The 56,485-nt window shown below is 66.4% G+C and carries 47 protein-coding genes and 1 other RNA gene (1 of these 48 running past the window's edge); 28 read left to right on the top strand and 20 right to left on the bottom strand.

The window, feature by feature from the left end; all coding sequences use genetic code 11:
• Positions 1–201, top strand: the end of a protein-coding gene (locus XARJCFBP2528_RS14005) for a YitT family protein (protein ID WP_016902356.1). Its footprint begins 474 nt before the window's first position; only the last 201 of its 675 coding nucleotides appear in the window; its start codon lies beyond the left edge, outside the window; the stop codon is at positions 199–201.
• Positions 202–327: 126 nt separating this feature from the next.
• Here XARJCFBP2528_RS14005 and XARJCFBP2528_RS14010 read toward each other — a convergent pair whose 3' ends face one another.
• A complete protein-coding gene (locus XARJCFBP2528_RS14010; RefSeq protein WP_016902357.1) occupies positions 328–873 on the bottom strand; it encodes a DNA-3-methyladenine glycosylase I in 546 nt (181 codons plus the stop codon).
• Positions 874–1,197: 324 nt separating this feature from the next.
• Between XARJCFBP2528_RS14010 and XARJCFBP2528_RS14015 the strand changes: the two genes are divergently transcribed.
• From XARJCFBP2528_RS14015 to XARJCFBP2528_RS14035, 5 genes are all read left to right on the top strand, one after another.
• Positions 1,198–1,764, top strand: coding sequence for a YqgE/AlgH family protein (locus tag XARJCFBP2528_RS14015; RefSeq protein WP_011051924.1), 567 nt, complete (start codon positions 1,198–1,200; stop codon positions 1,762–1,764).
• Positions 1,757–2,224 (top strand): Holliday junction resolvase RuvX, encoded by a 468-nt coding sequence (ruvX, locus tag XARJCFBP2528_RS14020; protein ID WP_016902359.1) that lies wholly within the window; start codon positions 1,757–1,759, stop codon positions 2,222–2,224. Before XARJCFBP2528_RS14015 ends, ruvX begins: the two co-directional genes overlap by 8 nt.
• A 15-nt stretch (positions 2,225–2,239) precedes the next feature.
• Positions 2,240–3,187 carry an aspartate carbamoyltransferase catalytic subunit gene (locus tag XARJCFBP2528_RS14025; protein ID WP_016902360.1) on the top strand — a complete coding sequence of 316 codons (948 nt, stop codon included), beginning with the start codon at positions 2,240–2,242 and terminating at the stop codon, positions 3,185–3,187.
• Positions 3,188–3,452: 265 nt separating this feature from the next.
• Positions 3,453–3,893, top strand: a complete 441-nt coding sequence (locus XARJCFBP2528_RS14030; RefSeq protein WP_016902361.1) for an OsmC family protein — start codon at positions 3,453–3,455, stop codon at positions 3,891–3,893.
• 144 nt (positions 3,894–4,037) lie between these two features.
• Positions 4,038–4,634, top strand: a complete 597-nt coding sequence (locus XARJCFBP2528_RS14035; protein ID WP_026064289.1) for a glycine zipper 2TM domain-containing protein — start codon at positions 4,038–4,040, stop codon at positions 4,632–4,634.
• A 117-nt stretch (positions 4,635–4,751) separates the two neighbouring features.
• On the opposite strand, the gene XARJCFBP2528_RS14040 is transcribed toward XARJCFBP2528_RS14035, so the two are convergent.
• On the bottom strand, positions 4,752–5,633 hold the full coding sequence (locus XARJCFBP2528_RS14040; protein WP_016902363.1) for a PhzF family phenazine biosynthesis protein: 882 nt from the start codon (positions 5,631–5,633) through the stop codon (positions 4,752–4,754).
• Between the two features lie 31 nt (positions 5,634–5,664).
• Positions 5,665–6,543, bottom strand: coding sequence for a PhzF family phenazine biosynthesis protein (locus XARJCFBP2528_RS14045; protein ID WP_016902364.1), 879 nt, complete (start codon positions 6,541–6,543; stop codon positions 5,665–5,667).
• 184 nt (positions 6,544–6,727) lie between these two features.
• Here XARJCFBP2528_RS14045 and XARJCFBP2528_RS14050 point away from each other — a divergent pair, with 184 nt between their 5' ends.
• The 5 genes from XARJCFBP2528_RS14050 (at position 6,728) to XARJCFBP2528_RS14070 (ending at position 13,481) form a co-directional block, all read left to right on the top strand.
• Positions 6,728–9,337 (top strand): bifunctional aspartate kinase/diaminopimelate decarboxylase, encoded by a 2,610-nt coding sequence (locus XARJCFBP2528_RS14050; protein WP_016902365.1) that lies wholly within the window; start codon positions 6,728–6,730, stop codon positions 9,335–9,337.
• Positions 9,321–9,779, top strand: coding sequence for a membrane protein (locus XARJCFBP2528_RS14055; protein ID WP_016902366.1), 459 nt, complete (start codon positions 9,321–9,323; stop codon positions 9,777–9,779). Before XARJCFBP2528_RS14050 ends, XARJCFBP2528_RS14055 begins: the two co-directional genes overlap by 17 nt.
• The gene (gene murL, locus XARJCFBP2528_RS14060; protein ID WP_016902367.1) at positions 9,776–11,131 is read left to right on the top strand and encodes a UDP-N-acetyl-alpha-D-muramoyl-L-alanyl-L-glutamate epimerase; all 1,356 of its coding nucleotides are present in this window, start codon (positions 9,776–9,778) and stop codon (positions 11,129–11,131) included. Before XARJCFBP2528_RS14055 ends, murL begins: the two co-directional genes overlap by 4 nt.
• Positions 11,112–12,521, top strand: a complete 1,410-nt coding sequence (gene murD / locus XARJCFBP2528_RS14065) for a UDP-N-acetylmuramoyl-L-alanine--D-glutamate ligase (RefSeq protein WP_016902368.1) — start codon at positions 11,112–11,114, stop codon at positions 12,519–12,521. Before murL ends, murD begins: the two co-directional genes overlap by 20 nt.
• 159 nt (positions 12,522–12,680) lie before the next feature.
• Complete coding sequence (locus tag XARJCFBP2528_RS14070) at positions 12,681–13,481, top strand: dienelactone hydrolase family protein (protein ID WP_026064290.1); 801 nt, start codon at positions 12,681–12,683, stop codon at positions 13,479–13,481.
• Positions 13,482–13,752: 271 nt separating this feature from the next.
• Here XARJCFBP2528_RS14070 and XARJCFBP2528_RS14075 read toward each other — a convergent pair whose 3' ends face one another.
• Positions 13,753–14,751, bottom strand: a complete 999-nt coding sequence (locus XARJCFBP2528_RS14075) for a polyprenyl synthetase family protein (protein WP_016902370.1) — start codon at positions 14,749–14,751, stop codon at positions 13,753–13,755.
• A 273-nt stretch (positions 14,752–15,024) separates the two neighbouring features.
• On the opposite strand from XARJCFBP2528_RS14075, the gene XARJCFBP2528_RS14080 reads away from it, so the two are divergent.
• Positions 15,025–15,549, top strand: a complete 525-nt coding sequence (locus tag XARJCFBP2528_RS14080) for a single-stranded DNA-binding protein (RefSeq protein ID WP_016902371.1) — start codon at positions 15,025–15,027, stop codon at positions 15,547–15,549.
• 302 nt (positions 15,550–15,851) lie between these two features.
• Here XARJCFBP2528_RS14080 and XARJCFBP2528_RS14085 read toward each other — a convergent pair whose 3' ends face one another.
• A complete protein-coding gene (locus XARJCFBP2528_RS14085; RefSeq protein ID WP_196246128.1) occupies positions 15,852–17,357 on the bottom strand; it encodes a sensor domain-containing diguanylate cyclase in 1,506 nt (501 codons plus the stop codon).
• A gap of 273 nt (positions 17,358–17,630) precedes the next feature.
• Here XARJCFBP2528_RS14085 and XARJCFBP2528_RS14090 point away from each other — a divergent pair, with 273 nt between their 5' ends.
• The 9 genes from XARJCFBP2528_RS14090 (at position 17,631) to XARJCFBP2528_RS14125 (ending at position 27,560) form a co-directional block, all read left to right on the top strand.
• Complete coding sequence (locus tag XARJCFBP2528_RS14090) at positions 17,631–18,638, top strand: zinc-dependent alcohol dehydrogenase family protein (protein ID WP_026064292.1); 1,008 nt, start codon at positions 17,631–17,633, stop codon at positions 18,636–18,638.
• 553 nt (positions 18,639–19,191) lie between these two features.
• The gene (gene paoA, locus XARJCFBP2528_RS14095; protein WP_024939376.1) at positions 19,192–19,842 is read left to right on the top strand and encodes an aldehyde dehydrogenase iron-sulfur subunit PaoA; all 651 of its coding nucleotides are present in this window, start codon (positions 19,192–19,194) and stop codon (positions 19,840–19,842) included.
• A complete protein-coding gene (locus tag XARJCFBP2528_RS14100) occupies positions 19,839–20,789 on the top strand; it encodes an FAD binding domain-containing protein (protein WP_016904084.1) in 951 nt (316 codons plus the stop codon). The genes paoA and XARJCFBP2528_RS14100 overlap by 4 nt, the downstream gene beginning before the upstream one ends.
• A 1-nt stretch (position 20,790) precedes the next feature.
• Positions 20,791–22,998 carry an aldehyde oxidoreductase molybdenum-binding subunit PaoC gene (paoC, locus tag XARJCFBP2528_RS14105; RefSeq protein ID WP_016904083.1) on the top strand — a complete coding sequence of 736 codons (2,208 nt, stop codon included), beginning with the start codon at positions 20,791–20,793 and terminating at the stop codon, positions 22,996–22,998.
• Positions 22,995–24,011 carry an XdhC family protein gene (locus XARJCFBP2528_RS14110; RefSeq protein WP_016904082.1) on the top strand — a complete coding sequence of 339 codons (1,017 nt, stop codon included), beginning with the start codon at positions 22,995–22,997 and terminating at the stop codon, positions 24,009–24,011. Before paoC ends, XARJCFBP2528_RS14110 begins: the two co-directional genes overlap by 4 nt.
• Positions 24,012–24,066: 55 nt before the next feature.
• Positions 24,067–24,142, top strand: a non-coding RNA gene (locus XARJCFBP2528_RS22625) — sX9 sRNA.
• A 609-nt stretch (positions 24,143–24,751) separates the two neighbouring features.
• Positions 24,752–25,360, top strand: coding sequence for a nucleotidyltransferase family protein (locus XARJCFBP2528_RS14115; protein WP_047124845.1), 609 nt, complete (start codon positions 24,752–24,754; stop codon positions 25,358–25,360).
• Between the two features lie 512 nt (positions 25,361–25,872).
• The gene (locus XARJCFBP2528_RS14120; protein WP_026064714.1) at positions 25,873–26,088 is read left to right on the top strand and encodes a hypothetical protein; all 216 of its coding nucleotides are present in this window, start codon (positions 25,873–25,875) and stop codon (positions 26,086–26,088) included.
• A gap of 221 nt (positions 26,089–26,309) precedes the next feature.
• Positions 26,310–27,560, top strand: a complete 1,251-nt coding sequence (locus XARJCFBP2528_RS14125) for a DUF819 family protein (protein ID WP_047124807.1) — start codon at positions 26,310–26,312, stop codon at positions 27,558–27,560.
• 180 nt (positions 27,561–27,740) lie between these two features.
• Here the strand turns inward: XARJCFBP2528_RS14125 and XARJCFBP2528_RS14130 are convergent, their stop codons facing one another.
• On the bottom strand, positions 27,741–28,907 hold the full coding sequence (locus tag XARJCFBP2528_RS14130) for a Tle-like phospholipase domain-containing protein (RefSeq protein ID WP_026064713.1): 1,167 nt from the start codon (positions 28,905–28,907) through the stop codon (positions 27,741–27,743).
• Positions 28,908–28,943: 36 nt separating this feature from the next.
• On the bottom strand, positions 28,944–29,708 hold the full coding sequence (locus tag XARJCFBP2528_RS14135) for an ankyrin repeat domain-containing protein (protein WP_016904076.1): 765 nt from the start codon (positions 29,706–29,708) through the stop codon (positions 28,944–28,946).
• A 240-nt stretch (positions 29,709–29,948) separates the two neighbouring features.
• On the opposite strand from XARJCFBP2528_RS14135, the gene XARJCFBP2528_RS14140 reads away from it, so the two are divergent.
• Positions 29,949–30,653 (top strand): HAD family hydrolase, encoded by a 705-nt coding sequence (locus XARJCFBP2528_RS14140; RefSeq protein ID WP_016904075.1) that lies wholly within the window; start codon positions 29,949–29,951, stop codon positions 30,651–30,653.
• A 607-nt stretch (positions 30,654–31,260) separates the two neighbouring features.
• Here XARJCFBP2528_RS14140 and XARJCFBP2528_RS14145 read toward each other — a convergent pair.
• Both XARJCFBP2528_RS14145 and XARJCFBP2528_RS14150 read right to left on the bottom strand, forming a co-directional pair.
• On the bottom strand, positions 31,261–31,485 hold the full coding sequence (locus XARJCFBP2528_RS14145; protein ID WP_016904074.1) for a YbdD/YjiX family protein: 225 nt from the start codon (positions 31,483–31,485) through the stop codon (positions 31,261–31,263).
• On the bottom strand, positions 31,485–33,557 hold the full coding sequence (locus XARJCFBP2528_RS14150; protein WP_047124808.1) for a carbon starvation CstA family protein: 2,073 nt from the start codon (positions 33,555–33,557) through the stop codon (positions 31,485–31,487). Before XARJCFBP2528_RS14150 ends, XARJCFBP2528_RS14145 begins: the two co-directional genes overlap by 1 nt.
• A gap of 229 nt (positions 33,558–33,786) precedes the next feature.
• On the opposite strand from XARJCFBP2528_RS14150, the gene XARJCFBP2528_RS14155 reads away from it, so the two are divergent.
• Together XARJCFBP2528_RS14155 and XARJCFBP2528_RS14160 are read left to right on the top strand one after the other, a co-directional pair.
• Entirely contained in the window at positions 33,787–34,644 is an 858-nt protein-coding gene (locus tag XARJCFBP2528_RS14155) for a pirin family protein (RefSeq protein WP_016905027.1), read from the top strand.
• A gap of 34 nt (positions 34,645–34,678) precedes the next feature.
• Positions 34,679–35,110, top strand: coding sequence for an OsmC family protein (locus XARJCFBP2528_RS14160; protein WP_016905026.1), 432 nt, complete (start codon positions 34,679–34,681; stop codon positions 35,108–35,110).
• Positions 35,111–35,201: 91 nt separating this feature from the next.
• Here the strand turns inward: XARJCFBP2528_RS14160 and XARJCFBP2528_RS14165 are convergent, their stop codons facing one another.
• The 3 genes from XARJCFBP2528_RS14165 to nfi all read right to left on the bottom strand — a co-directional run bounded on the left by XARJCFBP2528_RS14165 (position 35,202) and on the right by nfi (position 37,947).
• Entirely contained in the window at positions 35,202–35,663 is a 462-nt protein-coding gene (locus XARJCFBP2528_RS14165; RefSeq protein WP_047124809.1) for a hypothetical protein, read from the bottom strand.
• Between the two features lie 254 nt (positions 35,664–35,917).
• The gene (locus XARJCFBP2528_RS14170) at positions 35,918–36,808 is read right to left on the bottom strand and encodes a pirin family protein (RefSeq protein WP_016904071.1); all 891 of its coding nucleotides are present in this window, start codon (positions 36,806–36,808) and stop codon (positions 35,918–35,920) included.
• A gap of 425 nt (positions 36,809–37,233) precedes the next feature.
• Positions 37,234–37,947 (bottom strand): deoxyribonuclease V, encoded by a 714-nt coding sequence (gene nfi, locus XARJCFBP2528_RS14175; RefSeq protein ID WP_016904069.1) that lies wholly within the window; start codon positions 37,945–37,947, stop codon positions 37,234–37,236.
• Positions 37,948–38,050: 103 nt separating this feature from the next.
• On the opposite strand from nfi, the gene gpmA reads away from it, so the two are divergent.
• The 4 genes from gpmA (at position 38,051) to XARJCFBP2528_RS14195 (ending at position 43,346) form a co-directional block, all read left to right on the top strand.
• Entirely contained in the window at positions 38,051–38,800 is a 750-nt protein-coding gene (gene gpmA, locus XARJCFBP2528_RS14180; protein WP_016904068.1) for a 2,3-diphosphoglycerate-dependent phosphoglycerate mutase, read from the top strand.
• 165 nt (positions 38,801–38,965) lie between these two features.
• A complete protein-coding gene (locus XARJCFBP2528_RS14185) occupies positions 38,966–39,283 on the top strand; it encodes a hypothetical protein (RefSeq protein WP_024939360.1) in 318 nt (105 codons plus the stop codon).
• Between the two features lie 249 nt (positions 39,284–39,532).
• On the top strand, positions 39,533–41,632 hold the full coding sequence (locus XARJCFBP2528_RS14190; RefSeq protein WP_016904066.1) for a M13 family metallopeptidase: 2,100 nt from the start codon (positions 39,533–39,535) through the stop codon (positions 41,630–41,632).
• Positions 41,633–41,783: 151 nt separating this feature from the next.
• The gene (locus tag XARJCFBP2528_RS14195; RefSeq protein WP_047124810.1) at positions 41,784–43,346 is read left to right on the top strand and encodes a phospholipase D family protein; all 1,563 of its coding nucleotides are present in this window, start codon (positions 41,784–41,786) and stop codon (positions 43,344–43,346) included.
• A gap of 25 nt (positions 43,347–43,371) precedes the next feature.
• Here the strand turns inward: XARJCFBP2528_RS14195 and XARJCFBP2528_RS14200 are convergent, their stop codons facing one another.
• The 8 genes from XARJCFBP2528_RS14200 to mfd all read right to left on the bottom strand — a co-directional run bounded on the left by XARJCFBP2528_RS14200 (position 43,372) and on the right by mfd (position 55,707).
• Positions 43,372–44,499: a protein-glutamate methylesterase/protein-glutamine glutaminase gene (locus XARJCFBP2528_RS14200; protein WP_026064711.1), complete on the bottom strand. Its 1,128-nt coding sequence runs from the start codon at positions 44,497–44,499 to the stop codon at positions 43,372–43,374.
• On the bottom strand, positions 44,496–45,302 hold the full coding sequence (locus XARJCFBP2528_RS14205; RefSeq protein WP_024939356.1) for a CheR family methyltransferase: 807 nt from the start codon (positions 45,300–45,302) through the stop codon (positions 44,496–44,498). Before XARJCFBP2528_RS14205 ends, XARJCFBP2528_RS14200 begins: the two co-directional genes overlap by 4 nt.
• A gap of 1 nt (position 45,303) precedes the next feature.
• Entirely contained in the window at positions 45,304–46,587 is a 1,284-nt protein-coding gene (locus XARJCFBP2528_RS14210; protein WP_039519918.1) for an EAL domain-containing response regulator, read from the bottom strand.
• Positions 46,588–46,615: 28 nt separating this feature from the next.
• Positions 46,616–47,143 carry a chemotaxis protein CheW gene (locus XARJCFBP2528_RS14215; protein WP_047124811.1) on the bottom strand — a complete coding sequence of 176 codons (528 nt, stop codon included), beginning with the start codon at positions 47,141–47,143 and terminating at the stop codon, positions 46,616–46,618.
• Between the two features lie 10 nt (positions 47,144–47,153).
• Positions 47,154–49,310, bottom strand: coding sequence for a methyl-accepting chemotaxis protein (locus XARJCFBP2528_RS14220; RefSeq protein WP_047124812.1), 2,157 nt, complete (start codon positions 49,308–49,310; stop codon positions 47,154–47,156).
• Between the two features lie 68 nt (positions 49,311–49,378).
• Positions 49,379–51,388 (bottom strand): chemotaxis protein CheA, encoded by a 2,010-nt coding sequence (locus XARJCFBP2528_RS14225; protein ID WP_026064935.1) that lies wholly within the window; start codon positions 51,386–51,388, stop codon positions 49,379–49,381.
• A 16-nt stretch (positions 51,389–51,404) separates the two neighbouring features.
• Positions 51,405–51,734 (bottom strand): STAS domain-containing protein, encoded by a 330-nt coding sequence (locus XARJCFBP2528_RS14230; protein ID WP_016905011.1) that lies wholly within the window; start codon positions 51,732–51,734, stop codon positions 51,405–51,407.
• 502 nt (positions 51,735–52,236) lie between these two features.
• Positions 52,237–55,707: a transcription-repair coupling factor gene (gene mfd, locus XARJCFBP2528_RS14235; RefSeq protein ID WP_016904958.1), complete on the bottom strand. Its 3,471-nt coding sequence runs from the start codon at positions 55,705–55,707 to the stop codon at positions 52,237–52,239.
• Positions 55,708–56,485: the final 778 nt, after the last annotated feature.

Raw genomic sequence — 56,485 nt, forward strand, 5'->3', positions numbered from 1 at the left:
ATCGGCATCCTGGCGGTGTACCTGCAGCGCGAGCGCGGCTGGAGCGCCGGCAAGGTGCAGATGAGTTTCGATGCGATGCTGATGCTGGTCGCCTTCAGCGTCCTCACCCCGGACAAGGTGCTGTACTCGGCGCTGGGTGCGTTGATGCTGAGCCTGGTGCTGATGTTCAATCACCGCCCGCATCGTTATATGGGCGTGTGATCCAACGCGCCGTTGGTGCCGCTGCGATCGGCAGCGGCACCCATCACGCCGGAGCGGTGTATGCGCATGCCCGCGGCAGCTGCGGCAGGGCAACTGCCTGCCGGCGTCTGCGCGCTGATGTCGCCGTTAGGCCTTGCCGTGCCGCAGCCACGGCGGCGATAGCGCCTGGATGCGTTTAAACACCGGGCAATCGGCATGGTGCGCGCCGGGCAGGTAGCCCAGGCTCATCAGGAACTCGCCGGTGATCTCGCCGCCGGTGAAGCGGAAGGTCTTCTTGAACAGCTTGACCCAGGCGGCTTTGTCGAGCGGATGCTGTGCATCCAGCCATTGCGCGAAACTGCCGTGCGAGGCGCGTAACTGCTGGATGACCTGCGCATTGTGGATGGCCGCCAGCACCTTCAACCGGTTGCGGATGATGCCGGCATCGCCGAGCAGCCGCGCAATGTCGCTCTCGCCATAGGCGGCCACCGTGTCCACGTCGAAGCCGTCGTAGGCGCGCTGGAAGTTGCTGCGCTTGCGCAGGATGGTTTCCCAACTCAGCCCGGCCTGATTGATCTCCAGCACCAGGCGCTCGAACAGCTCGCGCTCCTCGCGCTGCGGAAAGCCGTATTCGTGGTCGTGGTAGTGTCTGTGGACCGGATGCCCGGGGGCGATGCTGCAGTAGCCGCTCATAAGATGCCTGTTGTAGATGGAGCAGGTGTAGGTGGAGCAGCGGCCGGCGCGACGGCCGGGAGTCCGGCCCGCCACGATAGCGACCGAACAGCGACGTGTGGGTGCACGCATCGACTGCGGTGCCGTAGCAGATCGATCGCAGCATGGCGCAGCCTCAAGGTCCGCGCCCAGCAATCTGAACGGGCCGGCCTTGCCTGCCGGCTGCCACCGGCGGCGTCTGCGGGGCCGCTGTCCATCGGCAGCATCGGCAGTCCGGTGCCGCCGGCATGCAGCAAGTATGGCAGCGGCTCTGCGCGCAGCGAAGCGAACGGCTAGAATGCGGCCATGTCTGTTTTGCCCACGCCTCTGGCCAACCAACTGCTGATCGCGCTTCCGGCGCTGTCCGATCCCACCTTTTCGCGCAGCGTCGCGCTGATCTGCCAGCACGACGAGAACGGCGCCATGGGCGTGCTGGTCAACCGGCCCTCCGAATACACGCTGGGCGAGGTCCTGTCGCAAATGGGCATCGACACCGTCGACGAGCACCTGCGCGAGCAGATCGTGCTCAGCGGCGGGCCGGTGCACCCGGAGCGCGGTTTCGTCATCCACGACGATGCGCGCGACTGGGATTCCAGCCTGGAAGTGGGGCAGGGCGTCTACCTGACCACCTCGCGCGACATTCTCGAAGCCATGGCGGCCGGCGAAGGCCCGCGCAATGCGCTGGTGGCGCTGGGCTGTGCCGGCTGGGGCGCGGGGCAACTGGAATTCGAACTGGGCGAGAACAGCTGGCTGACCGCGCCGTCGGACGCCAATGTGCTGTTCGCCACCGCGCTGGAAGATCGCTGGCAGACCGCTGCCGGGCGCATCGGCGTGGACCTGTTCCGGCTGACGGATTATTCCGGGCATGCCTGAGGCGGGCGCGATCCGCCCGGATGGCACGGTGCTGGGCTTCGACGTGGGATCGCGCCGCATCGGCGTGGCCATCGGCACTGCGCTCGGCGCCGGTGCGCGTGCAGTTGCCGTCATCAATGTGCATGCCAGTGGCCCGGACTGGGTCGCGCTGGATCGCGTGCACAAGCAATGGCGTCCCGACGGCCTGGTGGTCGGCGACCCGCTGACCCTGGACGACAAGGACCAGCCCGCACGCAAGCGCGCGCATGCCTTCGCCCGCCAACTGCGCGAGCGCTATGCGCTGCCGGTGGTGCTGATCGACGAGCGCTCCAGTTCGGTCGAAGCCGCGCAGCGTTTCGCGCGCGAGCGCGCCGATGGGCGCAAGCGCCGCCGCGATGCCGAGGCACTGGACGCGATGGCGGCCGCGGTGATCGTCGAACGCTGGTTGGCTGCGCCCGAACAAGCCACTCTTCTTCCCTGACACTCCCGACCTGCGATGACCACCATGCAACTCGATTCGGACGGACGCCTGCGCCACCTGCTCACCCTGGAAGGACTGCCGCGCACCACGCTGCTGCAGCTGCTCGATCGTGCCGGCCAGATCCGCGATGCGGCGGTGGGGCGCGTGGGCAAGCGCAGCGTGCTCGCCGGCACCGCGGTGTGCACGCTGTTCTTTGAACCGTCCACGCGCACGCGCAGCTCGTTTCATCTGGCTGCGCAGCGCCTCGGCGCGGACGTGCTCAACTTCGATGCCTCCACCTCGTCCACCCGCAAGGGCGAGACCGCGCGCGACACGCTGAAGAATCTCGAGGCGATGGGCGTACGCGGCTTTGTGGTGCGCCATCCCGACGACGGTGCGGTGGAAGCGCTGGCCGCGGCCGCAGGCGAGGGCACCGCCTTGATCAACGCCGGTGACGGACGCAGTTCGCATCCCACCCAGGGCCTGCTCGACATGCTCACCTTGCGTCAGGCCAAGGGCACCGATTTTTCCAAGCTCAAGGTGGTGATTGTCGGTGATGTGAAGCACTCACGCGTTGCGCGCTCGGACCTGCATGCGCTGCGCACGCTGGGCGCCGGTGAGATCCGCGTCTGCGGTCCGGCCAGCCTGCTGCCCGATGACGACATGCTGGATGGTTGCGTGGTCGGCCAGGACTTCGACGCCATGCTGGAAGGTGCCGACGCCTTGATGATGCTGCGCCTGCAGCGCGAGCGCATGGAAGAAGGCCTGGTGCCGTCGCTGGAGCAGTACCACGCCGTCTACGGGCTCACCCGCGAGCGCCTGGCACGCGCCGGCCGCGACGCCGCCGTGCTGCATCCGGGCCCGATCAACCGCGGTGTGGAAATCACCGACGAAGTCGCCGACGGCGCGCAATCGTGCGTGCTGCGCCAGGTCGCCAACGGCGTGGCGGTGCGCATGGCCGTACTGGAAACCCTGCTGGGTTGAGCCAGCCCGGCGACGCGACCGCGCACCCACACTGCGGTCGCGGTCGCGGTCGCCGCCGGCCGAGCGTCTCCGCGCAGACGCTCGCAAAACCCTTGCCATCAGAACGCGCGCACGCCCTGCTCTTACGATTCCCGATTCCCGATTCCCGATTCCCGATTCCCGAATCCCGAATCCCGAATCCCGAATCCCGAATCCCGAATCCAGCCACCACGCCATAACATCCACTCGCCTATCGTGGCCGCTCCTTTCATCGCAGGAGATCGCAATGGGTATTTCGCGTCACGCCACCGCTCACTGGGAAGGCGACCTCAAGACCGGCAAGGGCCAGCTCAGCACGCCGCAAAGCGGGCTGATGGACAAGACCCGCTACGCCTTCAGCAGCCGCTTCGGCGACGAGAAGGGCACCAACCCGGAAGAGCTGATTGCCGCCGCGCACGCCGGCTGCTTCACCATGGCACTGTCGGCACAACTGAGCGAAGCGGGTTTTCCGCCGACCTCGCTGGATACGCGCGCAGACGTGGATCTGTCGATGGAAGGCGGCCCGCAGCTGTCGCAGATCCGCCTCAAGCTCAAGGCCGTGGTGCCGGGGATCGACGAAGCCAAGTTCCGCGAGCTGGCCGACACCGCAAAGAAGAACTGCCCGGTGTCCAAGGCGCTGAGCGCCGTGCCAATCAGTCTGGAAAGCGAATTTTCCAACCAGGCGTGATTCCGTTCGTGCGCCGGCGATGGCTGCCGGCGCACGCAGCTGGCGGCGACCTGAATAGGGCGTTGCAAGGGCGGTTTGGTTCAGGGCGGTTTCACTGGCGCAGGCCGAGCATCGGCAGCGTGTCCTCCCTGTGAAGCTGCTGCAATGAAAACTCTTGTGCTTGGTGCTCTGGTGATGGGTCTGGCAGTTGCAGGCAATGCAACGGCGCAGCGCTATGACAGCGGCTACAACGGACGTGGCAGCTATGAGGATGGTCGTTACGAATATGCGCGGGTAGTGCGCGTGGACCCGATCATTGTGACCGATTCGTATAACGAGCGCAGCAGCGAACGCTGCTACAACCGCCCGGCCGATGGCTACTACACCAGCAACGACGGCTACTACCGCGATGGCGGCAGCTATGGCCAGGCCGGTGTGTCCAACCGTGGGGTGGCCAGCGTGATCGGCGGTATTGCCGGTGCGGTGCTTGGTAGCCAGGTCGGTGGTGGCAATGGCCGCCTGGTCGGCACCGCCGTCGGCACCATGGCAGGCGTTGCGGCGGGCCGCTCGATCTACGAAGCCAATAATCGCAACTACCAGGGCAATGTCAGCGTCTGCGAGCCGGTGTCCTACCGGCGCGAACGCGATCGTGTCGATGGCTACGACGTGACCTACGAATACGCCGGCCGCACCTATCACACGCGTAGCGACTACAACCCGGGCGACCGCATCCGCGTGCGCGTGGACGTGCGCCCGGACTGACCGCTCGCTGCGGTCAGTCGATCGACATCCGCCGGTGGAATGACGAAAACGCTGCGGGCCACCGCAGCGTTTCTTGTTTCGATGCAAGCACTCTTCAGCCTGCAGGATCAGGCGCGATCACGCCCAATCCAGCGTGCCGCGGATCACCGTCTGCACCTGGCCGCCAGACCACACATCGCCATTGGCGTCGATGCGCAATTCCAGCAAGGCGTCGAAGCCGATCTCGCGGCCCTGGCTGACCACGTAGCGACGTTCCTTGCCCGGCAATGCCTGGCGACTGTCCAGCCAGGCGGCGAGCACTGCATTGGCCGCGCCGGAGGCGGCATCTTCGAAGCGCCGGCCATTGCCGACGAAGGCGCGTACCGCCAGATCGTAGGCACCGGGCGCTGCGGCGCGGGCATAGGCGAACACGCCCATGCTGCCGGTGGATTCGGCCAGCGCGGCGATCGCATCCCAATCCGGCTGCAGGCCGCGCAGCGCCGCTTCGCTGGCCAGTTCCACCACCCACCAGGTGCGGCCGCCGTCCATCAAGGCGGGCGGCAGGCTGCCGAGTGGCCAGCCGCCCACCGCATCGCGCAGGCGCGGGTCGTCGGCCTCCACCTGCTCGGCCACGCGCGCGCGCGGGGTGCGGATGGCGATGCTGCGGTGGCCTGCGATCTGCTCCACGCGCAGCGGCAACTGGCCAGCGATACCATCTTGGATCAACACGCCGTCGTCGGGCGCGGCCAGGCCGGCTTCCAGCACCGCGTGGGCGGTGCCGACGCTGGGGTGGCCGGCAAACGGCACTTCCTTTTGCGGGGAAAACATCCGCAGCCGATAGCTGCTGTGCGCATCCGGCGCCGCAAACACGAAGGTGGTTTCCGGCAGCTTGGTCCAGCGTGCGATGGCCTGCATCGCGGCATCGTCCAGGCCTTGGGCATCCAGCACCACCGCCAGCGGGTTGCCGCTGCCGGGGCGGGCGGAGAACACATCCAGTTGCAGGAAACGGCGGGTGGTCATGGTGGCGGCTCGGCGAACAGGGCGCGGCAGCTTACCAATCGATGCGGCCTTCGATCACTTGCCTGGTCGTTCCGCCGATCCAGACTTCGCCTTCGTGATCCACCTCCACGTGCACACGGCCGTCGCGGCCGACTTCGCGCCCCTGGCTGGCGACATAGCGCGACGCCTGGCCCGGCACGCGGCCTTCGCCGTGCAGGCGCGCGGCAATGCAGGCGTTGGCGCTGCCGGTGACCGGATCTTCCGGGATGCCGTCGGCGGGGCAGAAGGCGCGCACCACCAGGTCCGCATCGCCATTGGCCTGCGGGGCGTAGATGGCCAGGCCGGTGGCTGCGCTGGCCTGGGTCAGGCGGCTGATCGCCGCCAGATCGGGCAGCGCCTGGCGTACCGCCTGCGCGTCGGCCAGTTCCAGCAGCCACCAGCCGGGGCCGTTGTTCCACAGTGCGGCCGGGCGTTCGGCCATGCGCAGGCCGGCGCAGGCCTCGTGCAATGCCGCAACATGCGCATCGCCGGTTTCGACTGCTTGCGCACGCGGTGCCCGCAGCCGCACCAGCAGGGCGCCATGGCGGTCGATCACCTCTACGGGCAGCACGCCGGCAGCGCATTGTTGGCGCATCCGGCCATCAGGCTTGAACGCCACCAGCCCGTGCGTTGCCGCCGCCCACGCAGCGCCGACGCTGGGGTGGCCGGCGAACGGCAGCTCGGCGCGTGGCGTGAAGATGCGGATGTGGTAGTCCGCATCGGGCGCGCTGACCGGCAGGAAAAAGATCGTCTCCGACAGGTTCAGCCAGGCGGCCATCTGCTGCATCTGCTCCGACGACAACGTCTGCGCGTTGAGGACCACGCCCAACGGATTGCCGTGGCCGTCCTGGCCGCCGAACACATCCAGTTGCAGGTAGCGGTGCTTGCTCATGGGGCATGGATCTCGGTCGATGGAAGGCGCGTCGATGGTTGCAGCGCAAACCGTTGCGGTGATGGCCGTGGCCGCCGGCAGGCTGTGACCGTACACGGGGTCATGCGGGCGGCATTGGCAGTAGAATCGGAGGTTCCGCCCGGCGTACCGGGCGTCTTCCCCCTCATCCTAAACGCCTATCTCCATGTCAGCTCCCCACTCTACCGATCGTTGGATCGTCCTCAAGTTCGGCGGCACCTCGGTGTCGCGTCGTCATCGCTGGGACACGATTGGAAAACTGGCGAGCAAACGGGCCAACGAGACCGGCGGCCGCGTGCTGGTGGTGGTGTCCGCGCTGTCGGGCGTGACCAACGAACTCACGGCGATTGCCGATGGCGCTGCCGACAGCGCGCAACGCGTGGCAGCGCTGGAGCAGCGTCATCGCGAGTTCCTGGCCGAGCTGGAGCTGGATGCCGATGCAGTGCTGGGCGAGCGCCTTGCCGCGCTGCATGCATTGATCGGCGACGCGCGCGCGGCAACGCGCACGTTGGACTGGCAGGCCGAGGTGCTGGGGCAGGGCGAGTTGCTGTCTTCCACTATCGGTGCGGCGTATCTGCATGCCAGCGGCCTGGATATGGGCTGGCTGGATGCGCGCCAGTGGCTGTCGGCGCTGCCGCCGCAGCCAAATCAAAGCGAATGGTCCAAGCGCCTGTCGGTGTCCTGCCAGTGGCAGTCCGACGCCGACTGGCGCGCGCGTTTCGATGCGCAGCCCACGCGCCTGTTGATCACCCAGGGCTTCATTTCGCGGCACGCCGATGGCGGCACTGCGATCCTGGGGCGTGGCGGTTCGGATACCTCGGCGGCGTATTTCGGTGCGCTGCTCGGTGCCAGCCGGGTGGAAATCTGGACCGATGTGCCCGGCATGTTCAGCGCCAATCCCAAGGACGTGCCGGACGCGCGGCTGCTGACCCGCCTGGACTATTACGAGGCGCAGGAAATCGCCACCACCGGTGCCAAGGTGCTGCATCCGCGTTCGATCAAGCCATGCCGCGATTCCGGCGTGCCGATGGCGATCCTGGATACCGAGCGCCCCGATCTGCCCGGCACCAGCATCGACGGCAATGCCGAGCCGGTGCCGGGCGTCAAGGCGATCAGCCGGCGCAACGGCATCGTGCTGGTGTCGATGGAAGGCATCGGCATGTGGCAGCAGGTGGGCTTCCTGGCCGATGTGTTTACGCTGTTCAAGAAGCATGGCCTGTCGGTGGACCTGATCGGTTCGGCCGAGACCAATGTCACCGTGTCGCTGGACCCGTCCGAGAACCTGGTCAACACCGATGTGCTGGCGGCGTTGTCGGCCGATCTGTCGCAGATCTGCAAGGTCAAGATCATCGTGCCGTGTGCGGCGATCACCCTGGTCGGGCGCGGCATGCGTTCGCTGCTGCACAAGCTCTCCGACGTGTGGGCCACGTTCGGGCAGGAGCGTGTGCACATGATCTCGCAGTCGTCCAACGACCTGAATCTGACCTTCGTGATCGACGAAGCCGATGCCGATGGCCTGCTGCCGATCCTGCATGCGGAACTGATCGACAGCGGTGCGATGCCGGTGAGCGAAGGCGAGGTGTTCGGGCCGCGCTGGCGCGAGATCATCGGCTCGGTGCGGCCGCGGCCCACGCCGTGGTGGCATGCCGAGCGCGCGCACCTGCTGACACTGTCAAAGGCCGGCACGCCGCGTTACGTCTATCACCTGCCCACGGTGCGTGCGCGGGCGCAGGCGCTGGCGCAGATTGCGGCGGTGGATCAGCGCTATTACGCGATCAAGGCCAATGCGCATCCGGCGATCCTGATGGCGCTGGAACAGGCCGGGTTCGGCCTGGAATGCGTCTCGCACGGCGAGCTGCGCCGCGTGTTCGATACCTTGCCCGAGCTGTCGCCGCGGCGCGTGCTGTTCACCCCGAGTTTCGCGCCCAAGGCCGAATACGAAGCCGGATTTGCGCTGGGTGTGACCGTCACCGTCGACAACGTCGAAGCATTGCGGCGCTGGCCGGAGGTGTTCCGTGGCCGCAACGTGTGGCTGCGCATCGACCTGGGGCACGGCGACGGCCATCACGAGAAGGTCAACACCGGCGGCAAGGCGTCCAAGTTCGGCTTGTCGTCCACGCGCGTGGATGAATTCGTGGAAGTGGCGCGCACGCTGGAAGTCACCATCACCGGCGTGCATGCGCACCTGGGCAGTGGCGTGGAGACCGGCGAACACTGGCGGATGATGTACGACGAACTGGCCGGCTTCGCGCGCCGCATCGGCACGGTGGAGACCATCGATATCGGTGGCGGCCTGCCGATTCCGTACAGCGCCGAGGACGAGCCGTTCGATCTGGAGCTGTGGGCCAAGGGCCTGGCCGAGGTCAAGGCGGTGCATCCGGGCTACCGGCTGGCGATCGAGCCGGGCCGTTACCTGGTGGCCGAAGCCGGCGTGCTGCTGGCGCAGGTGACCCAGGTGATCGAGAAGGACGGCGTGCAGCGCGTGGGCCTGGATGCAGGCATGAACACGCTGATCCGCCCCGCGCTGTACGACGCCTGGCACGACATCGAAAACCTCAGCCAGCTCGATGCGCCAGCCGATGGCAGCTTCGATATCGTCGGGCCGATCTGCGAATCCTCCGATGTGTTCGGCAAGCGCCGTCGTCTGCCTGCCGCCACCGCGCCGGGCGATGTGATGCTGCTGGCCGATGCCGGTGCCTACGGCTACTCGATGGCCAGCACTTACAACCAGCGTGAATTGCCGCGCGAAGAGGTGATCGATGCGCCCGCAGGCTGAGTTCATTGCACTCAGTGCGCTGGCCGGTGGTGCTGCGATCGTGTTCGCCACCGCGCTGCAGCAACTGAGCCTGGGCATGCCGTGGAGCGACACCTTCAAATGGGCGCTGCCTGCGCTGGTCGCTGCCGGTATCGGCGCGTGGCTGGCCGGGCGTTGGCAACGTCGGCGCGATGCGCGGGTTCCCACGCGTCGCAGTGGCGGGATGGCGGTGCGCACGGTGTTGTTGAGCGCGCTGAGTTATGTGCCGGTAGTGGCGCTGTATCTCGCCGTCGCCTTCGCGGTGTCCGGCGATGCCACGGCTGCACGTCCGGATGTGCTGTTGCTGGCGGTGCTGTTCGGTTGCCTGCCGCTGCTGTGGGCTGCGGTGCCGTTTTCCATGATTGAATATGTCCTGTGCCGGCGTTATCTGCGTCGCGTACGTGTTCCTGCAGGTAGTCCATGAGCGCTTTCGACAAACACCAGATTTCCACCTTCCGTTTCGTGCGTTGCGCACTCGACGCGCAGACCGGCGTGGCGACGCTGGTGTATGCCTTCGATCAGGGGCCGGAACTTGTGGAAACCGTTGCCGTGCCCGGCGCGCCATTCGTGCTGGACGGCGCGCGTGCCGCCGCCGTGCAACAGGCCTTGCAGTTGCTGCACCTCATTGCGGGCGTGAGTTACTACAAGGCCGCAGTGCCGCCGACCATTGCCATCGACAGCTACAGCATCGATGCCGATACCGCTGCGCTGGTGGAAAGCGTCTACCTGCACGGCCTGGGCGAGTTCGCCTATCGCAATGGCTTGAACCTGCACGGCAAGATCCACTTCCCGGTGGCTGCGCCGGCTGCTGCCGATGCGCCGGCGTTGGGCCTGCGCGAGCACGCCCTGGTTGCGATCGGTGGCGGCAAGGATTCGCTGGTCAGCATCGAAGCGCTGCGGCATGCCGGCATCGACCAGACCGTCAGCTGGATCGGCGGCTCGCAGCTGATCCGGGCCTGCGCCGAGCGCACCGGTCTGCCGGTGCTCAATATCGGCCGCGTGCTGGCGCCGGAATTGTTCGAGCTCAATCGCCAGGGCGCCTGGAACGGGCATATCCCGGTCACCGCGGTGAACTCGGCCATCCTGGTGTTGTCGGCCTTGCTCAATGGCGTGGACCAGGTGGTGTTTTCCAACGAGCGTTCGGCCAGTTACGGCAGCCAGATTCCCGGCACCGGCGAGGTCAATCACCAGTGGTCCAAGGGCTGGGCGTTCGAGCAGGCGTTCGGCGATTACGTGCAGCGGCACGTGGCGGCCGACCTGCGCTATTACTCGCTGCTGCGGCCGTTGTCGGAGCTGGCGGTAGCGCGCCAGTTCGCCAAGACCGATCACTACGACGCGCATTTTTCCAGCTGCAACCGCAACTTCCACATCATGGGCGAGCGCCCGGTGCATCGCTGGTGCGGGGTTTGCCCGAAGTGCCATTTCGTGTTCCTGGCATTGGCACCGTTCATGCCCAAGACGCGGCTGGTCAAGATCTTTGGGCGCAATCTGCTCGACGATGCAACCCAGGCCGGCGGCTACGATGCGCTGTTGGAATTCCAGGACCACAAGCCGTTCGAATGCGTCGGTGAAGGGCGCGAATCGCGCGCGGCGATGGCGGTGCTGGCCAGCCGTGCTGAATGGAAGGAAGACGCGCTGGTGCTGCGTTTCATCCGCGAGATTCAGCCGCAGCTGGACCAGCAGGCGCTGCAGCTGGAGCCGTTGCTGGCCATCGACGGCGAACACCGGATTCCGTCGGCGCTGTGGGAGCGCGTGCGTGCGAATTTCGCAGCTTGAGGGCAAGGCGGTTGCGTTATGGGGCTGGGGGCGCGAAGGACGCGCCGCGTACCGCGCACTGCGCGCCGCGTTGCCCAGCCAATCGCTGACGGTGTTCTGCAACGCCGACGAAGCGCGCGAGCTCGAGACGCTGGCCGATGCTGCGTTGCACGTGGAAACCGACGCCAGCGCACAGGCGCTGGGCCGGTTCGAGGTGGTGGTGAAATCGCCCGGCATCAGCCCGTATCGCCCCGAGGCGCACACCGCCGCAACCGAGCACGGCACGCAATTCATCGGCGGCACCGCGTTGTGGTTTGCCGAGCATGCGCAGCCTGACGGCTATGTGCCTGGCGCCATCTGCGTCACCGGCACCAAGGGCAAGAGCACCACCACCGCGCTGCTGGCGCATCTGCTGCGCGCGGCCGGCCATCGCACCGCCCTGGTCGGCAATATCGGCCAACCCTTGCTGGAAGTGCTGGCGCCGCAACCGCCGCCGGGCTATTGGGCGATCGAGTTGTCCAGCTATCAGACCGGCGAAGTGGGGCGCAGCGGCGCGCGTCCGGAATTGGCGCTGGTGCTGAACCTGTTTCCCGAGCATCTGGACTGGCATGGCGACGAGGCGCGCTACGTGCGCGACAAACTGGCGCTGGTCACCGAAGGCCGCCCGCGCATTGCCTTGCTCAATGCTGCCGATCCGCATCTGACCCAACTGCAGTTGCCCGACAGCGAGGTGCGTTGGTTCAACCATCCCGATGGCTGGCACCTGCGTGGCGATGTGGTGTATCGCGGCGAGCAGCCGGTGTTCGACACCGCCAACGTGCCGCTGCCCGGCGAACACAATCGGCGCAACCTGTGCGCGGTGCTGGCAGCGCTGGAGGCCCTGGGGCTGGACGCTGCGGCGCTGGCACCGGCCGCAGCGAGCTTCCGCCCGTTGCCGAACCGCCTGCAGCTGCTCGGCAGCGTGGACGGCATCAGCTACGTCAACGACTCCATCAGCACCACCCCGCATGCTTCACTGGCAGCGCTGGCCTGCTTTGCGCAACGCCGTGTGGCCTTGCTGGTCGGTGGCCACGATCGCGGGTTGGATTGGCAGGATTTTGCCGCGCAGATGGCGCAGCAGGCGCCACTGGAAATCGTCACCATGGGCGCGAACGGGCCGCGGATCCATGCGTTGCTGGCGCCGCTGGCCGCGAGCGGCCGCTTCGGCCTGCATGCTGCCGACGACCTGGAGCACGCGATGCGGCTGGCGCGCCAGGCGCTGGGCGAGCAGGGCGGCTTGGTGCTGCTGTCGCCGGGTGCGCCCAGCTTCGGCGCCTATAGCGACTATGTCGCGCGCGGCCGCCATTTCGCCCAGTTGGCCGGGTTCGATCCGGCGGCGATCAGCGCGATTCCCGGCTTGGGCGTGCAGTAGCGCTGCGTTGCTCGCGCGCGGAGCGACGGCGCCATCCGCACCGGGTTTTTTCGACGGCCTTGGCAAAAAGCCGATGCGATCGGTCCGTCGGCATCCACGCTGACCCGGCCTGCACGGCGGCAGCGCCTACACTCGCCGGACCTTCCCGGGAGCAGGCACATGCACAAGCAATGGAGATGGCGTGGCGTTGGGTTGTTCGGTGTCTTGGCGTCGCTGGCGTTGCCCGCTGCGGCGGCGATGCAGGCCAAACCGCTGGAATGGACGGTCGGCAAGGACACCTTCAGCGGCGTGCTGGTCTACGACGACGCCGGTGCCGCCAAGCGCCCAGGCCTGGTGATGGTGCCGAACTGGCGCGGCGTCAACGATTCGGCGGTCACCAAGGCCAAGCAACTGGCCGGCGACGACTACGTGGTGCTGGTTGCCGACGTCTACGGCAAGGGCAAACGTCCGGCCAACGACAGTGAGGCCTGGCAGTTTGCCGGTGCGCTGAAGAAGGACCCGCCGACGCTGCGCGCCCGCGCGCTGAAAGCAGTGGATGTGCTCAAGGCGCAGGCCGGCAAGGCGCCGCTGGATGCATCGCGCATCGGTGCGGTGGGGTTCTGCTTCGGCGGCACCACGGTGCTGGAGCTGGTGCGCGCCGGTGCGCAGCTGGCCGGTGTTGTCAGCCTGCACGGGGGCATCGCCACGCCCAGCCCGGCGACGGCCGGCTCGGCCAGGACGCCGCTGCTGGTACTCAATGGCGCCGACGACAAGAGCGTAAGCAAGGCGGACATCGCCGCGTTCGAAACCGAGATGAATGCGGCTGGCGCGGACTGGCAGTTCGTCAATTTCAGCGGTGCAGTGCATTGCTTTGCCGAAGCTGATGCCAACAGCCCGCCAGGCTGCCTGTACAACCCGCGTGCGGCGAAACGTGCCTACCGCATGCTCGGCGATTTCTTCGACGAACGCTTTGGTGATTGATGAGGTGGCCAGGTGCGGCTGACCGCCGCACTGGCGGTCGTCGGGTGTGGCGGATGGCGCGCGGAGATGCGGTGCGGGAGCGAGGTGCGGATCCCGAATATGGATTGGACGGGGCGCACGCGGCATCGGTGTGTGACGCGTTCAGAGGCCGTGTGACGAGGCGCCGCAACCCTGGCATGGGTTGCGGCAGCGTTTCCGCCGGAAAGGCGAGGGTGCACCGCCGCCTGACAGCCCGTTCAGTGAGCGCGGCAGGCGAAACCTACCACCCGGCTCAGTGCGTGCGTTGCACCGCATACCGCGCCAGCCCGCGCAATGCGGCAACCGCGGGGCTGGGCGGCAACGTGTCCAGCGCCTGTTCGGCAGCGGCGGCATATTCGGCGGCACGCTGGCGGCTGTAGTCCAGGCCGCCGGTGGCGTGAATCGCCGCCAGCACTTCGGGCATTGCGCTCGCATCGCCTTGTTCGACGATCTGGCGCAGGCGCTCCCGGGTGCCCGCATCCGAGTGCGCCATGGCGTGGATCAGCGGCAGGGTCGCCTTGCCTTCGGCCAGGTCGTCGCCCAGGTTCTTGCCCAGATCCGCGGCGTCGGCAGCGTAGTCGAGCACGTCATCGGCAATCTGGAAGGCAAAGCCCAACTGCATGCCGTAGTCGTACAGGCGCTGCTGCACCTGCGCATCCGCGCCCGAGGCCAGCGCGCCCAGGCGGGTGCCGGCGGCGAACAGCACCGCGGTCTTGCGCTCGATCACGCGCAGGTAGGCGGCTTCGTCGGTGTCGGGGTTATGCACGTGCAGCAGCTGCAGCACCTCGCCTTCGGCAATGCGGTTGGTGGTGTCGGCCAGGATCTGCATGACTTCCATGCGATCCAGCTCCACCATCAGTTGGAAGCTGCGCGAATACAGGAAATCGCCGACCAGCACGCTGGGCGCGTTGCCCCACAGCGCATTGGCGGTGCTGCGCCCGCGGCGCAGGTCCGATTCGTCCACCACGTCGTCATGCAGCAGGGTGGAGGTGTGGATGAACTCGATGATCGCCGCCAGTTGATGGTGCTCCGGGCCGGAGCCGCCAGCGGCGTGGCCGGCCAGCATCACCAGCATCGGCCGCAGGCGTTTGCCGCCGGCGGAGATGATGTGATCGGCGATCTGGTTGATCAGCACGACATCCGAGGCCAGACGGCGGCGGATCAGCGCGTCGACCGCGGCCATGTCGGGCGCGGCGAGGGACTGGATCTGGGGCAGGCCCAGGACGGTGGGGAGGTCTTCGGCGATGGTCATGCGCAGGCGTTCGTGATGTGCGCCGATTATAGGTGTCTGGGCCAGATCCGTCCCGCTGGCCGTGTCCGATGGCCTCCGGTGTGGCCGCAAACCCTTGCGGCGCCAGCGTCGGGCCTGTCCGGGAGCATCCGGATTCCGACCTGCCGGCGCGGCATTTCCCGGCCCGGCGCTGCGGCGATCCGCCGGGACCGTGGCCGGCAGGTGCGGTAACATTGGCACCAAGACATTCACCGCCGCGCCCATTGGCGCCGGCGCACCATCTCGGAAGCATCTATGGCCCGCGGCATCAACAAAGTCATCCTCGTCGGCAACCTCGGCAACGATCCCGACACCAAGTACACCCAGGCCGGCATGGCGATCACGCGCGTGAGTCTGGCCACCACCAGCATGCGCAAGGACCGCGATGGCAACAACCAGGAGCGCACCGAGTGGCACCGTGTGGTGTTCTTCGGCAAGCTGGGCGAGATCGCCGGCGAGTACCTGCGCAAGGGCTCGCAGGTGTACGTCGAAGGCGAACTGCGCTACGACAAGTACACCGGCCAGGACGGCGTGGAGAAGTACAGCACCGACATCGTCGCCAATGAGATGCAGATGCTCGGCGGCCGTGGCGAAGGCGGCGGTGGTGGCGGCATGGGCGGCGATCGCCCGCAGCGCAGCCAGGCGCCGCGCCAGCAGCAAGGCGGTGGCGGTGGTGGTCAGGGTGGCGGTCAGGATTACGCCCCGCGTCGTCAGCAGCCGGCCCAGCAGCAGTCGGCACCGCCGATGGACGATTTTGCCGACGACGATATCCCGTTCTGATCGGTAGCCAAGCCTGCCTGTCATTCAAGAGGCCCGCATCGCGCGGGCCTTTTGCTTGCCGGTCGCTGATTGCATCGACGCAGGCCGGGCTGTTCCAAAGCGCCCTGGACGCGCAGGTTGACCTGGTCGGTACGACGATGCCGCTCACCAGTCTCGACCAAGCGTGGCTAACAGCATCTCGCGCGCAATCGTCAGGTGGCTGAGAACGCCGCGCACCCATGGTGTGTCTGCCTGACACATGCCGATTCCGGACATGGGCCGCGCCTGCCTGACGTTGCGGGCAGTTCTTACTACCAGTTGCGCTATGCCGACGTCCGGTCGCGGCCGTTTTGCTTGGCGCGATACAAGGCCGAGTCGGCGTCGTGCACGAAGGCATCCGGAGTGCGTGGCGTTTCGCCCGGTTCGAACGTTGCTACGCCGACGCTGACGGTGACGTGCGCGCTGGTCGGGCTGGACAGGTGCATCAGCCCGAGCCCGGCGACGGCGCTGCGGATTGCGTCGGCCAGCCGCAGTGCGCCGGCAGCATCTGTCTGCGGCAGGATCATGCCGAACTCTTCGCCGCCGTAGCGCGCGGCAACGTCTTCGCTGCGCCGCGAGCAACCGGCAATCGCGCCTGCGACCAGGCGCAGGCAGGCGTCACCGTTGACGTGGCCATAGGTGTCGTTGTAGAGCTTGAAATGATCGACATCGATCATCAGCACCGACAGCGGTGCCTGTCGATGCACAGCCTGCTGCAAGGCACGCGAGAGCCGGTGGTCGAACGCACGACGGTTGGCAATGCCGGTGAGTGCATCGATCCAGGCTTCGGAGCTGAGTTTGTCCTCGTTGCGATGCATGCGGCGCAACTGCAGATCCAGCCAGATGCCGACGCCCAACAGCAACGCGCATCCCAGGGTAGCGATCACGATCCGCTGGCGCACGGATTGCCGCCAGTTGGCCAACGCGTCATCGACCGCGACGCCGGTCAATACGGTCAATGGATAGGCCTGTGCTGGCGCGAAACTGGAAATGCGCTCCACGCCGTCGATCGGCGAACGATAGGTGGCCGTGCCGTGCCTGCGCGCGCGCATGGCGACGTAGATCGAGGTGCCTGCGATCGAGGTGCCGATCACGCCCGGTTTGTCGGGCCGGCGTACCAGCACGATGCCGTCGTCATTGGTCATGCCGATGGTACCGTTCGGGCCGACCTCGAAGGTGCTGTAGTAGTTCTGGAAATACTTCAGTTGCAGCGTGACCAGGACAACGCCGGCAAATTCGCCGCGGGGGGTGTTGAGGCGCCGGCTCAAGGTGAGCACCCAACTGCCATCGGAGCGGCTCTGCACCGGCGGTCCGACCAGCGACAAGGCGTCGCGATGGTCGCGGTGATATTTGAAATAGGCGCGGTCGGCGTTGTTGTGCTTCCTGGGCGTGCTGTTCAGTGACGAACTCACCCAGTCGCCGTCGGCTGCATAGATGAAGATGCCATGCAGCCGGTCCGAGCGACGCGCTTCATGCACCAGAAAGTCATGCATGACCAGTCGCGCGCTGGCCGAGCCCTGGTCGTGCTCCACCCGTGATACCAAGCCCGACAGCACGGCGTCGGCGATCGTCAGGGTGTCGCTGGCATGCTGCGCCAGCGAATTGGCGAGGTTCAACGATTGCGCTTCGGCGGTACGCAGCGCACTCGTGCGCTCGTCGTGGATGGACCAGTATTCCGAACCAAGCAGCAGCAGGCACGAAATGCTCAGCACAAAGTGCAACGCGATGCGTTGTGCTCGTTGCCGTCGCCGCTTGCCGGGTGATGTCACGTGAGTTACCTGTCTGGACATCAGGACGTTGCAACCGCCGTGCCAGCTTAGCCGTGGGCGCCGCGTGGAATCGTTTGCATCATGTGGCGCAATGCCGATCTGTGATTGATGCCTCATGCGTTGTACGGCAGCTCACCCGGCGTGCGACTGCGCTGCTGTCCCGCCTGCTCTCATCACCGTGCTAAATGCTGCGAGGATCACTAGCTCATAACGGAGTCGAAAGCCAGCTCGACTGCATGCGGATAACGCCCGGCGTGTTATCCCGAAGATCGATCACAGTAAGGAGCGCCCCCCATGCGCGCGATTCGTTTAGCTCAGCCTGCAGGCCTGAATGCATTACATAGTGTTGCCTTGCCCGACCCCGGGCAGCCGGCACGCGGTCAGATCAGGGTGCGGCTGCATGCAAGCTCGTTGAATTTTCATGACCTTGGCGTGGTGTCCGGGCAGATGCCGACCGCTGAGGGCCGCATCCCCATGTCCGATGGTGCCGGGGTGGTGGAAGCCGTCGGGCCGGAAGTGGATGAGTTCGCCGTTGGCGATCATGTGGTGTCCACCTTCTTCCCCGAGTGGCTGGACGGTGAGCCGCTGCATGCCGGCTTTGCCACCACGCCCGGCGATGGCGTCGATGGCTATGCACGCTCTGCGGTGGTGGCCGCCGCCCATGCGTTCACGCATGCCCCGGCCGGCTACAGCCATGCCGAAGCTGCGACCCTGACCACGGCCGGCGTTACCGCATGGCGCGCCCTGGTGGTCAACGGCGGACTCAAGGCCGGCGATAGCGTACTGGTGCTCGGCACCGGCGGTGTGTCGATCTTTGCATTGCAGTTCGCCAAGGCGATGGGTGCCACCGTCATCGCGACATCGTCGTCCGACGAAAAACTGGCCAAGGCGCGCGCGCTGGGCGCAGACCATGTCATCAATTATCGACAGCATGCCGAGTGGTCGGCGCAGGTGCTGGAGATCACCAATGGCCGTGGCGTGGATCATGTGGTCGAGGTCGGTGGGCCGGGCACGTTGGCGCAATCGATCCGCGCTGCGCGGGTAGGCGGGCATATCGCCTTGATCGGCGTGTTGACCGGTGCCGCAGGCCCGGTGCCGACTGCGGAAATGATGGGCCGGCAGCAGCGCCTGCAGGGGCTGGTAGTCGGCAGCCGCCTGCATCAGCAGCAACTGGTGCGTGCACTGGATGCTTTGCCGCTGCGGCCGGTGATCGATCGCGCCTTCGCGCTCGACGATATCGCCGAGGCCTTCGCGCTGCAGCAGGCGGGCGGCCATCTGGGCAAGATCGTGCTGGAATTCTAGAAGCGGTTGAAAACGTGCCGCGCTTGCCGTGAGGCGGGCGCGGCCGCTGCGTGGGATCGGAATGGATCACTCGCACACACTGCAATTCCACGCTATCCACACTCGGCTGACGGCCGATCGCCACGCGCTGGCGGCCGCTCAAGAGCGGTCGTTCGCATCCGGATGTTCTCGATGCAGCGCATCCGGATTCGGAAGACAAGCACCGCGTGGTGGAGACCGAAGCCAGCGCGCTGACGCAGATGACATCGTCGTTGTCAGCACATGGAAAGGTCTCGAACCACTTCAAGAACCTGAGGCGCGCTGCAAAACGCGAGCTGCCTGCAGCACACACGATTGTTGTGCAGCGAGTACGCAACCCATTCCAACAATGATGAGCGCGTTTCATAGGCGCATGCAGTCCATGCCGTCAATGCCCGCCTGCAGCGCCTCTAGAATCGGGCCATACCGCCGATTCGCGCCCGCACACACTCGCCGCATGCTCACGCGATTGTGACCGGCCGCGCTGCACATTATTTAAGAACTGTATAAGCCAGCATTGTTGGAGATGCCAGCCATGAGAGATATCAAGATGACCCGTCGCGAGGTACTGATCGCTGGCACGGCGTCGGCAGCCAGCGTTGCCGCAACCCAGTCGATGGCCGCCACTGCAGCCAATGCGATGTCGCAGCGGCAGGCAGTCGAGCCTGCCAACGCATCGAGCCAGGTCGCGTTCGAAGTCAACGGCAAGCCGGTGACGCTGACCCTGGACAATCGCACCACCTTGCTGGATGCCCTGCGCGAACACCTGCATCTGACCGGCACCAAGAAAGGCTGCGACCATGGCCAATGCGGTGCCTGCACCGTGATCGTCGATGGGCAGCGGATGAATTCCTGCCTGTCGCTGGCGGTGATGCATCAGGGCGGCAAGATCACCACCATCGAAGGCCTGGGCACGCCGGACAAGCTGCATCCGATGCAGGCAGCCTTCGTCAAGCACGATGGATATCAGTGCGGCTATTGCACGCCCGGCCAGATCTGTTCGGCGGTGGCGGTGCTGGACGAAGTCAAGCGCGGCATTCCCAGCCATGTCACTGACGATCTGACCGCCAAGACCAGGCTCACCACGCCGGAATTGCAGGAGCGCATGAGCGGCAATATCTGCCGTTGCGGTGCGTATTCCAACATCGTCGATGCGATCAATGATGTTGCGGGAGAGCGCGCATGAAGGCGTTTAGCTACGAGCGTGCGACTTCGCCCGCCGACGCTGCGGCCAAGGCGGCGCGCCAGCCGGGTGCCAAGTTCATCGCTGGCGGCACAAACCTGCTCGATCTGATGAAATTGCAGATCGAGACGCCCTCGCACCTGATCGATGTCAACGGGCTGAGCCTGGATACCATCGAAGAGACACCAGATGGTGGCCTGCGCATCGGCGCCCTGGTGCGCAACACCGATCTGGCAGCCGATGCCCGCGTGCGTCGCGATTACGCCGTGCTGTCGCGCGCATTGTTGGCAGGCGCGTCGGGGCAGTTGCGCAACCGCGCCACCACCGCAGGGAATCTGCTGCAACGTACGCGTTGCCCGTATTTCTACGACACCAACCAGCCATGCAACAAGCGCCTGCCGGGCAGCGGTTGCGCGGCGATCGGTGGCTTCAACCGGCAGTTGGCGGTGATCGGCGTGAGCGAGGAGTGCATCGCCACCCATCCCAGCGACATGGCCATTGCCATGCGCGTGCTGGATGCGGTGGTCGAAACGGTGCGTCCGGATGGACAGACGCGTGCGCTGCCGTTGTCCGAGTTCTACCGTGCGCCTGGCAAGACGCCGCACCTGGAAACCGTGCTGGAACGCGGCGAATTGATTACCGCGGTGAGCCTGCCCAAGCCGCTCGGCGGCACGCATGTCTACCGCAAGGTGCGCGATCGCGCTTCCTACGCATTCGCCCTGGTGTCGGTTGCGGCGGTCGTGCAACGCGATGGCAGCGTGCGGGTCGGCGTCGGCGGTGTCGCCCACAAGCCGTGGCGCAGCGAGGCGGCCGAAGCACAGTCGCGCCAGGGCGCGCGTGCGATTGCCTCCGTGCTGCTCGACGGCGCACAACCCACCGAACACAACGCCTTCAAGCTGCCGCTGGTTGAGCGCACCTTGACCGCGATCCTGGCCGACACGAGGGCCTGATATGAAATTCGACACTCCCGCCAGTACCAATCCCATCGACCAGCTCAAGGTGGTCGGCAAGCCGGTCGATCGTATCGACGGTCCGCTCAAGACCACCGGGCAGGCGCCATATGCGTACGAGCATCACGATCTGCCTGGCCGTGCCGCCTATGGCCATATCGTTGGCGCCGGCATCTCCAAAGGCAGCATTCGCAGCATCGATCTGAGCGCCGCGCGCAATGCACCGGGCGTGCTCGGCATCGTGACTGCGCAGAACGCAGGCAAGTTGCAGAAAGGCAAGTACAACACGGCCAAACTGCTCGGCGGCCCGGAGATCCAGCATTACCACCAGGCCATTGCGGTGGTGGTTGCCGAAACCTTTGAGCAGGCACGTGCCGCAGGCCAGCTGATCAAGGTCGACTACGGTCGCCATGTCGGCGCCTACGATCTGGAAAAGGCCCGCGACGGCGCCAAGGTCACCAAGGAGGGCGGGGCGCCGAACAGTGCGGTCGGCAATTTCGATAGCGCCTTCGTGGCAGCGCCGGTGCAGCTGGATGCCGAATACACCACGCCCGATCATTCGCACGCGATGATGGAGCCGCACGCATCGATCGCGATGTGGGAAGGCGACAAGCTGAGCGTGTGGACCTCCAACCAGATGATCGACTGGAGCGCTGGCGATCTGGCCAAGACGCTGGGGATCCCGCGCGAAAACGTGCGTCTGATGTCGCCGTACATCGGTGGTGGCTTCGGCGGCAAATTGTTCCTGCGTGCCGATGCAGTGCTCGCCTCGCTGGCCGCGCGCCAGGTCGGACGCCCGGTCAAGGTGATGCTGCCGCGGCCGCTGATCTTCAACAACACCACGCACCGCCCGGCCACCGTACAGCGCATCCGTATCGGTGCACAGCGCGATGGCAAGATCACCGCGATCGCGCACGAGAGCTGGTCCGGCGACCTGCCCGAGGGCGGCCCGGAAATCGCGGCCGCGCAGACCCAGTTGCTGTATGCCGGCGCCAATCGGTTGATTTCCACGCGCCTGGCGGTGCTCGATCTGCCCGAAGGCAACGCGATGCGTGCGCCGGGCGAAGCGCCGGGTCTGATGGCGCTGGAAGTGGCCATGGACGAGATGGCCGAGAAGCTGGACATGGATCCGGTCAAGTTCCGCATCGTCAACGACACCCAGGTGGATCCGGAAAACCCTCAGCGTCCGTTCTCGCAGCGTCAGTTGGTCAAGTGCCTGGAAGACGGCGCAAAGCGTTTCGACTGGTCCAAGCGCAAGGCCAAGCCGGCCAGCAACCGCGATGGGCGCTGGTTGGTCGGCATGGGCGTGGCGGCCGCATTCCGCAACGCGCCGGTGATGACCTCCGGCGCACGCATGCGGCTGGAGCAGGGCGGCCGTGTGGTGGTGGAAACCGACATGACCGATATCGGTACCGGCTCCTACACCATCATTGCGCAGACCGCTGCGGAGATGATGGGCGTGCCGCTGGACTGGGTGGATGTGCGCCTCGGCGATTCCAGCTTTCCCGCCTCGGCCGGTTCCGGGGGGCAGTGGGGTGCGAACAGTTCCACTGCCGGTGTGTATGCCGCGGCAGTGAAACTGCGCGAAGCGGTGGCCAAGCAGTTGGGGCTGGACCCGGCCAAGGCCGAATTCGCCGACGGCCACGTGCGTGCCGGCGGCAAGCGCATTGCGCTCGGTGATGCCGCGGCCAATGGCGCGTTGGTGGTGGAGGACAAGATCGAGTTCGGTGATCTGTCCAAGACGCATCAGCTGTCCACCTTCGGCGCGCACTTTGTCGAAGTCGGCGTGGATGTCGCCACCGCCGAGGTGCGCATCCGCCGCATGCTGGCGGTGTGCGCGGCCGGACGCATCCTCAACCCCAAGTCTGCGCGCAGCCAGGTCATCGGCGGCATGACCATGGGCGCGGGTGCGGCACTGATGGAAGAGCTGGCGGTGGACAAGCGGCTGGGCTTCTTCGTCAATCACGACCTGGCCGGTTACGAAGTGCCGGTGCATGCGGACATCCCGCATCAGGAAGTGGTCTTCCTGGAAGAAAGCGACCCGATGTCATCGCCGATGAAGGCCAAGGGTGTCGGCGAGTTGGGCATCTGCGGCGTGGCGGCGGCGATCGCCAATGCGGTCTACAACGCCACCGGCGTGCGCGTCCGCGATTACCCGGTGACGCTGGACAAGCTGCTTCCGCATCTGCCCGAGTTGCTGCGCGCGTGAGTGCGGTGGTGGCCCCGGTCACGCATGCAGCGCCGGCCGAGCCGGCGTGGCCGGCATGGCCGAGCTATGCCCTGCACGATGACCTGCTGCCGACGCTGACCGCCTGGCATCGGGCGGGGCAGCGCGTCGCCATTGCCACGCTGATCGACGTGCAAGGCTCCTCGCCGCGCCCGTTGGGAAGCGAGATGGCCATCAGTGCCGACGGCCGGGTGGCCGGCTACGTCTCCGGCGGCTGCGTGGAGGCGGCAGTGGCGCACGAAGCCATCGCCGCCTTGCGCGACGGCATGCCGCGCTGGCTGGATTACGGCGAAGGCAGCCAGGTGCTGGACATCCAGCTCAGCTGCGGCGGTCGTATCGGCGTGCTGGTCTGGCCGGTCCAGGACTTGGGCGAGCATCTGGCGCGCTGGCGCAATGCGCGCCAGCATCGGCGTCCGTTTCATGTCGCGCTGGATCGGAGCACCGGCGCCGTCCGTTACCCGGTCAGCCCGCAGGATCTGCGTCCCGACGAATTCCTGCGCACGCATCGGCCACCGCTGCGGCTGGTGCTGGTCGGTGCCGATCCTGCGCTGCTGGTGCTGGTGTCGCTGGCCAGCCAGATGGGTATCGAGGTGCGTGTGCTGCGGCCGCATGGTCCCAGCGAACCACCGCCCGGCCTGGCCGCTGACCATTACGATCGCCGCGCGTTGGGCGAAGCGCTACAGGACCTGCATCTGGATGCGGACACTGCGCTGTACAGTCTTGCGCACGACGGCGACAGCGACCTGCAGGTCGCCTCGCGCGGGCTTGCCTCCAGGGTCGCCTGCATCGGCATCCTGGGCAGTCGCCAGAAGCGGGAAGCACGCCTGCAGGCGCTGCGTGCGCTCGGGCATGACGATGCCGCGCTGGCCAGATTGCGGTTGCCGGCAGGCTGGCGCATGGGGCGCTCCTCCCCGCACACGATTGCACTGGGCATCATTGCCGAAGCCACCCAGGCGGTCGCCGATGGGCAGGCAGCTGCGGCGTTGGCTGGCTAAGAACGGCCATCAAGACGACTGCGCGCACCGCCGTGCGGGCGCGGCCAATAGTCGTATGTACCACTCTTACACTGCGATTGCTCCGCGCCATCCGCACTCGCTTGGCGACTGCTCGCTACGTTCCGTTAGCCACTCCAAGCCGTACCGCCGTGAGAACGGGTAGGGCACTGCAATCGCGCGTTTGCATTAACTTCGATACGAATTTCAATGTGCAGTCACCAGCAGGGTGGGCGCGTGGTTGCCGATGAAGTTTCTGGTGCTGAAAAGTAGCAATTTGGAGAATAAGTAATTTTTGATATGCCTTTTAAGGCATGCGCTTGTGATCCGCACTTCTGCCGGTAACTGCGCCATCCAGCGCTGGAAATCAGTCGCTGCGGTCCTGAGCGCAGCGCTACCGCAGCTCCGCACATTTCTTCGTCATGCTTGCGCAGCAGCGCAATGCACGCCGGTCGGTTGGTGGACGTAGGAAAGCGTCATTATCTGGATCGGGGAATGCGCTGCATTTAGTCACTCCGCGCGCACAGTTACCTCTTTAGGCTGGCGCATCCCCAATATGCACGCCACGTCGCCATGACCGAATTACTTGATCACTACGACGACGTCTCCTGCGACGCAGCTCGATTGCCGTCGCCAGTCATTGCCGGCCCTCTCAACGCAACCCGGTGCGATGCGCTCGTTGATGCGTGCCCGATGCTGCGCACATCGCGCCATTGCTCGCCGCGCGCGATGGCATCGGACGCATGAGCAGCGATCACGTTGCGCTGCTGCTCGCCGCGGGTGCAGGACGTCGGTTAGGGCGTTCCAAACAATTGCTGTTGCGCGACGGCGAACCGTTGTTGCGGCGTTTCGTACGCGTCGCGCTGCAGACGGCGCCGCGCCGTTGTGTGGTGGTGCTGGGCGCCGATGCCGACGCGTTGACCGATGTCCTGCAAGGCCTGGACGTGGAAGTGTTACGTCACGCCGACTGGGCCGCCGGCATGGGCTCCAGCCTGGCGGCGCTGCGCCAGCATGTGCAGGACGATACGACGCTGAGGCGCAGCCTGATCCTGGGGTGCGACCAGCCCGCGCTGGACACACCGCATCTGCGTGCCTTGCTGGAAGAAGCGGACCGGGCCGCATCCGGATGTGCCACCAGCGGGTACGCCGGTGTGCGCGGCATCCCGGCGGTGGTTACTCACGCGGCCTGGGCCGACGTGCCGCTCCACGGCGACAGCGGCCTGCGCGGCTTGTTCGCCGGCCTGGACGTGCAGAGCTTGGGCTGCGTCAGCGCCCCGGCGCTCGCGCTGGACGTGGACACGCCCGCCGACCTGGTCGCAGCGCAACAGCGTGGCTGGGTGGACGCGGATTGAGACACCGTGACGGGTGCTTGACGCGCCATCCGGCAGCCTGGTGGCAGGGTTGTCTCAGGACCACAGCGCGAGCGCTTCCCTGATCACCAGGACATAGCCCACCACCATCGCGGTCTTGACCGGAAACTGGAACTTCCTGAGCAGATGCATGCGACCCCTCCCCCGAGGCATCTCCAAGAGCGACGAATTCCCCCGCGCCGTCTGCGCCCGTTGACGGCCAGCTGCGACGTCTGTTCGCCGCTCGAGCGCGAATTTAGCGCCAGCTCCGGTCGGTGTCACGTAAGAATTTTCCTACCTTCATGCCAGTGTCCGCCCGACGGCGTTGGCATAAGCGAGAAGACATGCTGGCTATGCCGGACGCGGGGCCTCAGGCCACTCTCCCGGGGCCCCTTGAGTAAGGGCGTGCCGGCATCCCGAACGGGACCCCGGCACTCCTATCACTGGTGCGCTGCGTCATTCCGCGCTGCCCACTTCCGTCGTTCTATCGCTGCATCTGCCGGCCGGAGGCCCTGATGGACGAGTCCCGTTATGTTGTGCGTATTCATCCCGAGCAGGGCGGTTGGTGGGTGACCCGGCCGCAGTGGTCGCCGCTGCGTTATCTGCGTGAGCAGGGCGCGCTGGAAAATGCCGAATTGATGGCCAAGCTGCATTGCCTGACCACCGGTCAGCCCAGCGGCGTGGTGTTGAAGACCGCCGAAGGCGAGCGCGTGGTGCGCCGCTACGGCTGACCGAGCCGGCCGCTTGCAGGAAGCGCAAGGGAGACGCTGACGATCCTGCCCGGGCAGGGTGGCTGACCACACGCACCCGGCAACCCTAGCCCAATGCGCCAGCCGGCGGCCTTGCAGTCACGCCCGGGCTCGCCCGCAGATCCAGTCGACTGGACACGACCGATCGGCCATTCTTGCTGCGATCCGCACCTTGGCGGCCCCTGTCGAGAATGTCGCCCCTAGTGAATGCCGCCGGTTCTGCCTTGATCCAAAACGATATCGTCGTCTTCGGCCTGATCGCCGCTACGCTGGGAGCGGTGTTCTGGACCTCCTCGCGCGAGCGGGGGGTGTGGCGACGCTTCTACGCCGTGGTTCCGGCGCTGCTGCTGTGTTACCTGCTGCCGGGCATCTACAACACCATCGGCCTGATCGACGGTGCCAATACCCGCCTGTACAACCCGATCGCGCGCGACGTGCTGCTGCCGGCCGCGCTGATCCTGCTCACGCTGAGCATCGACCTGCGCGCCATCCTGGGGCTGGGGCCCAAGCTGGTCGCCATGTACCTGGGTGCGTCACTGAGCATCATGCTGGGCGCGGTGGTGGCGTTCTGGGTGATGGGCTGGGTGCATCCGGCCACGGTGGCCGGCGATACCTGGGCCGGCATGGCCGCGCTGGCGGGCAGCTGGATCGGCGGTGGGGCCAACATGCTGGCGATGCGCGAGGTGTTCGATGTGGATGCCACCACCTTCGGGCAGTTTGCAGTGGTGGATGTGGGCGTCGGTTATGTGTGGATGGCGGCGCTGATCTTCCTGGCCGGGCGCGCGCGCAGCATCGATGCGCGCAGCGGCGCCGATACCCGCGCGCTGGATGCGCTGCAGGAGCGCATGGCGCGGTTCCAGGCCGAACACGCGCGCATTCCCAGCCTGGCCGATCTGATGGTGATCGTGGCGGTGGCGTTCGGCGGGGTCGGGCTGGCGCACGCGCTGGCCAGTCCGCTGGCTGCGTGGTGCAAGGCCAAGCTGCGCTGGTCCAGCCAGTTCAGCCTGGACACGCCGTTCGTGTGGGTGGTGGTGCTGGCGACCAGCATCGGCTTGCTGCTGAGCTTCACCCGCGCGCGCACGCTGGAAGGGGCCGGGGCCTCCAAGATCGGTTCACTGCTGCTGTATTTCCTGATCGCCTGCATCGGCATGCAGATGGATCTGCTGGCGTTGCTGGATCGGCCCTGGCTGTTCCTGCTCGGGCTGATCTGGATCGCGGTGCATATCGGGTTGCTGTGGGGCCTGGGCCGCCTGTTGCGGGTGCCGCTTTTCTATTTCGCGATCGGCTCGCAATCCAATATCGGTGGGCCGGCCTCGGCGCCGGTGGTGGCCGCCGCGTTCCACCCGGCCCTGGCGCCGGTTGGCGTGCTGCTGGGCACGATGGGCTACGCCACCGGCACGTACCTCGCCTATCTGGTCGGCATCACCTTGCGCGCGATGGCGGGAGCGGGCTGACCGGACCGTCGCACGGTCGGTGTAGTCGTCAGGAAGGTGTGGCAGGACGTGCCGGGGTTACCTGGCGGTATCACGCATTGGCGCAGTGCCGGATGTACTGGCTGCATCCCTTCGACGAGCGCGTGCGAGGTGCTGTCAGCCTTGAGGCGGGCACTGGTCAGCGCCAGTGCCCGGTCATGATTACTGCTGAAGGCCGCGCCGTTGCGCTTCCTGCTGCGTGCTTTGCTGCGACTGCTGCTGATTGTGCTGCTGCAGCTGATCGACATTGCCGTGCGCCGGCTCGTTGGCCGCCGAGGCGGTCTGCACATGGCTGCGCAGATGCGCCGGGTCGTCCATCCGGCCTTGCACCGCAATCAGGCTGTCGCCGTCGCGGTTGGGCACCAGGTGGTCGATCCGCTGCAGGCCGTCGCTGCTTGCACGCGCAGCCACGCTGGCGGCGGTGTTGAGAAACGCGGTGTCGTCACGCAGGCCCAGGCGTTCGCGCTGGCCGTCCAGGCGCACCACCGCGTCGTTGAACAACTGGCTGCCTGCACCTTGCGCTTGCCCCGGCGATTGCATCTCCTGCGCCTTCATCACCGAGTCCATGCCGTGCAGGTCCATGCGGTGCATCAACATTCTGCCCGGCACCAGGCGTCGCCCGAACGACAACGGGTCCGGCTCCGGCAGCTCGATCTGATGGCCGGCCGCATTGGGCATCGCCCATTTCAGCGGGATGCTGTCTTCCTGCAGATGGGTGAGGATCTCGTTCTTGACGTGGTAGCCGCGGATCAACTCGCTGCTGGCGTAGTCCTTGGCCGCGGAGGCATCCAGGCCCTGGCGTTCCAGCGTGCGGTCGTTGACGCCGGCAGCGTTGTAGGTCACGGCGGGGATGTCGTTGACCATCGCTGAAGCGGCCGCCAGGCCACCGCCGAGCGAATGCCCGGAGATCACCACCTGGTCGCCGAACGCCTGCTTGGCCTGGCTACCGAGCTGGATGGCAGACGCGTATTGCGCGTCGTCGAAGCCCAGGCCCTGGCCAAGGTTGTGCTTCCAGTCCTTGCCTTCGTCGGTGCCGCAGAAGCCGAGCACCACCTGGCCCTGTTCGTTGCGGTAGAACGCGGCATCGAAGCCGCTCTTGGCATCGTGCAGCAGGCCGGGGTCGATGCCCGCCCGTTGCAGCGTGCTGTCGTCCATGCGCGTCCAGCCGTTGGGCAGGGGCGCAAAGGTTTCGGCGCCGCCTTCGCGTCGCTGCGAGGCAGTGGCGTAGAGGTCTTGCAGCACTGCCGGGAACTGGCGGTCTTCCGGCTGCGGTTGCTGTCCCCGCATCGACTCTGCGAATGGGGTGGACGAGGAATTTGACGGGCTCATGCGCGGCTCCTTGCGTTCGTCGTGCGAAAAGCCCGCTTAGCGGCTGCTTTCCACGGGAATGTTGTGGGCGCTCAACCATGCGCGCACGTCCGACCTGGCCTGCTGGCCGGCGGCATTGAGCAGGCGGTCCGGGGTGGTGAAGAAATACGCCTGGAAGGTTTTCTGTTGCGCGTTGCGCAGCGTGGGATCCACCCCGGCCTCGAGCAATTGCAGCACTGCCGGGCTTGCCGCGCCGCTTTGTGCGGCCAGATGCAGCACACTGTTGCCGGTATTGTCGACGCGCTGTAGATCGGCGCCTGCCTGGATCAACGACGCGATCTGCGCATCGCGCTTGCTCTGCACGGCGCGGAACAACGGCGTCCACCCGGCGCGCGCGCTGACCACATCGACCGGCGCCTTGTGCTGCAGCAGGATGTTCAGATATTCCGCATCCTTCGCCATGGCCGCCATATGCACGACCGTTTCCTGGTCCATGCCCGGCAACGACGGATCTGCGCCGGCATCGAGCAATGCCGCAAGGGCACGGGGTTGTTCGTTCCAGATCGCCCACTCGAGCAAGGTGACGTTCTGATCGCCGTGTGCGGCGAGATCGACTGTCGGTGCGAGTGCGCGGATTCGGGCGACATCACCGTGCGCAATGGCGTTGGCGATATCGGTCAGGCCGGGGTCGCGGAAGGCGACGGTGTGGTCCTGCAGCGTAGCTGACATGGTGGTTTGCTCCTTGGCACCGGGCGAGGCGGTGCATGAGACCGCGAAAAACGAGGTCGCAAGAACGAGCAGGGTGGGGAATCGCGTCTGCATCGAAATCTCCTTCTCCTGATCGCATTCCTGGTGGCACTGCGGTGTGTCCTTCCGCAGCCGGGCCGATCCTACCAGCTGTCTGGACGACGCGCGGTAAGATTTTGTGACATGCCGGCGCCGCAGGTTTCGCTGGTCGAGGCCGTTTGTCGCCGTGGTGTCGGTATGTTGCCGATGCATCACGATGGGCCTCACACGCGCATGCACTCCGCCACAGCCAACGGTCACAACGCGGCCGGCATAATGGTGCTTTGCGAGCAGATGGGTGCAATGGTCTACGAATTACTGATCAGCGATTGCGACGGCGTGCTTGTCGACAGCGAAATACTGGCCGACCGGGTGATGCGCGAGGCGCTGGCGGCCTTCGTGCCGGCCGAGGCGTTGGAGCAGTTGCTCGGCACTACGTTCGGGCAGACCACGCGCGAGGTATTGCTACGCGTGCAGGAACACTTCGCGGTACAGCTGCCGGAGACCCTGCTGGCACAGATCCAGGCGCGTAGCGAAGCCTTGATCAAGGCCGAGGTGCAGCCGATTGCCGGCGTGCGGGACGCGTTGGAGCAGATTCCGTTGCCGCTGGCGGTTGCCTCCAACAGCCGCCGCCACAATGTGATTGCCTCGGTCGAACGGGTGGGGCTCACCGCACGCGCGGCGGGGCACATCTTCAGTGCCGACATGGTGGAGCGGCCCAAGCCGGCACCGGATGTCTATCTGTTGGCTGCACGCACCCTGGGCGTTGCGCCGGAGCGCTGCCTGGTGATCGAAGACAGCCCCACCGGTGCGACTGCCGCATTGGCGGCCGGCATGCAGGTGCTGGGGTTCACCGGTGCCAGCCATATTCCGCAGGGCCACGCCGACACCCTGCGTCGCATCGGTGTGCTGGCGGTGTTCGACGATATGCGCGAGTTGCCTGCGTTGTTCGAGCGGCTGGCGCAAAAACGCGCTGGCTGAGAGCTGCCGGCAGGACGTCTTGGACGCGTGTCGATGGTGGCGCAATCGCAGCCCTCTCATTCTGCAACCGACCGGGCCAGACCGTGCAATCGGCCTGCAATGACAGAGGGGTGGTGAGACGCTGGTCGACGCACACCGATCCGACCAATGCACCTCATGCACCGCTTGCAACCACGCACACCGACTCTCTCGCTTGGTCCTTGCCCGCCCACCGTCGCGGGACCTTACGCGGCATGGATGCCGCGTAAGAGCCTACAAGGACGTACTTGCGGCGTGTCCCGCGAGGGTGGGCGGGCAAGGGCCCTGCAGCCAAGCCACAGGCACACGCTCTACAACTGATCTATCCGCAAAGCCACAGATCATCCGCTCTGCCTTGCGGCGTGTCCTGCGACGGTGGGCGGGCAAGGGCCCTGCAGCCAAGCCACAGACACACGCTCTACAACTGATCCATCCGCAAAGCCGCAGATCAGCCGCTCTACCTTGCGATATGTCCCGCGATGGTGGGCGGGCAAGAATCCTGCCGCCAGCCCCAAGCCATCAACGCAACAGGGCGCGATTCGCATCGCGCCCTGTTGCGTTCTGACTCGCCACCTATCCGATCATCCGGTCAGCAGCAGCGAAACCCGCTCTTGCCGCCATAACGCGCGTCCTGGCGCTCGCGGAAGAAGGTGGGGTAGTCCATCACCGGTTTGTCGGGGTGCTTTTCCAGCATGTGGCGCACGTAGTTGTCGTAATCGGGAATGCCGCAGCACAGGCGTGCGGTCTGGATCAGGCGCCGCCAGATGCGGCGATGCACCTGGTATTGGCTGGCGAGAACGAGTTGGGTGCCCATTACAGGTCCGCCATCTGGTGTGGCTGCAAGGCCACGTACGGGGTTTCGCGATCGCTACGCTGCGGATTGCGGCGTGCAATCACGATGGTCTTGATTGCGTAGACCAGGATCGAACCCACCACGAACAGGAACAGCACCGTCAGCCCGGTATTGACGTAGGCATTGGTGACGATCTGCTGCATCTGCGCCACCGTCTTGGCCGGCGCGGTGATGGTGTTGCTGGCGATGGCGTCCTGGTACTTGTGGGCCTGCGCCAGGAAACCCTGCGCGGGGTTGCTGTCGAAGATCTTGATCAGTCCCGCATAGGTGGTGCAGATCAGCAGCCACAGCGCCGGCACCAGGGTCACCCAGGCGTAGCGGTCGCGCTTCATCTTGAACAGCACCACCGTGCCCAGCATCAGGGCGATTCCGGCCAACATTTGGTTGGAGATGCCGAACAACGGCCACAGGGTCTGGATGCCGCCGAACGGATCAATCACACCGGTGTAGAGCAGGTAGCCCCACAACGCCACGCAACCGGCGGTGGCGATGATGTTGGCGGCCCACGATTCGGTCTTCTTCAGCGCCGGGATGAAGTTGCCCAGCAGGTCCTGCAGCATGAAGCGGCCCGCACGCGTCCCCGCATCCACGGCGGTCAGGATGAACAGCGCTTCGAACAGGATCGCGAAGTGGTACCAGAACGCCATGGTGTCTTCGCCCGGCAGCAGCTGGTGCAGGATCTGCGCAATGCCCACCGCCAGGGTGGGCGCACCACCGGCGCGTGCCAGGATGCTGTGCTCGCCGATGTCGCGTGCCGTGGCTTCCAGCACTTCGGGCGTGATCGCAAAGCCCCATTCGGACACCTTGGCCGCCACCGCCACCGTGTCGCTGCCGACCAGCGAGGCCGGGCTGTTCATGGCGAAATAGATGCCCGGCTCGATGATCGATGCGGCCACCAGCGCCATCACCGCCACGAACGATTCCATCAGCATGCCGCCGTAGCCGATGTAGCGCATGTGGCCTTCATTGGCGAGCAGCTTGGGGGTGGTGCCCGAAGCAATCAGCGCATGGAAACCGGAGACCGCGCCGCAGGCGATGGTGATGAACAGGAACGGGAAGATGCCGCCCTTCCAGACCGGGCCGTCGCCGGTGGAAGCGAACTGGGTCAGTGCCGGCATCTTCAGATCCGGCATGACCACCAGGATGCCGATCGCCAGCGCCAGGATCGTGCCGATCTTCAGGAAGGTGGACAGGTAATCGCGCGGCGCCAGCAGCAGCCACACCGGCAACACCGACGCGACGAAGCCGTAGCCGATCAGCATCCAAGTGATCTGCTTGGCGGTGAAGGTGAACGCCGGGCCCCAGCTCGGATCCGCCGCGACCTTGCCGCCCAGCCAGATCGCGCCCAGCAGCAGGATCAGGCCGACCACCGAGATCTCGCCGATCTTGCCGACCCGGATGTAGCGCATGTACACGCCCATCATCAGCGCGATCGGCATCGTGGCGATGACGGTGAACATGCCCCACGGGCTTTCCGCCAGCGCCTTGACCACCACCATCGCCAGCACCGCCAGGATGATGATCATGATCAGGAAGGCACCGAACAGGGCGATGGTGCCGGGCACCTGGCCCATTTCCTCGCGCACCAGATCGCCCAGCGAGCGGCCGTTGCGGCGGCTGGACAGGAACAGCACCACGAAGTCCTGCACCGCGCCGGCAAACACCACGCCGACCACCAGCCACAGCAGGCCGGGCAGGTAGCCCATCTGTGCAGCAAGCACCGGGCCGACCAATGGCCCGGCACCGGCGATCGCGGCGAAATGATGGCCGAACAGCACGTGCTTGTTGGTGGGCACGTAGTCCAGGCCGTCGTTGTTGGCCACCGCGGGCGTTGCGCGGGTGACGTCCAGCTGCATCACCTTGTCGGCGATGAACAGGCTGTAGAACCGGTAGGCGATCAGATAGATCGACACCGCCGCCACCACGATCCACAGCGCGTTGATGTGTTCGCCGCGGCGTAGCGCCACGGTGCCCAGACAGAACGCGGCCAGCAGCGCCAGCGCGCCCCAGGCCAGCTTCGAGAACCCTTTCATGCATGCCCCTCAGGAACGATTCACCCAAGGGTCACCCTCTGCCCGCCCGGGGTCAATGGTGCCGTTCCGGGCCGGGGTAAAACTTTAGTTGTAGAGCGTCTTGGCGCCGCCTGCCGGATCGCGCGGCGGTGCCGGCGGGTTTTGGAACGATCGGTTGCGCCGGTCGCGGTTGGGCCGCGTGCCGGCTGCATCCATTATTCAAGCCAGTCATTCACGCAGGGAGAGGTCGATGAGCACCACCACCACCGCAGCGGCACACGTGCTGCGCACCATCCGTGGCATGCCCACTTCCGACGGTGCCGGAGTCAAGCTGACCCGCGTGATCGGCACCCAGCAGCTGCCGGACCTGGACCCGTTCCTGATGCTGGACGAGTTTGGCACCGACAAGGCCGAGGACTATCTGGCCGGGTTTCCCAGCCATCCGCACCGCGGCTTCGAGACGGTGACCTACATGCTGGACGGGCGCATGCGCCACAAGGACAACCACGGCAACGAGGGTTTGCTGACCCCGGGCAGCGTGCAGTGGATGACCGCCGGGCGCGGACTGATCCACTCGGAAATGCCCGAGCAGGAATCCGGGCGCATGCGCGGATTCCAGCTGTGGGTGAACCTGCCGGCGCGCGACAAGATGACCGACCCCAAATACCAGGAGTACGCCCCGGAACGCATTCCGGTCGCCCAGCCGGCGCCTGGCGTCACGGTCAAGGTGATCGCCGGCGCGGTGGGCGAGGTGCGCGGTCCGATCGTGCAACCGGCCACCGAACCGGTGTACCTGGATATCGCACTGGCACCGGATGCGGCCTGGGACTATGTGCTGCCCAGCGGCCACAACGCGTTTGCCTATGCGTTCGAAGGCGCAGTGACGGTAGGCGAGGGCGATGCCGCGCGTGCGCTGCCGGCGCAGGAACTGGCGGTGCTCGGCGGCGGCGAGCGCCTGACGCTACGGGCCGGTGCGCACGGTGCGCAGCTGATCCTGGTGGCGGGCCGCCCGCTCAACGAGCCGGTGATGCGGCACGGCCCGTTCGTGATGAACACCAAGCAGGAATTGATGCAGGCCTTCGTCGATTTCCAGGAAGGCCGGTTTTGAGCCGGCGCGCTGCAGCCACCGCGGGGTTAGCGGCATGAGTGACCGGCCCGTCAGTGTTAGCACCGGCGCGGTGCCGTACACCGTGAGCATCCACGATGGTCAACACAGCTGGAGCGGCGACACCCAGCCGGCCAATGGTGGGGCCGACGCCGGGCCGGATCCGGAGTCGCAGGTGTTGGGCGCCCTGGGCGCCTGCACCGCGATCACGGTGTCGATGGTGGCCGCGCGCAAGCAGTGGCCGTTGACGGCGGTGCATGTGCATCTGCATTACACCCAGCGCGGCGCTGCAGGCACGCGGATCACGCGGCAGATCGAACTGGAAGGCACGCTGGACGATGCGCAGCGCGCGCGCCTGCTGGAGGTGGCCGACAAGTGCCCGATCCATCGCCTGCTCACCGGCGAGGTGCGGATCGAGACGGCATTGCAGGGCGACGGCGACGCGTCAGGTGCGGCGGCGGGCGTTTGAAAGCGCAGGCGAGCCGCATGCGGGTGCTCCGCCGGCTCGCCTGAAAGACCGCGTCAGGTCGGCATGCCCTGGCGCGTCACGACCGCTTGCCTCAGCGCTGCAGTGCCAGGCTGGCCGGCTGCAGGTCCATGTTCTGCACCAGCGACTGCATCGAGGCCAGTTCCTCGCTGTTGGCGCCGTCGATCCATAGCTGCGCGTAGCGCTTCTTGCCCAGCTCGACCACGGTGACGCGGCGCGATTCCATGCCCGGCAGCTCGCGGCCGCCCAGGTCGAGCTTGTACCAGTAGAAGTCCTCCTGCTGGATCTGGCCTTTCTCCGCGCGTCGGTCGCGCGCCAGCGTCATCGCCGGGTCGCGGGTGGTCAGCATCACCCCGACGACCTGGCGACCATCGGCGGTCATGGCCTTGCAGACCAGATAGTCCGCGCCTGCAAGCTCGCTCCACTGCAGCCCGGAGGCTGGCGGCAGCGGCGGGCAGACCGGTGAGGTTTGGGCGTGAACGGTAGCGGCGGCCAACAGCAGGCTCAGGCCGACAAGGCAGGATGCGGACTTCATTCAAGTGTTCCCCGGCGTTGGATGTCTGCGCAGGGACAGCGTCGTCGCGCGTGTCGCCGCATCAGCCCCGTGCGCTCCCCGCCCGGCCGTGCCCGCACGCAACCTGTCCCCAACCTATGGGGACATCACTACCACAGGTGTGGCTGCAAGCTCAAGCGCAATTCGCAGGCCAGCCTGCAATCGGTCGTGCGCACCGGCACTCCCGTTTCGAGACCTGGGTGGGTTGCGCGGCGCTTGCGCGCGGCAGCCGGTGGTCAGGGGTAGTTGACCGGCTTGGGCACCGGGGTTTCCGGCAGCGGAATGAATTCCTTGTCGTCGCCGGGAATGCTGCCGAAGCGACCGGCCTGCCAATCGTCCTTGGCCTGCTCGATACGCTCCTTGGAGCTGGAGACGAAGTTCCACCACAGGTGGCGCGGGCCATCCAGCGGCTCGCCGCCGAGCAGCATCGCCTTCAGCGGCGTCCTGGCGCGCAGGCGCCCGCGGCTGCCGGGCGAGGGCACGATCAGGTGGCGCGCGGGCACGTCGGCGCCATCCAGCTGCGCCTCGCCTTCCAGGATGTAGAGCGCACGTTCGGCGTGGCCGGTGTCCAGGTCGATCTCCGCGTCCGGCTGCAGATCCAGCGCGACATTGAGCGTGCCGCTGAACACCCGCACCGGCGATTCCTCGCCGTACGCACGGCCGGCGATCACGCGTAGCCAGACGCCATCGCGGCGTTGCTGCGGCAGGCTGGCGGCGGCGTGGTGATGGAAGGCGGGCGCGGTTTCTTCGGCCGAGCGCGGCAGTGCGATCCAGGTCTGCATGCCGTGCAGCGCATGCGTGCGGGCGCGCTCGGGGCCGGGCGTGCGTTCGGAGTGGGCGATACCGCGGCCGGCAGTCATCCAGTTGACGTCGCCGGGGCGGATCACCTGGTCCGAGCCCAAGGTGTCGCGGTGGCCGATCTCGCCGGACCACAGGAAGGTGACCGTGGCCAGGCCGATATGCGGATGCGGGCGCACGTCGATGCCGTGATCCGGCTCCAGCACCGCCGGGCCCATATGGTCGACGAACACGAACGGGCCGACGCTGCGCGCCTGCAACGTGGGCACGGCGCGGCGGACTTCCAGCCCGCCGATGTCGTGCACGCGGGGAGCGATCAAGGTGGTCATGGCGGCGGCTCGCGGTGGCTGGAGTGGTCGCCAGCTTTGCATGCGCGCACGCGGCCGGGCGAGCGCTCCACCAAGACAGATCGTCCCGGAGGCAGTGTCACGTACGAGGCCGGCGACGTGTTTTTCAAGGGCGAGCGGCGCATGCCGCGCGATGGCAGTCGAGCCGCGTGCAGCGATGTGCTGCATTGATGCGAGGAATGAAATCTTTCGCGACGATGACGTGTGTTGTCGCAGCAAGCATCACCGGTCGATTGCGAAAGAGTTCGCGCCGGTATCGCTAGCGCCGATGCGCGCCAGGCCTGGATGCCGCGCGCTGGAACGTCGTTGCATGGCGCGCTGGCGGCCAGCGCGGGCGCACCGAACTCGTTCGTCGTGGACGACTGCTGCAGGTACGCAGCGTGTCGATCGCGATTGACTGCCGCGCGCTAGAACAGTTGTGCGGGCGCCGCGGTGTCCAGGGTGATCTCGCCGCGCCGCGAGGCCAGCCGATCGGCCAGGCGCGTGGGCTCGGGCAGGCGATAGGCGCGCAGGGTACGTAGCGTCCAGTCGAGCGCGCCCTGCATCGAGACGCGATGGCCCGGCGAGACGATCAGCGGATTGCAGCGCAGCTTGCTGCGCAGCGCCCAGCCGATCTGCGTGCCGCCCAGCAGGATCGGGCTATGGTCGCCGCGCTCGGGTCCCGGCTCGACGAAGCTGCCTGCCAGGCGTTGCTTGGCCACGCCGATGCTGGGCAAGCCGGTCACCACGCCAAAGTGCGCGGCGATGCCGAGCTTGCGCGGATGCGCGATGCCCTGGCCGTCGATGAAGACCAGATCCGGCGGGCGCGAGAGCAGTGCCAGCGCCTGCAGCAAGGCCGGCAGCTCGCGAAAGCTGAGCAACCCCGGTACGTACGGCATCGAGGTGGGCACGCGCGCGACATGCGTTTCCAGCGGCATCAGCGTGTCTGCATCCAGCAGCACCGCGGCTGCGCGTGTGGTCTGGCCGTCGTCTTCGAAGCCGACGTCGAAGCCGGCGAGCAGCTGCGGTGTTGCGCCGGCCTGGTCCTGCAGCACCACGCGGTGTGCCAGTTGCTGTTGCAACTGTCGCGCCTGGATGACGCTGCCATCCCAACCGGCAAAGACGGGATCGATCGTTTGCATGGCTGCAGCATCGCGCGCCGGGCGTGGCGGTGTCGTGCACGCCTGCGATGCGCTGGCTGCCGTTACAATCGCAGGCTGATCGGCCCCCAATCGGAGAACCGTAGTGACCCGTAAACTCGTACTGCTGCGCCATGGCCAGAGCCAATGGAACCTGGACAACCGTTTCACTGGCTGGGTGGATGTGGAACTCACCGAGCAAGGCCGCCAGGAAGCGGCTGCGGCCGGCAAGCTGATGAAGGACGAAGGCCTGCAGTTCGATGTGGCGCACACCTCGGTACTCAAGCGCGCCATCCACACGCTGCAGGGCGCGTTGAAGGAACTCGACCAGGACTGGTTGCCGGTGTCCAAGAGCTGGCGCCTCAACGAGCGCCACTACGGTGGCCTGCAGGGGCTGGACAAGGCCGAGACGGCGGCCAAGCACGGCGAGGAACAGGTCAAGATCTGGCGCCGTTCCTACGACATCCCGCCGCCGGCGATGGACGTCAACGATCCGGGGCATCCGTGTCACGACCGTCGCTACGCCACGCTGGACCGCAACGCGTTGCCGGGCACCGAGTCGCTGGCGACCACGCTGGTGCGCGTGCTGCCGTACTGGCACGACGCGATCGCACCGCAGTTGAAGGCCGGGCAGACCGTGCTGGTGACCGCGCACGGCAACTCGCTGCGCGCGCTGTACAAATACCTCAACGATGTCTCCAACGAGCAGATCCTGGAGCTCAACATCCCGACCGGCATCCCGTTGCTGTTCGAGCTGGACGACAACCTGCAGGTGCAAAGCTTCCGCTATCTGGGCGACCCGGAAGCGGCCAAGCGTGCCGCCGAAGCGGTGGCCAACCAGGGCAAGGCGAAGTAATCGCCGCATCCGCCGGCTGCGCTGCGTGCATGGCGCGCAGCGTGGCGTGGGTTTCGCAGCGCGCGTTCGAGTGAGGCGTGCGGGTTTGACACGCAGGCGGTGCCTGTTCGCGGATCGAACAGGTACCGCATGATTGCATGCGTGTGTTCTTGCAGGGGAGACATGATGTCCAGCAAGCGTAAAAGGCAACAAATGAGTGCCACCTACTGCCGCGCGTATCTGGTGACGTTGGGGTTGCTGTTGGCCGGTGGCAGTGCGGCGTTCGCGGTGCTGGCCTGGGGCAGCGTATCGGCTTCGGCGATCGGTGTGGCGCTGCTGATCTGCGTCATGGGTGTGGCGCTGCTGATGTTTGGTTTTTTGGGGCCGTCGCGGCAGATGGAATCCTGGGCGGAGGCCGCGTCCGGGCATGAGGTTGCGCTGGTGCTGATGGCGCTGGCGTATCCGGTGTATCTGCTGATGGCGCCGATGTACGCACGCAAATGATGGCAGTCGAGGGCACGCTGCTGCGCCGGACTGCTGGGTGGTTTCCGCGGCGGTAGATGGCGCTGGCACGCGCGTGCCCAGCTGACGCGCAGTGTCTTGTTGGTCGTTGTAAGTTCTTCGATAAGGCGCGGCACCGGACGTCAGGGCGTTGCGGTGCTGTTGCGATGATGGTGTGGTTGGTGTGTCTGCGCTGATTGCCTACTTTTTTGACTGCGTCCGACGCGGTCGTCTGCCTTGGAGAATGGAAAGATGTTGAGCAAATTCGCGCCACTGTCGCTTGCGGTGGCCATCGCGGTGACGCTCGCGGCGTGTGGCAGTTCCGACGACAGCGCCAAGCCGGCACCGGCCGCAACGCCGGCCGCACCGACCAGGGTGGATGTGTCCAAGCTCGATGCACCGATCGTGGCCTTTGGCATCAATGACCTGGATCCGGCCATCAACGCGTGTCAGGACCTCAACGGCTTCGTCAACGCCAAGTGGCTCAAGGCCAATCCGGTGCCATCGGACCGCACCAGCTGGGGCAGTTTCGAAGTGCTGGCCGAGCGTTCGCTGACCATCCAGCACGCGCTGGTGGAGCAACTGGCGCGCGGCAACCTGTCGGCCGGCTCGGTGGATGCCAAGATCGCCGACCTGTGGCGCACCGGCTCGGACGAAGCGGCGATCGACAAGGCCGGCATCACGCCGCTGCAGCCGCAGCTGAAGGCGATCGATGCGCTGACCGATGCGCCGTCCATCGCCGCGTGGTTGCGCGACAGCTATGCCAAGGGCCAGGGCTTCGTGTTCTCGTTCGGCGCCAATGCCGACTACAAGAATTCCGAACAGATGATCGCCTACGCGGGCCAGGGCGGTCTGGGACTGCCGGAAAAGGGCTATTACACCGATCCGGCGCAGGCCAAGATCCGTGAGCAGTACGTGGCCTACATCGCGCGCGTGCTGGAATTGTCCGGCGTTGCGCCAGCGCAGGCGGCAACCCAGGCCAAGGCGGTGATGGCGTTCGAAACGCGCCTGGCCAATGCCTCGCTGTCGCGCATCGAACTGCGCGACCCGGCCAAGCGCTACAACCCGGTCGATGTGGCCGGCGCCAATGCGGTCACGCCGCATTTCGACTGGCAGGCGTTCTTCAGCGCGCTCAAGGTGCCGGCCGGGACCTTCTCGCTGAGCCAGCCGGGTTACTTCGCCGAGCTCGATGCGATGCTGGCCGACACGCCAGTGGATACCTGGAAGGCCTACCTGCGTTTCCACAGCGTGGATGAGGCAGCGCCGTACTTGGCCAAACCGTTCGAGCAGGCCAATTTCGATTTCTATGCCAAGACACTGCGTGGCCAGCAGGACATGCTGCCGCGCTGGAAGCGCACCTTGAACGCGGTCAACGAGGCGATGGGCGAGGCCCTGGGCCAGTTGTACGTGCAGTCCGCGTTCCCGGCCGAGTCCAAGCAGCAGATGCAGCAGCTGGTGCAGAACCTCTCGGCGGCGCTCAAGGCGCGGCTGGAAAAACTCGACTGGATGAGCGCGGAAACCAGGCAGCGCGCGCTGGAGAAGTGGGCCAGCTTCACGCCCAAGATCGGCTACCCGGATCAATGGCGCGACTGGTCGGGCCTGGAGACCCGTGGCGATGGATTCCTGACCAACATGCAGGCCGCGCAGGCATTCAACTACCGCTACATGCTGGACAAGATCGGCAAGCCGGTCGACAAGCGCGAGTGGCATATGACCCCGCAGACGGTCAATGCGTACTACAACGCCACGCGCAACGAGATCGTGTTTCCGGCCGCGATCCTGCAGCCGCCATTCTTCGATCCCAAGGCCGACCCGGCGTTGAACTACGGCGGTATCGGCGCGGTGATCGGGCACGAGATGATGCATGGCTACGACGACTCGGGCAGCCAGTTCGATGCCAAGGGCAACTTCGATACCTGGTGGACCGATGCGGACCGCAAGCTGTTCACCCAGCGCACCGACCAGCTGGTGGCGCAGTTCGACGGCTATGAAGCGATTCCCGGCGTACATGTCAAAGGCAAGCTGACCCTGGGCGAGAACATCGGCGACCTGGGCGGTCTCACCGTGGCCTACGACGCGCTGCAGATGGCGTTGCAGGAACAACCCGACGCCAGCAAGGACATCGACGGTTATACCCAGGACCAGCGCTTCTTCATGAACTGGGCCACGGTGTGGCGCCGCAACTTCACCGACGGCGAACTGCGCGTGCGCCTGAACACCGATCCGCATGCGCCGGCCAATTTCCGCGCGAATGGCGCGCCGTCCAACATGCCGGCATTCGCGCAGGCATTCCAGTGCAAGCCCGGCGATGCGATGGTGCGTGGGGACAAAGAGCGCGTTGCGATCTGGTGATCGGCGCAACTGCAGCACGTGCGGTTGCGACCGCGCGTGCTGCAGTTGCCGCGTTTTAGCGGCTTTGTAGAGCCTGCTTGCGGCTGCGTCTGCACATCGGGCTGCCGGTGCAGCGTCTAGACTGCCGCGCTTCGACCGGCGGGGAGCGGCAGTGACAAGGCGAAAGATCTTCAAGGCGATCGCGATCGGTGTGCTGATCCTGGTGCTGGGCAGCGTGCTGTCGTTGTACGGCTACGGGCGCTTTGCCGATCGTCAACGCGGTGCGGTGAGCCATGCGCTGCCTGCCACGGCGATCGCCACGCCGATTGATCGGGTCGTCGCGCCGCTGCAGCAGGCACATGCCGGCCAGACCGGCATGGTGATCCTGCCCGACAATGTCGACGCGTTTGCAGTGCGCGCGCTGACCGCGCGTGCGGCCGGGCGCAGCCTGGATCTGCAGTACTACATCTGGCATGCGGACTTCACCGGCAACCTGCTGCACAACGAGCTGCTGCATGCGGCCGATCGCGGCGTGCGCGTGCGCCTGCTGCTGGACGACATGAACATCCACGGCAGCGATTCGGTGCTGGCGGCGCTGGACAGCCACCCGCTGATCGAGATCCGGCTGTTCAATCCCACCCGTGCGCGCGAAGGCACGCTGATGCGCGGCGTGGAGATGGTGCTGCGCATGTTCAGCATCAATCGGCGCATGCACAACAAGGCCTGGATTGCCGATGGCCGGATGGCGGTGGTGGGTGGCCGCAATGTCGGCGACGAGTATTTCGATGCGGCGCGCGACACCAACTTCATGGACATGGATGCGGCATTGATGGGGCCGGCCGTGGGCCAGGCCGAGCAGGTCTTCGATGCGTACTGGAACAGCCCCAACGCCTTGCCGCTGGCCGCGCTGGTGACGGCACAGCCTCAGGCACTGGATGCATTGCGCGGCAGTCTGGATGCCGGCCTGGCATCGGCACGCGCGCATCCCTACGTGGAGCGGCTGCGCCGGTCGCCGAGCGTGCAGGCCCTGACGCAGGGCCAGCGCCAGGTGCATTGGCTGGACCAGGCGCGCATCGTCTCCGACCCGCCGGAAAAGGCCGAGGGCGCACCGCCGCAGGCCGACTGGATGACGCCAATCCTGATCGGCGAGATGGCGCGTGCGCAGCGCGAGCTGAAGGTGATCTCGCCGTACTTCGTGCCGGGCGAGGAAGGCATGCGCTGGATCGGCCAGTTGCGTCGGCGCAACGTGCGCGTCAGCGTGTTGACCAACTCGCTGGCGGCAAACGATGTGGTTGCCGTCCACAGCGGCTACGCCGATTACCGCGTGCCACTGCTCACCCAGGGCGTGCGCCTGTACGAGCTCAAGCCGATGGGCAAGCCGGACGGCAGCCTGTTCGGGTCCAGCGGGGCCAGCCTGCACACCAAGGCTTTCGTGGTGGACGACAGCAGCGGCTTCATCGGCTCGTTCAATCTGGATCCGCGATCGATGAACCTCAATACCGAGATGGGCCTGCTGTTCAACGATCGCGCAGTGGCCGCGCAACTGGAACAGGTCTACAACCGCAAGATCGGTGCGCCGGTGAGTTACCGCGTGACTCTGGAGCACGGCGAGTTGCGCTGGCACGACGATGCGGCGCAACCGCCCGAGGTGTGGTCGCAGGAGCCGGCAGCCAGCGTGTGGCGGCGTGGCGCGGCGACGGTGATGGGCTGGTTGCCGCTGGAGTCGCAGTTGTAGTTCCGCCGCATGCGCGTGCAGCGCGCTACTGCAGCTGTGTCACGATCTCGCGCGCCATCGCGCCCAGCGGCAGGATGCGGTCGGCGCCGCCGCGTTTGATCGCTTCCTTGGGCATGCCGAACACGATGCTGGTGTGCTCGTCCTGCGCCACCGTGCGCGCGCCGGCCTGACGCATTTCCAGCAGCCCGGCGGCGCCGTCGTCGCCCATGCCGGTCATGATGATGCCCAGCGCATTGCTGCCGGCCGCACGTGCGGCCGAGCGGAACAGCACATCCACCGACGGACGATGCCGGTTGACCGGTGGGCCTTCCATCACTTCGACAAAGTATTGCGCGCCACTGCGGCGCAGCAGCAGATGCTTGCCGCCGGGCGCGATCAATGCGCGGCCCGGCATCACCCGGTCGTTGTTGGCCGCTTCCTTCACCGCGATCTGGCACAGGCCGTTGAGGCGCGCGGCGAAGGCGGCGGTGAATTTCTCCGGCATGTGCTGCACGATCACGATGCCGGGGCAGACGCGCGGCAAGGCGGTCAGCACTTCTTCCAGCGCCTGGGTGCCGCCGGTGGAGGTGCCGATGGCAACGATGCGCTCGGTGGTCTGCGCCAGCGCGCGCCCGCTTTGCGCAGGCAGGATCACATCGGCGGTGTGCTTGACCTCCGCTTCCAGCGGCGCTGCGGCAACCCGCGCGGCCAGCCGTTTGACGTTGGCGCGTGCGGCGCTGCGCACCGTATTGACCAGTTCCTCGGCCGAGTCGGTGAGGAACTGCTTGAGCCCCAGTCGCGGCTTGGTCACCACGGCCACCGCACCAGCGGCCAGGGCATCCATGGTGACGCGTGCGCCTTTTTCGGTGAGCGTCGAACAGATCACCACCGGGGTGGGGCGCTCGCTCATGATCTTGCGCAGGAAGGTGATGCCATCCATGCGCGGCATTTCCACATCCAGCACGATCACGTCCGGCCATTGCTTGCGCATCTTCTCGATCGCCAGCAACGGGTCGGCCGCGGTGGCGATGACCTCGATGTCGGCCGCGTCGTTGAGCACGCCCACCAGCACCTGGCGCACCACCGCCGAGTCGTCGACGACCATGGCCTTGATGGGACTGGGGCTGGCGGCAGGGCGGTTGAGGGCTATCGACACGGCGGATCCTTGGCTCAGGCCTTGCGGAAGATCGAGGGTGCCACCTGGACCAGATCGATGTCGAGTTCGCTCAGGCTTTCCGAATGACCGATGCAGAAATATCCGCCCGACTTGAGGTTGGACAGCACGCGCAGGATGACCTCGCGCTTGGTCTGGCCATTGAAATAGATCATCACATTGCGCAGGAAGATCGCATCGAAGCTGCCCAGCATCGGCAAGGCCGTGTTGAGGTTGGCATGCACGAACTTGACCCGGTCGCGCAGGCGGCGCTCCACCAGCAAGGTGCCGTCGTACTCGCCCTGACCACGCAGGCAATAGCGCTTCAGATACGCCTGCGGAATGCCGTCGATGCGTTGCAGCGCGTAGTGCCCGGTGCGCGCCTTGGCCAGCACGCGGGTGCTGATGTCGCTGCCGACCACTTCGAACGGCCGCCCCTGCAAGGCGTCGTCCAGCACCATCGCCATGCTGTAGGCCTCTTCGCCGCTGGAGCTGGCCGCGCTCCAGCAGCGGAACGGCAGGCCGCCGCGATGTTCGCCGGCCAGCTTGCGCAGCAGCTCGAAGTGCTTGGGCTCGCGGAAGAAGTAGGTTTCGTTGGTGGTCAGCAGATCGATCGCGGTCTGGATCTCGGCGCGGTCCTGGCGGCTTTCCAGCAATTGCAGGTACTGCGTGTAATTGCTGAACTGGTGTTCGCGCAGGCGCTTGCCCAGGCGGCCGCACAACATGGCCTTCTTGCCCGAGGAAATGCTGATGCCGGCCGCTTCGAAGATGAAGCGCTGGAAGCGGCCGAATTCCTGTTCGGTGATGGCGGTGGACGTGCTCATGTCAGGCGACATCCGCATCGCTGGGCAGTGCGTTGCCGCACAGGCGGGCGATGCGCACGGCGTGTTCGCGCCACCACTCCGACAGCATCGGCCCGGGCATTGGCGAGCCCATCAGATAGCCTTGCGCCAGGTCGCAGCCCAGCTCGCGCAGCAGGCGCCAGTCGTCCGGGGTTTCCACCCCTTCGGCCACGGCGGTGAGATCGAGCCGGTGCGCCAGTTCCAGCGTGGATTCGAGCACGGTGCGCTGGCTGCGGCTGCGATGGGCGGCATGCACGAAGCTGCGATCCAGCTTGAGTTCGGTGAAGGGAATGCTGGCCAGGCGCTGCAGCGAGGAAAACCCCGTGCCGTAGTCGTCGATGGACAGGCCGAAGCCATGCAGGCGCAGGCGCGCCAGCATGCTCAGGGCATTGGCCGGCTCGACGATGGCGCTTTCGGTGAGTTCCAGCACCAGATCGGCAGGGCTCAGGCCGTTGTCGCTCAGCTTGCCGCACAGTTGTTCGAGAAAGCCCTGCTCGCTGAGCAGGTTGGGCGACAGGTTCAAGGCCAGGCTCAGCTCGAAGCCTTCTGCGCGCCAGTCCACCAGCTGGGCGACCGCCAGGTCGATCACTTGCTGGGTCAAGGCATGGATCAGGCCTTCGCGTTCAGCCAGCGGAATGAAGCGCTCCGGCCCGATCATGTCGCCTTGCGGGCGGCGCCAGCGCGCGAGTGCTTCCACACCGCGCAGGCGGCCATCCCTGAGATCGAGTTTGGGTTGGTAGGCCACGCGGATTTCGCCGCGGCGCATGGCCCGGTCCAGCCGCGATGCCGCCGCGCCACCGCTGGACATCAGCGGCGATATCGCCGGCTGTGCAAACGCAGGCGCGTTCGTGGCCAGCCCCGGTTCGCACTCCAGCACATTGGCCAAGTCCTGCAGATGCATCGGCTTTTCGATGCCGCCGAGCACGCGCACGCCGGCGCTGCGGCTGAGCTGCATCACCGCATCGATCAGGGCGCCGCCGCGCTGCGAGACCACCACCACCGGCACGCTGTACTTGCCGCGTGCCAGCGCATCGAGCAGCTGCACGCCGTCCATGCCCGGCATTTCCAGATCGATCAGCAGCAGCGATGGTGAAATCGCACTGCCCAGCCAGGCCAGCGCGGCGTGGCCGTCGACCGCGCCATCGACCGCGACGGCGCCGAGCTGGCGGCACAGCGCCATCGCGTGTTCGCGCTGGACCACGCTGTCGTCGACGACCAACACGGGGCCGTCCAGCGCGCAGCTGCAGGAGAGAAGGGTGGGGCGCATGGGAGTCCTTGCGTGCATGCTGGACATGTCAGGCTGCCAGCTCGGCGACAGGCAGCTGGGCGAGTGCGTCGTTGCCCAGCACCGCGTCGGCATCGAGCAGGATCACGAAGCGCTCGCCGATCCTGGCCATCGCATGGATGCATTCGCGTGCGATGCCGGCGCCAAAACTGGGCGCGCCGGCGATGGCGTCGGGCGCGATCTCCAGCACTTCGTTCACCGCGTCCACCAGCAGGCCGAGCACCTGATGCGTCTGGCCATGGGCGATCTCCACGATCACGATGCAACTGCGCTTGGTGATCGCGCTGGCATTGCGGCCGAAGCGTTGCTGCAGATCCACCACCGGCACCACCGCGCCGCGCAGGTTGATCACGCCACGCAGGGCCGGCGGCATCATCGGCACGTCGGTGGGGGCGCGGTATTCGATGATTTCCTTGATGCCGAGGATGCCCAGGCCGAACATCTCCGTGCCCAGCAGAAAGGTCAGGTATTGCTGCGGTGCCGTCGATGACGGCGCAACGGTGCGTGTGGTGGTGATGGCTGCGCTGTGCGGTTGCATCGTCGTTTCCTCAGAAGCTGGCGAACTGCGATTCGTCGATCGCATCGGCGGTGGTCGCCACCGCGCTGATCTGGCGCACGTTGCTGCGACGCGGCGGCGCGCTGACCGCGGTGCTGCTGCCATGCGTTGCGATCCGGCGCGGGCCAGGCTTGCTGCTGGGCGATGCCGCCGCACGCGAGCCGTTGCCGAGCCGGAAGAAGCCCATCAACTGCTGCAGCTGTTCGGCCTGCGCGCTCATTTCCTCCGAGGTGGCGGCCAGCTCTTCGGCATTGGCCGCGGCCGACTGCGTGGTCTGGTTCAACTGGCCGACGGCGGTGTTGATCTGGCTGACGCCGGCAGTCTGTTCCTCGGAGGCGGCGGCGATTTCCTGCACCAGGTCGGAGGTGCGGCGGATCGAGGGCACCATCTCGCCGAGCACGCGGCCGGCGCTTTCGGCCAGGTCCACGCTGGAGCCGGCCACCTCGCCGATCTCCTGCGCGGCGATCTGGCTGCGCTCGGCTAGCTTGCGCACTTCCGCCGCCACCACCGCAAAGCCCTTGCCGTGTTCGCCGGCACGCGCGGCCTCGATGGCGGCATTGAGCGCCAGCAGATTGGTCTGGTAGGCGATGTCGTCGATGATGCCGATCTTCTTGGCGATGTCCTTCATCGCCACCACGGTGGCGCGCACGGTGTCGCCGCCGTCGGCCGCTTCGCTGGCGGCCTTGGCGGCCATGCTGTCGGTGACGCGCGCGTTCTCGGTGTTCTGCGCGATGGAGGCGGTCATCTGTTCCAACGAGGCGCTGGTCTCTTCCACGCCGGCAGCCTGTTCGCTGGCGGCCTGGGCCAGCGCCTGGGCGGTAGCGCTGACCTGTTCGGAGGCGCTGGCCAGGTTCTCGGCGTTGCGGTTGACCTCATCGACGATCTCGGTCAGCCGGCTCATGGTGGTGTTGACGTAGCGCTGCATGTCGGCGAACGCGCCTTCGTAGCGGCCTTCCACGGTGTGGGTGAGGTCGCCGTCGGCCATTGCGCCCATCACCTGGATCACCTCGGAAATGCTGCGCAGGTTGCCGCGCGCGCGCTCCACGGTGTCGTTGATGAAGGCCTTCTTGCCCGGCAGCTGCGCCAGCGGTGCCTCGAAGTTGCCGCGGCCGAACTCGGCCACCACGCCCATCGCCAGTTTCTTGACTGCGATATGCGCGCCCACCATCTGGTTGATGCCGGTGGCCATGCTGCGGAAATCGCCGTCGAAGCGACTGCTGTCGATCACCACGTCGATGTCGCCGGCCTCGTGCTCGGCCGACATGTGGTTGATCTCGGCGATCAGGCCGGTGAGGTTACCGCGCACCTGTTCCAGGGTTTCGTTGATGAAGCGCTTCTTGCCCGGCAGCAACGGCAGCTGCGCGGTGAAGTTGCCGCGGCCGAATTCGGCCACGCAGGCGATGGCCTGCTTCTTGACCGCGATGTGGCTGGCCACCATCGCATTGATGCCTTCGGCCATGCGACGGAAATCGCCGCTGAAACGTTGGGTTTCGATGACCACGTCGATATCGCCGGCGTCGTGCTCGGCCGCCATGCGGTTGACCTCGGCGACCATGCCGGTGAGGTTGCCGCGGATCTGCTCGACGATCTCGTTGATGAAGGCCTTCTTGCCCGGCAGGCGTTCCAGCTCGGCGGAGAAATTGCCGCGGCCGAACTCGGCCACGCACGCCATGGCCTGCTTCTTGACCGCGATGTGGCTGGCGACCATGCGGTTGATGCCTTCGCCCATGGTGCGGAAGTCGCCGTCGAAACGCGCCACGTCGATGCGTGCATCGATCTCGCCGGCATCGTGTTCCTGCGAGACGCGGTTGATCTCCTCGTTGACGTGGGCGATGTTGCCTTGCACCTTGCGCAGCGCACGCAGCACCTCGCAGGCCTGCTCATCGCGCAGCTGCGGCAAGGCGACGGCGAAGTTGCCGCGCGCGAAGGCATCCAGCGTAGTGGTGGCAAGCTGCAGCGAGCCGGTCGCGCTGCGGATCGCATGGAACAGCAACGCGCCGCTGACGAGCGCGGCCAGGACGCTGGCGGCGAGCAGGGCGCCGTGCGACAGCGTCAGCGCAAAGCCGGCGACCACCACCGCGACGGGCAAGGCGAGGGCGAGGGCGGCGGTGAACCACAACTGCGTGGCGATCGGGAGACGGTGTGACATGGCGGCAGCTTCCTGGGCTCAGGGAACAACGAATGACGCGGTGATGTGGGGAGTGCTGGTGTGGTGACTCAGGCCGCCAGGGCGTCCTGATTTGGATGCAATTGCTGCAGCAGGCTGGGCACATCGAGAATCAGCGCGACATCGCCGCTGCCCAGGATGCTCGAGCCACTGATGCCCTTGACCTGCGCGAAGACCTTGGACAACGGCTTGATCACGGTCTGCCATTCGCCCAGCAAGGTGTCCACGACCAGGCCGAAGCGCTGGGCGCCCTGGCGGATCACCACGATGCTTTCGCGCGCCGGCGTCCTGCCGCCAAGCGCGAACAGTTCGCGCAGGCGCACATACGGCAGCACGCTGCCACGCAGGTCGATGTAGTCGCTGGCGTAGTCAGGGGTGAATTCCACGCATTCCTCCACCACGTCCAGCGGCACCACGAACACCGACTTGCCGACGCCGACCTGGAAGCCGTTGATGATGGCCAGCGTCAGCGGCAACCGCACCGAGATGGTGGTGCCCACGCCGGCGCTGCTGTCGATCTCCACGGTGCCGCGCAAAGCGGTGATGTTGCGCTTGACCACGTCCATGCCGACGCCGCGCCCGGACAGGTTGGTGACCTTTTCGGCGGTGGAGAACCCCGGCTCGAAGATCATCGCGAACACCTCGCGGTCGCTGAGCTGGCGGCCCGGCTCGATCAGACCGCGTTCCAGCGCCTTGGCCAGGATGCGGTCGCGGTTCAGGCCGCCGCCGTCGTCGGTGATCTGGATGACGATGCTGCCGGAGTCGTGATACGCGTTGAGGCCAACGGTGCCGCGTGCGGGCTTGCCGCGCGCCACGCGCACGTCCGCCGGCTCGATGCCGTGGTCCATGGCGTTGCGCACCAGATGGGTGAGCGGGTCGCCGATCTTTTCCACCACTGACTTGTCCAGCTCGGTGTCCTCGCCGGCCACCACCAGCGCGATGTCCTTGCCGAGTTCGCGCGCCACATCGTGCACCACGCGCTGGAAGCGGCTGAAGGTGCCGCCGATCTTGACCATGCGCAGTTGCAGGGCGCTTTCGCGCACCTCTTCCACCAGGCCGGCCAGGATCGAGGCCGATTCCAGCAACTGCGCGTCGCCGGTGCGCTGTGCGTTGGCGTTGGTGCCGGCCACCGCGATGATGAGTTCGCCGACCAGATCGATCATGCGATCGAGCTTGTCGGCATCGACGCGGATCGAGCGCGCGTCGGTGTTGCGTGCGCCGGTGTCCTGCGGCACGCGTGCCGGCGCTGCGGCCGGCACGGCAGCCAGCGTGCCGACGACCGGCGCGACAGCAGCCACGACCGGTTCGCTGGCAGGCACGGCGCTGGCATCCATCAGTGCCGGCACCGAGAGGATCTCCAGGTCGCAGTCCTCGCGCACGAACTCGAACACGTCCTCGATCGCGGCACGGTCGGCATCGCTGCGCAGCAGGATCTGGAAGCCCAGATAATTGGCTTCCGGATCGAGCGCTTCGAAGCTCGGCAGCTGGCTGACATCGGTGCTGATCGACTCGACCGAGCCCAGCCCGCGCAGGTTACGGATCAGTTTGAGCGGCGAGTTGCCGTAGCGCAGCGCGTCGGCGAACAGTTTCAGCGCGATGCGCCAGTAACCGCTCTGTTTTTCCGGGGTGCTGTGCTGGAGGGCGGTGGCGGTGACACCGCATGCGCTGGCCTGCAGGTAGGTCTGCAGTTGCGCCAGCAGGGGTTCGGCCTCTGCCGCCAGTGCGTCGGCATCGGCGTGGGCGGGGTCGGCGGCGGTTTCCACCAGGGCATGGATGTGGTCGCAGCACACCAGCAGCAGCGCGATCAACTCCGAGCTCAGCGTCAGCGCGTCGTCGCGCACCAGGTCCAGCACGCTTTCCACGACATGGGTGAAGCCGACCAGCTGCGGCAGATCGAACAGGCCGCCCGAGCCCTTGATGGTGTGCGCCGCACGGAAGATCGCGTTGACCGCATCCGGCGAGGACTCGCCACGCTCGGCTTCGAGCAGGTGACGTTCCATGTCTTCGAGCAGGTCCCGGCTCTCGGCCAGGAAGGTCTGCATCAGCTGGTTCATATCCATACGCGTTGCCGGTCCCTTAGTGAATGCGTTCGCCGATACCCGCAACCGCATGCGGGTACAGCGCTTCGAGCAGGCCGAGCAGTTCGATCACATCGACCACCGCGCGGCTGGAATCGGTCAGCGAAAACGGCCGGCCGTCGGCCTGGATCGCCTGCTTGGTCGCCAGCAGCAACTGCAGGCCGGTGGTGTCGATCTCGCTGACCGCCCCCAGGTCCAGGTGCAGTCCGCCCGGATGCAGCAAGGCCGGCTGCAGCAGCGGCTTGAGTTCGGCAGCGCGACGGATGGTCATCTCGCCTTCCAGGGCGAGCGTCAGCGGCGCGGGTAGATCGGACAGTGGCGTGTTCATTGATGCCTCAAGCGATGCGATGGCGCGCGGATGCGTGCCTGACGCGGAAAAGGTCGCTCCGGCGTGGGCTCGCGGGCATCTCTGCACACGGGGATCACGCCGGTCCATGCAGGTATCGGCGCGCGGCAGGAATATTTAGGCCAAATTCACCGCGGTGACGGATTTGAGAAACCCATCACTGCCTGGGCATTAATTGCTCAGCTTTGTCGCAAGCAGGCTCAGGAAACCAATGTCCTGGACAGTCCTGCAGGACAGATAGCCGCCTTTCAGCCGACTTCTTTAATGGATGCGGGATGGATTGTGCACGGCCATTGCCGCTAAAACGCATGAAACAGGCGGCATGCGTCACGCCCGGCATCGCATGTTGCGATGGGCGTTAGTGGAAATGCCGCATTGGACCGGATTGACTTCGCGCCGCGATCGCAACGCGCCCGACGCCTGCTTGCGTCCTGCACGGTCGAGAGCGCTGCATAAAGCAGGCGCAACCGACCGGGCAGCGCGCTTATCTCGGCGCCAGCATCGTCAGCAGGCCGCGTGCGGCGTTGAAGCGGTCCGCGCCTTCCGGCAGCGGCAGCTTGATGCGCAGTTTGTCCGGGCCGTCCATGGTGTAGATCTTGGGCTGCTTCTGGATCATCTGGATCACCGCGACCGGGTCGATCGCCGGTTTCGCTTCGAAGACCAGCCGGCCGCCGTTCTCGCCCAGGTCCAGCTTGCGCACACCCAGCGCATTGGCCTGCAGCTTGAGCTCGGCAATCGCGAACAGGTGCTTGACCGGGTCCGGCAGCAGGCCGAAGCGGTCGATCATCTCCACCTGCAATTCGCGCAGCGCATCGGCATCGCGTGCGCTGGAGATGCGCTTGTACAGCGTCAGGCGCGTGTGCACGTCGGGCAGGTAATCCTCGGGAATCAGCGCGGCCACATGCAGCTCGACCTCGGCACCGCGGACCTCCTCGCCGGCATCCAGGTCCGGCAGCTTGCCCTGGCGGATGCTGCGCACCGCGCGTTCCAGCAGCTCGGTGTACAGGCTGAAACCGACCTCGGCCATCTGCCCGCTCTGGTCTTCGCCCAGCAGCTCGCCGGCACCGCGGATTTCCAGATCGTGGGTGGCCAGGGTGAAGCCGGCACCGAGCTCGTCCATGGAGGCGATCGCCTCCAGGCGCTTTTCCGCATCGGAGGTCATCGAGCGACGATCCGGCACCACCAGGTACGCGTAGGCGCGGTGATGCGAGCGGCCGACGCGGCCGCGCAGCTGGTGCAGCTGTGCCAGGCCGAAGCGGTCGGCGCGGTTGATGATGATGGTGTTGGCATTGGGGATGTCGATGCCCGATTCGATGATCGTGGTCGACAGCAGCACGTTGAAGCGCTGCTTCTGGAAGTCGAGCATCACCCGCTCCAGCTCGCGCTCGGGCATCTGCCCATGCGCGATGCCGATGCGCGCCTCCGGCACCAGTTCGGACAGCTCGCGCTGCATGCGCACGATGCTTTCCACATCGTTGTGCAGGAAGTACAGCTGCCCGCCGCGACTGAGCTCGCGCTGGAAGGCCTCGCGCAGCAGCGCGTTGTCCCAGGCGGTGATGAAGGTCTGCACCGCCAGCCGGTTCGGCGGCGGGGTGGCGATGATCGACAGGTCGCGCAGCCCGGCCATGGCCATGTTGAGCGTGCGCGGGATGGGGGTCGCGGTGAGCGTGAGCAGATGCACGTTGGCGCGCATCGCCTTGAGCGCTTCCTTCTGCCGCACGCCGAAGCGCTGCTCTTCGTCGACCACGACCAGGCCCAGGTCCTTGAACTTGACGTCCGGCTGCAGCAGCCGGTGCGTGCCAATGATGACGTCGATCTCGCCGCTGGCGACCTTCTCCAGCTCGGCCTTGATCTCCTTGGTGCTCTTGAAGCGCGACAGCACTTCCACCTTCATCGGGTAATCGGCGAAGCGGTCGCGGAAATTGCGGTAATGCTGCTCGGCCAGCAACGTGGTCGGCACCAGCACGGCAACCTGCTTGCCGGCGCTGGCGGCGGCGAATGCGGCGCGCACGGCCACCTCGGTCTTGCCGAAGCCGACGTCGCCGCAGACCACGCGGTCCATCGGCTGGCTGCTGCCCAGATCGCGCAGCGTCGCATCGATGGCCGCCAGCTGGTCGGCGGTTTCCTCGAACGGAAAGCCGGCCGCGAACGGCTCGTACATCGCCCGGTCCACCTGCAGCGCCAGACCGGCACGCGCACGTCGGCGGGCCTGGATTTCCAGCAGTTCGGCCGCCACGTCGCGGACCTTTTCGGCCGCCTTGCGCTTGGCCTTGGTCCATTGCTCGCCGCCCAGCGAATGCAGCGGCGCGGTCTCGGCCGAGGCGCCGGAATAGCGGCTGATCAGATGCAGCTGCGCCACCGGCACATATAGCCGGTCGCCCTTGGCGTATTCGATTTCCAGGAACTCGCCGGGCATGCCGCCGGCGTCGAGCACGATCAGCCCGCGGTAGCGGCCCACACCGTGGTCCTCGTGCACGATCGGCGCGCCTTCGGACAGCTCGCCCAGATCGCGGATGATCGCTTCCGGCTCGCGTCCGACCCGGCGGCTTCGGCGCGGCTGGTTGGCGCGCTCGGGAAACAGCTGGCGCTCGGTCAGCACCGCAATCTGCGGGGCGTCCAGCGCAAAGCCGTCTTCCAGCGGCGCCACGGTGATGCCGAAGCGCAGCTTGGGCGCGGCCAGGAAGGCGGGCAGGTCGGCGACGACTTCCGGCTTCAATTGCGCGGCGGCCAGCACTTCCATCAAGGCTTCGCGCCGGCCGGCGGTATCGGCGGCCACCAGCACGCGGCCGGGGTAATGGCCCAGGAACGAGGCCAGCGCCTGGCCGGCCGGGGCGTCTTTTGCCGCCACCGGCAGCGGCGGCAACGGCTGGTCGCCCAGCGCGGCGGCATCGTCGATGCGCGGATGGTCGCTGGCCCAGACTTCGATGCGCGCCAGCTTGTTGAGCCGCTCGCGCAGTGCGTCCGGCGACTGATACAACTCGTCCGGCGTCAGCAGCGGGCGCTCCACATCGTGGCGGCGCTGCTCGTAGCGGTCCTGCGCCTGCGCCCAGAACGTGTCCGCCGCATTGGAAACGCCGGTGGCGACCAGCGGCAGCACGCGCTTGTCCAGATAATCGAACAAGGTGGCGGTCTTGCTGAAGAACATCGGCAGGTAATACTCCACCCCCGACGGCGCCAGCCCCGACTTCAGGTCCTGATACAGCGCGCTGCGCCGGGTATCCACGTCGAAACGCTCGCGCAGGCAGGCCAGCACACGTTCGACGCTGGCATCGTCCATCGGCACTTCACGGCCGGGCAGCAGCTTGACGGCCTCGACCTTGTCCAGCGAGCGCTGCGATTCCGGGTCGAAGGCGCGGATCGAGTCGATATCCTCGTCCAGCAACTCGATCCGCAACGGCGTGGCTTCGCCCATCGGGAACACGTCGAGCAGGCCGCCGCGCACCGCAAAATCGCCCGGGTCCATCACCTGCGGCACGTTGCGGTAGCCGGCGCTTTCCAGACGGCGTTTTTCCGCATCCAGATCCAGCCGCTGGCCGACCTTGAGATCGAAACTGCCGCCGACGATGTAGCTCAGCGGTGCCAGCTGCTGCATCAACGTCTGCACCGGCACGATCACCACGCCACGGGTCAGTGCGGGCAGCCGATGCAGCGCGGCCAGGCGCTGGCTGATGATCTCCGGGTGCGGGCTGAACTGGTCGTAGGGCAGGGTCTCCCAATCGGGAAACGGCACCACCGGCAGCGTCGCATGCTCGCCGAGCAAGGCATGCAGATCCGCCTCGATCTGATGCGCGCTCTGGTTGTCGCGGGCGATCACCAGCAGCGGGCCGGCATGCGCCTCGGCGGCGCGTGCGATCGACCAGGCCAGCGCAGTCGGCGAAGACGGAGCGCGCCAATAGGCGCGGAGCTGGCCGGACTTGGGCAGCGGCGGAGAGGGGAAGGTGGTTGGCGACGGCATCAGCCGGCAATTTTACCAGAGCACCCACCGCGGCCGGTCCATCCGGCGTGAAAGCCGGCGTCGGGCCACCAGCGCCGCCTTGGTCGGATGTGCGGCGCTCTCGCCATCTGCATACCGACCATCTCGACAGGTCCTTGCCCGCTCACCGTCGCGGGACCTTACGCGGCATGGATGCCGCGTAAGAGCCTACATGGACGTACTTGCGGCGTGTCCTGCGATGGTGGGCGCTGCAGCCAAGCGACAGATCAACAACCAAAGCCAGGTGAGTCGAGGGTGCGGCGTCCTCACCGCTCGCGGGACACGCCGTGAATCCGTCCATGGAGGCTCGGTGGCGGCATCCATGCCGCCACACGGTCCCGCAATCGGCGAGGACACCGCACCAGACAGTTGGTCGGTTGTTTGAAAAGCTGGTCCGCTGCCCTGGCTTTCTTGCGAAAACGAGCGGACGCGTTCTTGCCTGACACCGTGCTGCTCGCACTATACGGACCGACCATCCCGACCGGTCCTTGCCCGCTCACCGTCGCGGGACCTTACGCGGCATGGATGCCGCGTAAGAGCCTACAAGGACGTACTTGCGGCGTGTCCCGCGATGGTGGGCGGGCAAGGGCCCTGCAGCAAAGCCGCAGATCAACCGCTCCACGATTGAGCTATCGCATGGGCAACTGCTTCAACGACCGACTATCTCGACTGGTCCTTGCCCGCTCACCGTCGCGGGACCTTACGCGGCATGGATGCCGCGTAAGAGCCTACAAGGACGTACTTGCGGCGTGTCCTGCGA

Origin of the sequence: Xanthomonas arboricola pv. juglandis (genome assembly GCF_001013475.1) — a bacterium.
In the GTDB taxonomy this organism is placed as follows: Bacteria; Pseudomonadota; Gammaproteobacteria; order Xanthomonadales; family Xanthomonadaceae; genus Xanthomonas; species Xanthomonas arboricola.

What these genes read in the sequence shown, in the direction of transcription:
- XARJCFBP2528_RS14010 (WP_016902357.1), bottom strand. Translation starts at nt 873, where the DNA reads ATGAGCGGCTACTGCAGCATCGCCCCCGGGCATCCGGTCCACAGACAC.
- XARJCFBP2528_RS14015 (WP_011051924.1), top strand. Translation starts at nt 1,198, where the DNA reads ATGTCTGTTTTGCCCACGCCTCTGGCCAACCAACTGCTGATCGCGCTT.
- ruvX (WP_016902359.1), top strand. Translation starts at nt 1,757, where the DNA reads ATGCCTGAGGCGGGCGCGATCCGCCCGGATGGCACGGTGCTGGGCTTC.
- XARJCFBP2528_RS14025 (WP_016902360.1), top strand. Translation starts at nt 2,240, where the DNA reads ATGACCACCATGCAACTCGATTCGGACGGACGCCTGCGCCACCTGCTC.
- XARJCFBP2528_RS14030 (WP_016902361.1), top strand. Translation starts at nt 3,453, where the DNA reads ATGGGTATTTCGCGTCACGCCACCGCTCACTGGGAAGGCGACCTCAAG.
- XARJCFBP2528_RS14035 (WP_026064289.1), top strand. Translation starts at nt 4,038, where the DNA reads ATGAAAACTCTTGTGCTTGGTGCTCTGGTGATGGGTCTGGCAGTTGCA.
- XARJCFBP2528_RS14040 (WP_016902363.1), bottom strand. Translation starts at nt 5,633, where the DNA reads ATGACCACCCGCCGTTTCCTGCAACTGGATGTGTTCTCCGCCCGCCCC.
- XARJCFBP2528_RS14045 (WP_016902364.1), bottom strand. Translation starts at nt 6,543, where the DNA reads ATGAGCAAGCACCGCTACCTGCAACTGGATGTGTTCGGCGGCCAGGAC.
- XARJCFBP2528_RS14050 (WP_016902365.1), top strand. Translation starts at nt 6,728, where the DNA reads ATGTCAGCTCCCCACTCTACCGATCGTTGGATCGTCCTCAAGTTCGGC.
- XARJCFBP2528_RS14055 (WP_016902366.1), top strand. Translation starts at nt 9,321, where the DNA reads ATGCGCCCGCAGGCTGAGTTCATTGCACTCAGTGCGCTGGCCGGTGGT.
- murL (WP_016902367.1), top strand. Translation starts at nt 9,776, where the DNA reads ATGAGCGCTTTCGACAAACACCAGATTTCCACCTTCCGTTTCGTGCGT.
- XARJCFBP2528_RS14070 (WP_026064290.1), top strand. Translation starts at nt 12,681, where the DNA reads ATGCACAAGCAATGGAGATGGCGTGGCGTTGGGTTGTTCGGTGTCTTG.
- XARJCFBP2528_RS14075 (WP_016902370.1), bottom strand. Translation starts at nt 14,751, where the DNA reads ATGACCATCGCCGAAGACCTCCCCACCGTCCTGGGCCTGCCCCAGATC.
- XARJCFBP2528_RS14080 (WP_016902371.1), top strand. Translation starts at nt 15,025, where the DNA reads ATGGCCCGCGGCATCAACAAAGTCATCCTCGTCGGCAACCTCGGCAAC.
- XARJCFBP2528_RS14085 (WP_196246128.1), bottom strand. Translation starts at nt 17,357, where the DNA reads ATGTCCAGACAGGTAACTCACGTGACATCACCCGGCAAGCGGCGACGG.
- XARJCFBP2528_RS14090 (WP_026064292.1), top strand. Translation starts at nt 17,631, where the DNA reads ATGCGCGCGATTCGTTTAGCTCAGCCTGCAGGCCTGAATGCATTACAT.
- paoA (WP_024939376.1), top strand. Translation starts at nt 19,192, where the DNA reads ATGAGAGATATCAAGATGACCCGTCGCGAGGTACTGATCGCTGGCACG.
- XARJCFBP2528_RS14100 (WP_016904084.1), top strand. Translation starts at nt 19,839, where the DNA reads ATGAAGGCGTTTAGCTACGAGCGTGCGACTTCGCCCGCCGACGCTGCG.
- paoC (WP_016904083.1), top strand. Translation starts at nt 20,791, where the DNA reads ATGAAATTCGACACTCCCGCCAGTACCAATCCCATCGACCAGCTCAAG.
- XARJCFBP2528_RS14115 (WP_047124845.1), top strand. Translation starts at nt 24,752, where the DNA reads ATGAGCAGCGATCACGTTGCGCTGCTGCTCGCCGCGGGTGCAGGACGT.
- XARJCFBP2528_RS14120 (WP_026064714.1), top strand. Translation starts at nt 25,873, where the DNA reads ATGGACGAGTCCCGTTATGTTGTGCGTATTCATCCCGAGCAGGGCGGT.
- XARJCFBP2528_RS14130 (WP_026064713.1), bottom strand. Translation starts at nt 28,907, where the DNA reads ATGAGCCCGTCAAATTCCTCGTCCACCCCATTCGCAGAGTCGATGCGG.
- XARJCFBP2528_RS14135 (WP_016904076.1), bottom strand. Translation starts at nt 29,708, where the DNA reads ATGCAGACGCGATTCCCCACCCTGCTCGTTCTTGCGACCTCGTTTTTC.
- XARJCFBP2528_RS14140 (WP_016904075.1), top strand. Translation starts at nt 29,949, where the DNA reads ATGGTGCTTTGCGAGCAGATGGGTGCAATGGTCTACGAATTACTGATC.
- XARJCFBP2528_RS14145 (WP_016904074.1), bottom strand. Translation starts at nt 31,485, where the DNA reads ATGGGCACCCAACTCGTTCTCGCCAGCCAATACCAGGTGCATCGCCGC.
- XARJCFBP2528_RS14150 (WP_047124808.1), bottom strand. Translation starts at nt 33,557, where the DNA reads ATGAAAGGGTTCTCGAAGCTGGCCTGGGGCGCGCTGGCGCTGCTGGCC.
- XARJCFBP2528_RS14155 (WP_016905027.1), top strand. Translation starts at nt 33,787, where the DNA reads ATGAGCACCACCACCACCGCAGCGGCACACGTGCTGCGCACCATCCGT.
- XARJCFBP2528_RS14160 (WP_016905026.1), top strand. Translation starts at nt 34,679, where the DNA reads ATGAGTGACCGGCCCGTCAGTGTTAGCACCGGCGCGGTGCCGTACACC.
- XARJCFBP2528_RS14165 (WP_047124809.1), bottom strand. Translation starts at nt 35,663, where the DNA reads ATGAAGTCCGCATCCTGCCTTGTCGGCCTGAGCCTGCTGTTGGCCGCC.
- XARJCFBP2528_RS14170 (WP_016904071.1), bottom strand. Translation starts at nt 36,808, where the DNA reads ATGACCACCTTGATCGCTCCCCGCGTGCACGACATCGGCGGGCTGGAA.
- nfi (WP_016904069.1), bottom strand. Translation starts at nt 37,947, where the DNA reads ATGCAAACGATCGATCCCGTCTTTGCCGGTTGGGATGGCAGCGTCATC.
- XARJCFBP2528_RS14185 (WP_024939360.1), top strand. Translation starts at nt 38,966, where the DNA reads ATGTCCAGCAAGCGTAAAAGGCAACAAATGAGTGCCACCTACTGCCGC.
- XARJCFBP2528_RS14190 (WP_016904066.1), top strand. Translation starts at nt 39,533, where the DNA reads ATGTTGAGCAAATTCGCGCCACTGTCGCTTGCGGTGGCCATCGCGGTG.
- XARJCFBP2528_RS14205 (WP_024939356.1), bottom strand. Translation starts at nt 45,302, where the DNA reads ATGAGCACGTCCACCGCCATCACCGAACAGGAATTCGGCCGCTTCCAG.
- XARJCFBP2528_RS14210 (WP_039519918.1), bottom strand. Translation starts at nt 46,587, where the DNA reads ATGCGCCCCACCCTTCTCTCCTGCAGCTGCGCGCTGGACGGCCCCGTG.
- XARJCFBP2528_RS14215 (WP_047124811.1), bottom strand. Translation starts at nt 47,143, where the DNA reads ATGCAACCGCACAGCGCAGCCATCACCACCACACGCACCGTTGCGCCG.
- XARJCFBP2528_RS14220 (WP_047124812.1), bottom strand. Translation starts at nt 49,310, where the DNA reads ATGTCACACCGTCTCCCGATCGCCACGCAGTTGTGGTTCACCGCCGCC.
- XARJCFBP2528_RS14225 (WP_026064935.1), bottom strand. Translation starts at nt 51,388, where the DNA reads ATGGATATGAACCAGCTGATGCAGACCTTCCTGGCCGAGAGCCGGGAC.
- XARJCFBP2528_RS14230 (WP_016905011.1), bottom strand. Translation starts at nt 51,734, where the DNA reads ATGAACACGCCACTGTCCGATCTACCCGCGCCGCTGACGCTCGCCCTG.
- mfd (WP_016904958.1), bottom strand. Translation starts at nt 55,707, where the DNA reads ATGCCGTCGCCAACCACCTTCCCCTCTCCGCCGCTGCCCAAGTCCGGC.